General features: G+C 37.9%; 64 protein-coding genes. 21 read left to right on the top strand and 43 right to left on the bottom strand.

Features of this window, described 5'->3' with window-relative positions:
* Positions 1-215: 215 nt before the first annotated feature.
* From ruvX to aroQ, 11 genes are read right to left on the bottom strand one after another with little or no spacing between them, the layout of a single operon-like run.
* Positions 216-704, bottom strand: coding sequence for a Holliday junction resolvase RuvX (gene ruvX / locus K2N75_RS02980; RefSeq protein ID WP_297679259.1), 489 nt, complete (start codon positions 702-704; stop codon positions 216-218).
* Between the two features lie 5 nt (positions 705-709).
* Entirely contained in the window at positions 710-1,819 is a 1,110-nt protein-coding gene (gene hemW, locus K2N75_RS02975) for a radical SAM family heme chaperone HemW (protein ID WP_297679261.1), read from the bottom strand.
* 6 nt (positions 1,820-1,825) lie between these two features.
* Positions 1,826-2,671 carry a flagellar motor switch protein FliY gene (fliY, locus tag K2N75_RS02970; protein ID WP_297679263.1) on the bottom strand — a complete coding sequence of 282 codons (846 nt, stop codon included), beginning with the start codon at positions 2,669-2,671 and terminating at the stop codon, positions 1,826-1,828.
* A gap of 9 nt (positions 2,672-2,680) precedes the next feature.
* Positions 2,681-3,742, bottom strand: coding sequence for a flagellar motor switch protein FliM (fliM, locus tag K2N75_RS02965; protein ID WP_297577931.1), 1,062 nt, complete (start codon positions 3,740-3,742; stop codon positions 2,681-2,683).
* A complete protein-coding gene (locus K2N75_RS02960) occupies positions 3,735-4,439 on the bottom strand; it encodes an RNA polymerase sigma factor FliA (RefSeq protein ID WP_297679265.1) in 705 nt (234 codons plus the stop codon). Before K2N75_RS02960 ends, fliM begins: the two co-directional genes overlap by 8 nt.
* Complete coding sequence (locus tag K2N75_RS02955) at positions 4,423-4,818, bottom strand: hypothetical protein (protein WP_297679266.1); 396 nt, start codon at positions 4,816-4,818, stop codon at positions 4,423-4,425. Before K2N75_RS02955 ends, K2N75_RS02960 begins: the two co-directional genes overlap by 17 nt.
* An 18-nt stretch (positions 4,819-4,836) precedes the next feature.
* Positions 4,837-5,694, bottom strand: a complete 858-nt coding sequence (locus tag K2N75_RS02950; protein WP_297679268.1) for a P-loop NTPase — start codon at positions 5,692-5,694, stop codon at positions 4,837-4,839.
* Between the two features lie 2 nt (positions 5,695-5,696).
* Entirely contained in the window at positions 5,697-7,133 is a 1,437-nt protein-coding gene (flhF, locus tag K2N75_RS02945) for a flagellar biosynthesis protein FlhF (protein ID WP_297679270.1), read from the bottom strand.
* Positions 7,130-7,792 carry a 2-amino-4-hydroxy-6-hydroxymethyldihydropteridine diphosphokinase gene (folK, locus tag K2N75_RS02940; protein ID WP_297679272.1) on the bottom strand — a complete coding sequence of 221 codons (663 nt, stop codon included), beginning with the start codon at positions 7,790-7,792 and terminating at the stop codon, positions 7,130-7,132. Before folK ends, flhF begins: the two co-directional genes overlap by 4 nt.
* A gap of 1 nt (position 7,793) precedes the next feature.
* A complete protein-coding gene (locus K2N75_RS02935) occupies positions 7,794-8,837 on the bottom strand; it encodes a M24 family metallopeptidase (protein WP_297679274.1) in 1,044 nt (347 codons plus the stop codon).
* A 19-nt stretch (positions 8,838-8,856) separates the two neighbouring features.
* On the bottom strand, positions 8,857-9,351 hold the full coding sequence (gene aroQ, locus K2N75_RS02930) for a type II 3-dehydroquinate dehydratase (protein ID WP_297679276.1): 495 nt from the start codon (positions 9,349-9,351) through the stop codon (positions 8,857-8,859).
* 139 nt (positions 9,352-9,490) lie between these two features.
* On the opposite strand from aroQ, the gene K2N75_RS02925 reads away from it, so the two are divergent.
* The 3 genes from K2N75_RS02925 to K2N75_RS02915 are packed head-to-tail and all read left to right on the top strand — an operon-like array spanning position 9,491 to position 11,463.
* Positions 9,491-9,973, top strand: a complete 483-nt coding sequence (locus tag K2N75_RS02925) for a hypothetical protein (protein WP_297679278.1) — start codon at positions 9,491-9,493, stop codon at positions 9,971-9,973.
* On the top strand, positions 9,966-10,574 hold the full coding sequence (rsmD, locus tag K2N75_RS02920; protein ID WP_297679280.1) for a 16S rRNA (guanine(966)-N(2))-methyltransferase RsmD: 609 nt from the start codon (positions 9,966-9,968) through the stop codon (positions 10,572-10,574). Before K2N75_RS02925 ends, rsmD begins: the two co-directional genes overlap by 8 nt.
* Positions 10,564-11,463, top strand: coding sequence for a LysR family transcriptional regulator (locus tag K2N75_RS02915; protein WP_297679282.1), 900 nt, complete (start codon positions 10,564-10,566; stop codon positions 11,461-11,463). The genes rsmD and K2N75_RS02915 overlap by 11 nt, the downstream gene beginning before the upstream one ends.
* Before the next feature lie 45 nt (positions 11,464-11,508).
* Here the strand turns inward: K2N75_RS02915 and K2N75_RS02910 are convergent, their stop codons facing one another.
* The 14 genes from K2N75_RS02910 to K2N75_RS02845 form a co-directional block, all read right to left on the bottom strand.
* Positions 11,509-11,733, bottom strand: a complete 225-nt coding sequence (locus K2N75_RS02910) for a hypothetical protein (protein ID WP_297679284.1) — start codon at positions 11,731-11,733, stop codon at positions 11,509-11,511.
* Positions 11,712-12,776: a dihydrofolate reductase family protein gene (locus K2N75_RS02905; protein ID WP_297679286.1), complete on the bottom strand. Its 1,065-nt coding sequence runs from the start codon at positions 12,774-12,776 to the stop codon at positions 11,712-11,714. The genes K2N75_RS02910 and K2N75_RS02905 overlap by 22 nt, the downstream gene beginning before the upstream one ends.
* A gap of 9 nt (positions 12,777-12,785) precedes the next feature.
* Positions 12,786-13,244, bottom strand: a complete 459-nt coding sequence (gene rimP, locus K2N75_RS02900) for a ribosome maturation factor RimP (protein ID WP_297679288.1) — start codon at positions 13,242-13,244, stop codon at positions 12,786-12,788.
* Positions 13,228-13,611: a 30S ribosome-binding factor RbfA gene (gene rbfA / locus K2N75_RS02895; RefSeq protein WP_297679290.1), complete on the bottom strand. Its 384-nt coding sequence runs from the start codon at positions 13,609-13,611 to the stop codon at positions 13,228-13,230. Before rbfA ends, rimP begins: the two co-directional genes overlap by 17 nt.
* On the bottom strand, positions 13,611-16,370 hold the full coding sequence (gene infB / locus K2N75_RS02890) for a translation initiation factor IF-2 (protein ID WP_297679292.1): 2,760 nt from the start codon (positions 16,368-16,370) through the stop codon (positions 13,611-13,613). Before infB ends, rbfA begins: the two co-directional genes overlap by 1 nt.
* Positions 16,363-16,608, bottom strand: coding sequence for a DUF448 domain-containing protein (locus tag K2N75_RS02885; RefSeq protein ID WP_297679294.1), 246 nt, complete (start codon positions 16,606-16,608; stop codon positions 16,363-16,365). The genes infB and K2N75_RS02885 overlap by 8 nt, the downstream gene beginning before the upstream one ends.
* Before the next feature lie 20 nt (positions 16,609-16,628).
* On the bottom strand, positions 16,629-17,528 hold the full coding sequence (gene thrB / locus K2N75_RS02880) for a homoserine kinase (protein WP_297679296.1): 900 nt from the start codon (positions 17,526-17,528) through the stop codon (positions 16,629-16,631).
* A 9-nt stretch (positions 17,529-17,537) separates the two neighbouring features.
* On the bottom strand, positions 17,538-18,098 hold the full coding sequence (locus tag K2N75_RS02875; protein ID WP_297679297.1) for a hypothetical protein: 561 nt from the start codon (positions 18,096-18,098) through the stop codon (positions 17,538-17,540).
* On the bottom strand, positions 18,098-18,637 hold the full coding sequence (locus K2N75_RS02870; RefSeq protein ID WP_297679299.1) for a hypothetical protein: 540 nt from the start codon (positions 18,635-18,637) through the stop codon (positions 18,098-18,100). Before K2N75_RS02870 ends, K2N75_RS02875 begins: the two co-directional genes overlap by 1 nt.
* Positions 18,637-19,500 (bottom strand): menaquinone biosynthesis prenyltransferase MqnP, encoded by an 864-nt coding sequence (gene mqnP / locus K2N75_RS02865; protein WP_297679301.1) that lies wholly within the window; start codon positions 19,498-19,500, stop codon positions 18,637-18,639. Before mqnP ends, K2N75_RS02870 begins: the two co-directional genes overlap by 1 nt.
* A 3-nt stretch (positions 19,501-19,503) precedes the next feature.
* A complete protein-coding gene (locus K2N75_RS02860; protein WP_297679303.1) occupies positions 19,504-20,046 on the bottom strand; it encodes a DUF502 domain-containing protein in 543 nt (180 codons plus the stop codon).
* A 40-nt stretch (positions 20,047-20,086) separates the two neighbouring features.
* Positions 20,087-21,370: a ComEC/Rec2 family competence protein gene (locus K2N75_RS02855; protein ID WP_297679305.1), complete on the bottom strand. Its 1,284-nt coding sequence runs from the start codon at positions 21,368-21,370 to the stop codon at positions 20,087-20,089.
* A 93-nt stretch (positions 21,371-21,463) separates the two neighbouring features.
* Positions 21,464-22,285, bottom strand: coding sequence for a universal stress protein (locus K2N75_RS02850; RefSeq protein WP_297679307.1), 822 nt, complete (start codon positions 22,283-22,285; stop codon positions 21,464-21,466).
* A 77-nt stretch (positions 22,286-22,362) separates the two neighbouring features.
* Positions 22,363-23,271, bottom strand: a complete 909-nt coding sequence (locus tag K2N75_RS02845) for an AEC family transporter (protein ID WP_297679309.1) — start codon at positions 23,269-23,271, stop codon at positions 22,363-22,365.
* A gap of 141 nt (positions 23,272-23,412) precedes the next feature.
* On the opposite strand from K2N75_RS02845, the gene msrA reads away from it, so the two are divergent.
* Positions 23,413-23,907 carry a peptide-methionine (S)-S-oxide reductase MsrA gene (gene msrA, locus K2N75_RS02840; RefSeq protein WP_297679311.1) on the top strand — a complete coding sequence of 165 codons (495 nt, stop codon included), beginning with the start codon at positions 23,413-23,415 and terminating at the stop codon, positions 23,905-23,907.
* 79 nt (positions 23,908-23,986) lie between these two features.
* On the opposite strand, the gene K2N75_RS02835 is transcribed toward msrA, so the two are convergent.
* The 5 genes from K2N75_RS02835 to K2N75_RS02815 all read right to left on the bottom strand — a co-directional run bounded on the left by K2N75_RS02835 (position 23,987) and on the right by K2N75_RS02815 (position 27,826).
* Complete coding sequence (locus tag K2N75_RS02835; protein ID WP_297679313.1) at positions 23,987-24,226, bottom strand: hypothetical protein; 240 nt, start codon at positions 24,224-24,226, stop codon at positions 23,987-23,989.
* Positions 24,227-24,231: 5 nt separating this feature from the next.
* Positions 24,232-24,564, bottom strand: coding sequence for a hypothetical protein (locus K2N75_RS02830; protein WP_297679315.1), 333 nt, complete (start codon positions 24,562-24,564; stop codon positions 24,232-24,234).
* Positions 24,565-24,644: 80 nt separating this feature from the next.
* Positions 24,645-25,649 carry a UDP-3-O-(3-hydroxymyristoyl)glucosamine N-acyltransferase gene (gene lpxD, locus K2N75_RS02825; protein ID WP_297679317.1) on the bottom strand — a complete coding sequence of 335 codons (1,005 nt, stop codon included), beginning with the start codon at positions 25,647-25,649 and terminating at the stop codon, positions 24,645-24,647.
* 8 nt (positions 25,650-25,657) lie between these two features.
* On the bottom strand, positions 25,658-26,131 hold the full coding sequence (ilvN, locus tag K2N75_RS02820) for an acetolactate synthase small subunit (RefSeq protein WP_297679319.1): 474 nt from the start codon (positions 26,129-26,131) through the stop codon (positions 25,658-25,660).
* Positions 26,132-26,134: 3 nt separating this feature from the next.
* Complete coding sequence (locus tag K2N75_RS02815; protein ID WP_297679321.1) at positions 26,135-27,826, bottom strand: acetolactate synthase large subunit; 1,692 nt, start codon at positions 27,824-27,826, stop codon at positions 26,135-26,137.
* A 176-nt stretch (positions 27,827-28,002) separates the two neighbouring features.
* On the opposite strand from K2N75_RS02815, the gene K2N75_RS02810 reads away from it, so the two are divergent.
* Both K2N75_RS02810 and K2N75_RS02805 read left to right on the top strand, forming a co-directional pair.
* On the top strand, positions 28,003-29,364 hold the full coding sequence (locus K2N75_RS02810; RefSeq protein ID WP_297679323.1) for an FAD/NAD(P)-binding oxidoreductase: 1,362 nt from the start codon (positions 28,003-28,005) through the stop codon (positions 29,362-29,364).
* 10 nt (positions 29,365-29,374) lie between these two features.
* Complete coding sequence (locus K2N75_RS02805) at positions 29,375-29,533, top strand: YgaP-like transmembrane domain (protein WP_297679325.1); 159 nt, start codon at positions 29,375-29,377, stop codon at positions 29,531-29,533.
* Between the two features lie 32 nt (positions 29,534-29,565).
* Here the strand turns inward: K2N75_RS02805 and K2N75_RS02800 are convergent, their stop codons facing one another.
* Positions 29,566-30,393 carry a prephenate dehydrogenase gene (locus K2N75_RS02800; protein ID WP_297679327.1) on the bottom strand — a complete coding sequence of 276 codons (828 nt, stop codon included), beginning with the start codon at positions 30,391-30,393 and terminating at the stop codon, positions 29,566-29,568.
* A gap of 126 nt (positions 30,394-30,519) precedes the next feature.
* Between K2N75_RS02800 and bamA the strand changes: the two genes are divergently transcribed.
* The 6 genes from bamA (at position 30,520) to K2N75_RS02770 (ending at position 37,534) form a co-directional block, all read left to right on the top strand.
* Positions 30,520-32,772, top strand: a complete 2,253-nt coding sequence (gene bamA / locus K2N75_RS02795; RefSeq protein WP_297679329.1) for an outer membrane protein assembly factor BamA — start codon at positions 30,520-30,522, stop codon at positions 32,770-32,772.
* A gap of 17 nt (positions 32,773-32,789) precedes the next feature.
* Positions 32,790-33,893 carry a dehypoxanthine futalosine cyclase gene (locus tag K2N75_RS02790; protein ID WP_297679467.1) on the top strand — a complete coding sequence of 368 codons (1,104 nt, stop codon included), beginning with the start codon at positions 32,790-32,792 and terminating at the stop codon, positions 33,891-33,893.
* Between the two features lie 55 nt (positions 33,894-33,948).
* On the top strand, positions 33,949-35,193 hold the full coding sequence (locus K2N75_RS02785) for a pitrilysin family protein (RefSeq protein ID WP_297679331.1): 1,245 nt from the start codon (positions 33,949-33,951) through the stop codon (positions 35,191-35,193).
* 12 nt (positions 35,194-35,205) lie between these two features.
* Positions 35,206-36,993 carry an ATP-dependent DNA helicase RecG gene (gene recG / locus K2N75_RS02780; RefSeq protein ID WP_297679332.1) on the top strand — a complete coding sequence of 596 codons (1,788 nt, stop codon included), beginning with the start codon at positions 35,206-35,208 and terminating at the stop codon, positions 36,991-36,993.
* Positions 36,994-37,190: 197 nt separating this feature from the next.
* Entirely contained in the window at positions 37,191-37,316 is a 126-nt protein-coding gene (locus K2N75_RS02775) for a hypothetical protein (RefSeq protein ID WP_297679334.1), read from the top strand.
* A 68-nt stretch (positions 37,317-37,384) separates the two neighbouring features.
* On the top strand, positions 37,385-37,534 hold the full coding sequence (locus tag K2N75_RS02770) for a hypothetical protein (RefSeq protein WP_300119922.1): 150 nt from the start codon (positions 37,385-37,387) through the stop codon (positions 37,532-37,534).
* A 75-nt stretch (positions 37,535-37,609) separates the two neighbouring features.
* Here the strand turns inward: K2N75_RS02770 and K2N75_RS02765 are convergent, their stop codons facing one another.
* The 5 genes from K2N75_RS02765 to K2N75_RS02745 are packed head-to-tail and all read right to left on the bottom strand — an operon-like array spanning position 37,610 to position 42,239.
* Positions 37,610-37,996 (bottom strand): hypothetical protein, encoded by a 387-nt coding sequence (locus tag K2N75_RS02765; RefSeq protein WP_297679338.1) that lies wholly within the window; start codon positions 37,994-37,996, stop codon positions 37,610-37,612.
* Positions 37,993-39,117, bottom strand: coding sequence for a hypothetical protein (locus K2N75_RS02760; RefSeq protein WP_297679340.1), 1,125 nt, complete (start codon positions 39,115-39,117; stop codon positions 37,993-37,995). Before K2N75_RS02760 ends, K2N75_RS02765 begins: the two co-directional genes overlap by 4 nt.
* Before the next feature lie 12 nt (positions 39,118-39,129).
* Positions 39,130-41,082: a methionine--tRNA ligase gene (gene metG / locus K2N75_RS02755; protein ID WP_297679342.1), complete on the bottom strand. Its 1,953-nt coding sequence runs from the start codon at positions 41,080-41,082 to the stop codon at positions 39,130-39,132.
* Entirely contained in the window at positions 41,060-41,362 is a 303-nt protein-coding gene (locus tag K2N75_RS02750) for a hypothetical protein (protein WP_297679344.1), read from the bottom strand. The genes metG and K2N75_RS02750 overlap by 23 nt, the downstream gene beginning before the upstream one ends.
* Complete coding sequence (locus tag K2N75_RS02745; RefSeq protein WP_297679346.1) at positions 41,349-42,239, bottom strand: class 1 fructose-bisphosphatase; 891 nt, start codon at positions 42,237-42,239, stop codon at positions 41,349-41,351. Before K2N75_RS02745 ends, K2N75_RS02750 begins: the two co-directional genes overlap by 14 nt.
* A 124-nt stretch (positions 42,240-42,363) precedes the next feature.
* Between K2N75_RS02745 and rpe the strand changes: the two genes are divergently transcribed.
* Positions 42,364-42,999: a ribulose-phosphate 3-epimerase gene (rpe, locus tag K2N75_RS02740; RefSeq protein ID WP_297679348.1), complete on the top strand. Its 636-nt coding sequence runs from the start codon at positions 42,364-42,366 to the stop codon at positions 42,997-42,999.
* A 50-nt stretch (positions 43,000-43,049) separates the two neighbouring features.
* On the opposite strand, the gene K2N75_RS02735 is transcribed toward rpe, so the two are convergent.
* From K2N75_RS02735 to K2N75_RS02705, 7 genes are all read right to left on the bottom strand, one after another.
* Positions 43,050-43,745, bottom strand: coding sequence for an ABC transporter ATP-binding protein (locus K2N75_RS02735; RefSeq protein WP_297679350.1), 696 nt, complete (start codon positions 43,743-43,745; stop codon positions 43,050-43,052).
* Positions 43,732-44,505, bottom strand: a complete 774-nt coding sequence (locus K2N75_RS02730) for an ABC transporter ATP-binding protein (RefSeq protein WP_297679352.1) — start codon at positions 44,503-44,505, stop codon at positions 43,732-43,734. The genes K2N75_RS02735 and K2N75_RS02730 overlap by 14 nt, the downstream gene beginning before the upstream one ends.
* Positions 44,505-45,689 carry a branched-chain amino acid ABC transporter permease gene (locus tag K2N75_RS02725; RefSeq protein WP_297679354.1) on the bottom strand — a complete coding sequence of 395 codons (1,185 nt, stop codon included), beginning with the start codon at positions 45,687-45,689 and terminating at the stop codon, positions 44,505-44,507. The genes K2N75_RS02730 and K2N75_RS02725 overlap by 1 nt, the downstream gene beginning before the upstream one ends.
* A gap of 8 nt (positions 45,690-45,697) precedes the next feature.
* Positions 45,698-46,597, bottom strand: coding sequence for a branched-chain amino acid ABC transporter permease (locus K2N75_RS02720; protein WP_297679356.1), 900 nt, complete (start codon positions 46,595-46,597; stop codon positions 45,698-45,700).
* Positions 46,598-46,634: 37 nt separating this feature from the next.
* Positions 46,635-47,750 carry an ABC transporter substrate-binding protein gene (locus K2N75_RS02715; protein WP_297679358.1) on the bottom strand — a complete coding sequence of 372 codons (1,116 nt, stop codon included), beginning with the start codon at positions 47,748-47,750 and terminating at the stop codon, positions 46,635-46,637.
* A 151-nt stretch (positions 47,751-47,901) separates the two neighbouring features.
* Positions 47,902-48,444, bottom strand: coding sequence for a YceI family protein (locus K2N75_RS02710; RefSeq protein WP_297679360.1), 543 nt, complete (start codon positions 48,442-48,444; stop codon positions 47,902-47,904).
* 213 nt (positions 48,445-48,657) lie between these two features.
* Positions 48,658-49,359, bottom strand: a complete 702-nt coding sequence (locus K2N75_RS02705; RefSeq protein WP_297679362.1) for a hypothetical protein — start codon at positions 49,357-49,359, stop codon at positions 48,658-48,660.
* Between the two features lie 470 nt (positions 49,360-49,829).
* On the opposite strand from K2N75_RS02705, the gene ffh reads away from it, so the two are divergent.
* From ffh to K2N75_RS02665, 8 genes are all read left to right on the top strand, one after another.
* The gene (gene ffh / locus K2N75_RS02700) at positions 49,830-51,170 is read left to right on the top strand and encodes a signal recognition particle protein (RefSeq protein WP_297679364.1); all 1,341 of its coding nucleotides are present in this window, start codon (positions 49,830-49,832) and stop codon (positions 51,168-51,170) included.
* Between the two features lie 189 nt (positions 51,171-51,359).
* Entirely contained in the window at positions 51,360-51,587 is a 228-nt protein-coding gene (gene rpsP / locus K2N75_RS02695; protein WP_297679366.1) for a 30S ribosomal protein S16, read from the top strand.
* Between the two features lie 17 nt (positions 51,588-51,604).
* The gene (locus K2N75_RS02690) at positions 51,605-51,856 is read left to right on the top strand and encodes a KH domain-containing protein (RefSeq protein ID WP_297679368.1); all 252 of its coding nucleotides are present in this window, start codon (positions 51,605-51,607) and stop codon (positions 51,854-51,856) included.
* A 2-nt stretch (positions 51,857-51,858) separates the two neighbouring features.
* Positions 51,859-52,455, top strand: a complete 597-nt coding sequence (rimM, locus tag K2N75_RS02685) for a ribosome maturation factor RimM (protein ID WP_297679370.1) — start codon at positions 51,859-51,861, stop codon at positions 52,453-52,455.
* Positions 52,455-53,159, top strand: a complete 705-nt coding sequence (gene trmD / locus K2N75_RS02680) for a tRNA (guanosine(37)-N1)-methyltransferase TrmD (RefSeq protein ID WP_297679372.1) — start codon at positions 52,455-52,457, stop codon at positions 53,157-53,159. Before rimM ends, trmD begins: the two co-directional genes overlap by 1 nt.
* Positions 53,149-53,505, top strand: a complete 357-nt coding sequence (gene rplS, locus K2N75_RS02675; protein WP_297679374.1) for a 50S ribosomal protein L19 — start codon at positions 53,149-53,151, stop codon at positions 53,503-53,505. The genes trmD and rplS overlap by 11 nt, the downstream gene beginning before the upstream one ends.
* 306 nt (positions 53,506-53,811) lie before the next feature.
* Positions 53,812-54,315, top strand: coding sequence for a PAS domain-containing protein (locus K2N75_RS02670; protein ID WP_297679376.1), 504 nt, complete (start codon positions 53,812-53,814; stop codon positions 54,313-54,315).
* On the top strand, positions 54,290-55,663 hold the full coding sequence (locus K2N75_RS02665) for a methyl-accepting chemotaxis protein (protein WP_297679378.1): 1,374 nt from the start codon (positions 54,290-54,292) through the stop codon (positions 55,661-55,663). The genes K2N75_RS02670 and K2N75_RS02665 overlap by 26 nt, the downstream gene beginning before the upstream one ends.
* Positions 55,664-55,723 lie beyond the last annotated feature (60 nt).

Below are 55,723 nucleotides of genomic sequence, written 5' to 3'. Positions count from 1 at the left end.
GCTTCGTTATTAGTGTATAATTGACATGTTTTAAAATATGCTCTACGAGGCTTCTGCCCCCCCCCCCAACTTTTACGCTTAAAAGTCAAAGGAGCAAAGTAAGCGGTGATATAGTGGTCTATGACATCTCTGGATTGATTTTTTTGATTCTGTATCCCGCAAATCTATCCAACAACTTCCACCGATAAAAGGGCTTGTGTGTTTGTCCTCATTATTTAACCTTTGGTGTTAGATTGTGGAATCTTATCAAGATTTGCCAAATACCTTTCTAAAATCACAAGAGCCGCGAGGGAATCTAGGCTACCATCTTTGCTGTGTGCCTTTTTGCGTGATTTTTTGTCCTCTAGTTTTTGCAATGCCTCAAAGGAGCTGAAGCTTTCGTCTAAGAAAACAACTTCAAGTTCAGGTGGAACCGCAAGCAGGCTGACAAAATGTCGGATTCTTTTTTGCATTGCCTCAAGAGAATCCTCCTCTATCAAAGCAGAATCGCACTCTCGCATAGGGATTCCAACCACTAGCACCTTTGCTTTGGATTCTAAGATGAGCTGACTTACTTCTTTTGCGGCTTGATTGCGGTTTTTACGCAAAATCGGAGGGAGGGGCAGGGCAATATTTTGAATCGCTTTTGCAGCCCCGATTCTCTTAAGCCCTATGTCAAGAGCTAGCACGATTTGTGGCGGAAGTGTTTGCGCAATAGTTTCCATTTTGTTTATCCTACAAACAAGGCGATTTCATCACCCAAAAAATAGTCTTTTGCATAGATTCTTTCTCCGTTCTGCTCCACTTTATTTTCTTCTAGCAGAATCTTGAGATTGTGCATATTGGGGATTTTTTCCTTTTCTACACCAACACAAGAGCGGAATCCCAAAAACAAATGTTCCAAGAGTTGATTTTGCGCACTTAAAATTTCTTTTTCTTCATAGAATCCCAACAAAAATTTTTCAATACTTTTTGGCATACTTGTGCGCACGCCTCCTTGATAGCCAACAGCTCCCGCGCCAATGCCTAAATATTCCTTGCCCTCCCAATAGCGAAGATTGTGATAAGAGGGGCTAGTTTTGGCATAATTGCTGACTTCATATTGCACAAAGCCTTTGGTTTGTAAATAGGATTTGATAAAATGTCCTATGCTCAAAAATCCCTCAAATTCCCCCTCAAAATCCCTCAAATTCCCTAACGATTCCTTGTTTGCATAGAACCTGCTTCCCTCATCTATGCTTAATTGATAGGCAGAAAGATGACTTAAGGGCAAAGCACAGGCAGTCTCTAACTCTTGTGTGATTAAGGACGCATTGCACAAGGGCGTGCCATAGATTAAGTCCATACTAAGATTCTCCAAGCCAGCTTTTAGTGCCATTTCAATGGCGTAAAAGATAGAATCTTTCCTATGGTGTCTCTCTAAAAAGGCAAGTTTAGAATCCTCAAAACTTTGCGCTCCTAAGCTTAAGCGATTGACACCCAAACCCTGAAGCGTTTGCAACCATTCTAAGCTTAGGGAATTAGGGTTTGCTTCAATGCTGATTTCTGCTTGTGGTGCAAGATAGGGAGAAAACTCCGTAAAAAGCGAGGAATAGGCGCGGGACTCTACGCTATTTGGAGTGCCTCCTCCAATATAAACTGAAGTAATTTGTAGACTTTGGTTTTCCTCTAAAAGTTTGTGAATTTTATAGGAAACATATCGGGCGAGAGTTTCCATATAAATTGTTTTTAAGTGATTTTTGTTGATTTGGGAATTAAAGGCGCAATATCCGCATTTGCTATCACAAAAAGGAATATGCAAATAAAGAGAGATTTCAAGAGGTCTGATTTGCGATTCCACTTTTTGTTATAAAAGCTGCTCTATTCTATCTTTTTTGGGTGCAATTTCGGTGATTTGAATCCCAAAGTTTCCATCTACAATGACGACTTCACCCTTTGCGATGACTTTGTCATCTACCAAGACTTCTAAGGGGTCATTTGCAAGTTGATTGAGTTCCACAACGCTTCCGATGTCCATAGCAATCACATCTTTAAGTAGCATTTTTTTCTGCCCGATGCGCACCTTGACTTGCAAACGCACATCTAAAAGCATCGCCATATTTTTCATTTCAGAATTATTGAGCTCTACTTTGGCTTGTGCGCCTCCACCCCCGTTAGATTCCTCGCTTGGAGCAGCTTCGGCTGGTGGACTTGGATTAAAATGTTGTTCAAACGCACTAGAGAAAGCAAAATATAAATAATCTTGTATAGAGCCAATATGGAAAGAAAAAGTATAGAATCCACTAAATTGAGAAAGCCCCAAATCTCCGTCCGCTAGGAAATTGATATTGTTCAGGGTAAAACTAAGTTTGGGTAGTTCTTTTTGCCCGCCAAGCGAAGTAGAGATTGCCCCAAAGATATTAGAGGCAATTTCCTTTGTGGCGTCCAAATCATCTGCACTCATCGTCTCTTGGCTCTCTCCCTCTCCGCCTAACATCATATCTGCAAGTGCGGTAGCGACTTTGGGAGAAATAAAAAGCGCAAGCGTTGCTCCATCGTCTGTGCTAATGTCAATTTTCGCCATTGGGGGCTTGATAGAATCGCTTTTGCCATTTTGTGCTTCAATGTGGCTAACTTCTGGCGCACTTCCGAGCAAACCCTCTATCGTCGCGCCTGCTTCTTGAATAATGAGTTTTAAAAAATCATTTAGCATACTTTACTCCTAGTCTTCTTCAATTTCGTTTGCTCTGGATTTGCGTTGAGTTTCAAGCATTTCAAGAATTTCTTTGACTTGGTCTTTTTCTGTTTTTATCATTTCTTTGACTTCAATCGTCTTACGATAGCGGTGCAAACCAATGCTAGCAAGGAATTTTTCGCGTCCATCTACATTGATAATTACCGTGTCATCTGCTGGGCGGTCAAGTCGCACAATGTCGCCCACTTCCAAATCCAAGATTTCGTGCATATTGAGTTTAGTTTCTCCAAGCATTGCTGCGACATTGACTTTTGCTCCACCTAAAAGAGCTTGCAATTCTTTGTTGCGCGATTTTTTAGAGCTTGTTTCGCTCAGCATAATATCACGACTTGCAAGACGCGAAAGCACGGATTCTAGCGAAATAACAGGATAGCAAAGGTTCATCATTCCGCTACTATGCCCAATGATGATTTCCATAACAACCATAATAACAATTTCGTTTTGTGCAACAATTTGCACGACATTAGGGCTAGATTCTTTCACATCTACGGTGGGGAAAATCTCTGTAACAGGAGCCCAAGCGTCCTTGAGATTCTGCATCATTTGACGCAAGATTGTATCTAGCAAGTTCAGCTCAATATCGCTAAATTCACGTGTGGATTCGTAAGGGTCGCCCTTGCCTCCAAGTAATCTATCAATCATTGGGAAAGCAATACTAGGGTTAATCTCCAAAACCCCAGTGCCATCAAGAGGCTTCATAGAAAAAACATTGAAGCTTGTAGGGCTTGGCAAGCTCATCAAAAATTCACCATAAGTCATTTGATCCACGCTGTGGAGCTGAATCTCTACAATAGAGCGCATAATTGCCGAAATTTGACTAGAAAGTGCCCTTGCCATTTTGTCGTGGATTCCACGAAAAGCCCTTAGCTGCTCTTTGCTAACGCGGTTTGGACGCTTGAAATCATAAAGAGTAATTTGGTGTTGTTGGACAACAGCCGTTGGTTTTTCTGCAATTTCGGCTTCCGCACCATCATCATCTACGACTTCTAATAGCGCATCAATTTCTTCTTGACTTAATATATCAGCCATTTAGCCCCCTTTGTTCAAGGTATTGACGAATTTTACGAATCACTGCCTTATGCAGTTGAGAAACTCTTGATTCTGTAATTTCCATTACTTCACTAATTTCTTTGAAGTTTAATTCTTCAAAATAATAAAGTTGAATCACAAGCTGTTCGTTTTGTGTCGCTTGTTCTAAAATCTGCTCTATGATTTCAACCAACTCCTCTTTTTCTATACGTTCTAATGTCTCTTCATTCTCCCCGCCTAATTGGTCTTCTAAAGGCATTACGCCATAAATTTCGCTCGCGATTCTTGCCTCTTTGATTTTTTCTTCTTCTTCGCCTAGAATCTCACTTAAATAAGCATTGTCTGGCTCTTCTTGATGTGCATTATAATAAGTCGCAATCGCTTTATCTACGCGTTTAATCAATGTGCGTGTTTGACGCGAAACATTGTCTAGGCTACGTAAATAATCTAGCATAGCTCCCTGCACTCTGGGCTTTGCATAACCCCAAAAAGATTCGCTCACCTTGCTATCGTATTTACGTGCTAGCTTGATAAGTTCTTCTGTGCCAATAGACACCAAATCTGCAAAATCTACACTCGCAGGCAATCGCTCCTTTAGGCGAAAAGCCATTGCTTTGAGTGCAGGAAGATAATCTAATGCTAGAGAATCTTGCGATTGTTTTAATGCTGTTTGGTAGCCATTAGAAGTCGTCAGCATAGTTATTCTTTTCTACTTCGTGTTTCTTATTTTTGCTTGTCCGCGCTTCTTCCTCCTCGTCTTCACGCATTGTTTTTTCCATTGTGCGCAAGAATCCACGAATCTTGTTGGTTACTTTTTCTCGTTTATCAAACTCTTCAATGTATTCTTCTAGCAAATCATTATAGGCAGGTCTCCTGATAATATGCTCTTGATTACCTAAAAATCGCACAAACAACGAAACACTTACTAAGGTAATCAAATAAAATCCAATCGTTGAGATAAGCGTTCCTGCTACAATCATTTCTGGTTCATCAAATTTCAAAAAGGATAATAAGAGTCCGATAAAAAATCCATTCACAATCGCAAAACTTAAAAAATTATCCATTTTTAAAGACATTTTGTTTCCTTACATTTCCTAAAAATGACCCAAAATCTTTTTTAAGAATTTACCAAATCTTTTATCTTCTTGCACTAGCACATTTCGTTCCATTTTTTTGGCAAGAGTGCGTGCAATCTCTTCAATCTCCATAGAAGAGGAAGAGTTTGGCTCTAGCTTAACAAAGATTCCGCGATTTTTGCTGTAATGATTAATCAATGATGTTTTGGTTAATTCTCCGATAAATTCTAATTTGATATTATTAATATTTGCTTGCGCAATTTTTTGCACTTTTTGAAAAATCATTTGTGCTTCCGCGTTGTTTTTTGTCATATTAATCAGCATAAAAATGCGTTCTTTGAAATTCGCTGCTAGTTTAATTGTTGCATAAGCATCTGTGATTGCCGCAGGGTCTGGAATCGTAATAACGATTACCTCATCACTATTTTTTAAAAAAGTCTGTGTGTATTCACCAATCCCTGCTCCCGTATCAATGATAACAAAATCTAAGTTGTCCAAAAATGCAGAATCCTCAATCAAGGCTTCAAACATAAATTCGCTTTTATAGCGAAAAATATCCGTACCCGAATCTCCCGGGATAAGATAGAGATTCCGTTCAATAGGCACAATAATATCTTTGAGCTTTGCTTGGTTTTTTAGCACATGCAAAAGATTTTTTTCGCAACGCACGCCAAACATAATATCCAAATTTGCCAGCCCAATGTCCGCGTCAAAGATTCCGACTTTGAAGCCTAGTTGCCAAAGTTTATAAGCAAGATTTGCGCTAAAAGTAGATTTGCCCACGCCACCTTTGCCACTTGTAATAGTGATAAATTTTGTGTTAGAGGTTTTTGGCGATTCTAAAAGCAATTCTAAATTTGCCGCTTGGTTTTTCATTTTTATCCCTTAATAAGCCCATCTAGCAAGCAATCAATCAAGAAATCACTTGTCGCGACATTTAAATCGTTTGGCACTTCTTGACCGACAGAAAAATAGCTTACCGGTTTTTTAGTCTCGTAAATCAAAGAAAAAATATTGCCATAGCTATGCGTTTCGTCTAGTTTTGTAAAAAGCAAGGTGTCAATTCCCAAAGTAGAAAAAGTATGGTAAATGTCCTTTAAGTCTTCGTATTTTGTGGTTGCACTCATTACTAAGCTCACATCAATTTTAGTGTTTGGGTCGGCATTGACAAAGCTTTTGAGGGATTCTAGCTTCGCTCTATCGTGTTGTGAGCTACCCACAGTGTCAATCAAAATATAATCGCAATATTTCAAGGAATCTAATGCATTAACAAACTCCTCTGTATCTACCACCGTATCAATGCTCAATTTCATTTTTTTAGCATAAAACATTAATTGATCCACTGCACCGATTCGGTAAGTATCCAAAGTAATGATTCCTACCTTGTAATTTTTGTTTAAAAGTCTTGAATAGCGTGCGGCAAGCTTTGCTAAAGTCGTCGTTTTGCCCACTCCTGTGGGTCCGACTAACATCATAATGTTTTTAGCATTACTGCTTAGATTTTCCGCCCTTGCATACACCATTTTGCGCAAAACTTCTCTAAAATATCGTTTGATAAGCACAGAATTTTCGCGCATTTTAATGGGCATTAATTCCAAAGTCAGCTGCATAATTTTTTCTAAATGCTCTTTTGCCATACCACTTGCTTTGGTGATTCTGTAAATTTCTGCAAATTCGTGCGGGATAATCAAGCCATCACGCTTAGGTCCTCTTTCCTCCCAAAACATATTTTGAATCAGTTTGAGTTTATCATTTAGTCTATCAATCTCGCCCCGAATCAAGCGCAAATCATTATTTTCAAGCGAGGATTCTTTCTTTTTGTTTTTTGTTTGTGATTCTTCGTTGTTTTGCGTTTGCTTTGGTTTTTCTTCTTTATCTTGGGATTGAGAGGAAGCCTCTTTTGGAATCTGTGCTAGAGGTGTTGGGTAAGGAGATTTTGGAGGAATTTTAGAGGCAACGCCAGCAATCTGTGAGATTTGACGCACTGCATCGGAAAGTTGCAAAGAAACATCTTCAGGAAGTGTGCTAGATAGGGTTTGTGCCATACGTTTTTTTTCTAATTCCTTTTGTGCAATCAATTCCAATCTATCAGCAATACTATTGCTTTTTGTCGTTAAGGTTTCATTTTTTTGCTTTTCTTGTTCGGCTTTGGCTTTGGCTTCTTTTAAGTCTTCTTCGCTAATGGCAACAGAAATTTCATATCCCCCCTCACTTAATTTTTTTTGTGAGATGATTGAAAATTCATCACCAAGTTCAGCTTTGGCTTGTGCTAAAGCTGCAGCTGAACTTTCTCCCGTGTAAGTAAATAGTTTCATACCTTCCTCTCTAGTAATGGAATCCTCACGCTTTCTCTAAGAGACCAAGCAATATGCGGAATCTGTAAATGTTTGAAACGCAAGAATTGATTTTTAAAACCAATAATATCAATATCCAAAGTGCGCGGAGCGTTTTTAAAAGGTCGTTTGCGATTCCGCCCAAACATACGTTCCAAATACGCACAAAAACTCCAAAATTCTACATAGCCAAGCTTGGTTTTTACCCATAAAATTGCATTATAAAAATCTGCTTGCGCTTCCCAGCCAAAAGCTGGATTTTTTAAAATAGATGAAAGAGAAATTATAACATTTTTCTTTTTGAACCTCTTAAAAAGCTTCCAAAATGTAATTAAACATTCACCACAATTTGCCCCGATTCCTAAAATCGCGTATTGTTTGAGTTGTTTATGTGCCTTGAAAAGCCGATAGGGATTAGGAGGGCGCACGAGAGTAAATCGCGGAATCTTGGGTTGCAATGCAAAGGGTTTGCATTGCAGTGGAGGAAGCGCATAAATTAAGCGTGTCATTTTGGGATTCATTTGGATTTGTTGGTAGGTTTTGATTCCAAAATAATGCAAGTTTTGTGATTCTTTTTTGGTGCAATGGAATCTCTGTTTTGGATAAGTTAAATAGGATTTATGGAGTGTGAGTGATTGCATTTTAGATTCCAAGCACGCGCGCGCCATCTCTTTCTAATACGACTAAATCCTCAATGCGCACGCCATAATGATTGGGAATATAAATGCCCGGTTCAATAGAAAAAACCATACCCGCTTGTAGAATCGTTTGAGAACGCGCTGAAATAATAGGCAATTCGTGAATATCTAGCCCAATTCCGTGTCCTGTGGAATGCACGAAATATTTGCCATATCCGGCTTTTTCAATCACATTGCGCGCTAGAGCATCTACTTCGCAGGCAAGCATTCCTACTTTTGCACCTTTGATTGCGCATTCTTGGGCTTTTAGCACAATGTCATAGATTTTTTGCAACTCTTTGTTTTTGAATTTTTGTTCTTTAGAAAAGCAGATTCCATTTTTGCCAAAATACCCGGTGCGCGTCATATCCGAACAATAACGTTTGTATTTTAATCCCGCATCAAAAAGCAATAAATCTCCTTTTTGCAATTTATCGTTTGAGGGCAGGGCGTGCGGTTTTGCGGCATTTTTATTGATTCCTACAATAGGATTGAAGCTTAAATCAAATTTCCCTTGTTTGCTCAAAAATTCTTGTGTTTTGAAATGCAAATAGGATTCTTTGCAATCCAAGCCTTTTTTGCTAAGGAATTTTGCAAATTTAGCAAAGGCTTTGAAATTAAGCTTTTGGGAATGGTGTAAAAGTTCAATTTCTTGTGGAGTTTTGAGGATTCGTTTTTCTTGATGAAAGTTTGGCTTAGGAATGAAGTTAATTTTAAGATTGTTTTTTAATTTTTCAAAGGCAAATACCGAAAATTCTTGTGGATTGAAATAAAAAGTAGATTTTTCGTATTTTTTCAAAATCCCACGCGCCGTGCGAATAAGGTCGCGAGAAATAAGAATCTCTACGGCATATTTGTCTTGCTTGATTGATTCTTGCGCCTCGGTTTGATAACGTCCATCGGTAATGAAATAGCCCTGCTCACCATAAGCGATAAAAAGGGCGTTATCGCAACTATAACCCACTTCAAAATAAAGGGCATTTTCGTCTTTGATGATAAAGTTTTCCAATTCGCCCTCCTAAGGGTGTTTATTGTTGGGGCTGTGCGTTTTGTGCAGCCGCTTGCTTGCGCGCTTCTTTGATTGCGTTTAATTCAGTGAGAATCTGAACGAGCCCTTGTAAAGCAAGATGATAACCCATTGGACCAAAGCCTGCAATAACTCCAGCACATACCGCAGCAGTTAAGCTTTTGTGTCGGAAATCTTCTCTTGCGTGGATATTGCTAATATGCACTTCAATCGTTGGTAAATTGACAGCAGAGATTGCGTCCCGAATCGCAACTGAAGTGTGAGAATAAGCGGCAGGATTGATGATGATTCCGTCGTATTGTCCTAAGCATTCTTGGATTTTATCTACGATTTCGCCTTCAAAATTGCTTTGGAAAAAATCCACCTCTAAGCCGATTTGTTCGGCGTGTTGTTTGATGTTTTGGTGGATTGTTTCAAGCTTTGCTGGTCCATACATACGCGGGTCGCGAATCCCTAACATATTGAGATTGGGACCTTGGATTACCATTGCTTTCATTTTTGCTCCTTTTAAAATTTTTAAATTATAGCAAAAAAGATTCTAAATGCAAGAATTTTGCGCTTAAGCTTGATAAAAAATCTAAAATTTTTGTAAAGATTCCGCTATAATTGATAAAATATTTTGTAAGGATTCTATTATGAAAATCGCGCTGATTTGTGATTCTTTATTGTTAGACCGCAGTTTAGAGATGTATTTAAAGGAATATCTTACGAGTTATAAACTTTGTGATTTTGTCGTCGCGACGCAACGTGTAGAATCCCAAAAGCCTGTATTTTTAATCGGAGACTTTGAGGAAGCAAATCTTAAGATTCCTTTCACACGGGAAATGTTGCTACAAGAGTTAGAGAATTTTGATAGAAAAGTCAGAGGCAAGGCGATGCAGGAATCGCAAAATGAGGAACCTAAGAGCTATCGGGATTTACAAGGAGAGATTTTTGCAAAGTCCGCAAATGACTCTAGCGGTTTTGGTGATTTGAATCGTTTGGATAACTTAAAGCAAGAGATTCCGCCTTTTTTTGAGGATTCTGCTTTGAATGCTGAGATTGAAGAAGTTTTACGCAGTTTCGCAAAAGAAATTCAAACGATTGTTTTGGAGCATTATAGGGATAAAAATGCTTAAAAATCCTCCCAAATCTACCTTGAGAATTTTAGGTGGAATCTATAAAGGACGCAAGTTGCAAATGGCTTCATTGGATACGACGCGTTCTTCCAAGGCGATTTTAAAGGAATCGTTTTTTAATACTTTAAATAGTGGCATTGTGGGAGCAAGCTTTGTAGAATTTTTTGCCGGGAGTGGAAGTATTGGGATAGAAGCACTTAGTCGTGGAGCAAGATTCGCATTATTTTTTGAGAGCGATAAAAAGGCTTGTGAAATTTTAAAAGCAAATTTGCAAAATATTTGTCAAAACAATGAAAGTTATCGCGTCCTCTTGGGAGATACTTTTAGTCATTACAAACTTGCTTTAAGAACATTGGAATCCCATAGTATTGGATATATTGACCCGCCTTTTAATGTGCGCAACGCAATGCAAGACATTTACGAAAGATGTTATCAAATGATAGAGGATTTGGATAAAAATCTTTTTGATTTGCTTGTATTGGAGCATATTTCTTCTTTGGAGATTCCAACGCATATTGGTAATTTTACACTCATAAAAACAAAGAAATTCGGCAGGAGTTCTTTGAGCTATTTTGAATCAGGGGTGCAAAATGAAAATTAAGGATTTAGAGATATTTTTGGATTTGTTAAAGAGTAAAAGTCCTACACAAACAGCCGAACGATTCTCTATCTCACAGCCTAATGTGTCCATAGTGGTGAAGCGATTAGAAAAACTTGCCGGTTTTCCGCTTTTTGAACGTATTGGAAAGAAGCTAGTGCCAACTTCAAGGGCATTATTTCTAGGTGGAATGTGGCTAGAGGTAGTGCAAGGATATTATGCAAGTCTTGAGAGTTTGGAGCGCACAGATTCTCAAGAGATTACAGGAGAATTAAGTATCATTGCGACCCATACAATTAGTGAATATTTTTTGCCTAAAATTGTTTTTGAGTTTGCCAAAACACACAGAAAAGTCAAGCTAAAATTGCAGGTTGCTCATCTTAAGGAATGTTTTTTGCAAGTCAAAAAAGGCGCAGTGGATTTGGCACTTGTAGAGGGAGATATTCCTTCGCAATATGCGAGCACCGAAGGTTTGGTTAGTGAAATGTTGCATACAGATTCTTTGATTGTTGCGAGCAATGATTTTATTCTCGCCTCACGCACGAGAGACATTAAGGATTTGCTAGATAAGATATGGATTTTGAGAGAATATGGTTCAGGACAAAGGGAGCAATTTGTGGGTGCTTTGGCAAAACTTGGGGTTGAGATTCCAATTTTTCTTGAGCTAAATTGCACAACAGCAATTAAGGATTTAGTGATTTGCGAGGGCGCGTTGTCTGTTTTTTCTGAAATTGCTATTAGAAAAGAGCTAGAAAACAAAGTTTTATTCCCCATTAAAATCAAAAATTTACCCTTAGAGCAATCTTTTTATTCGCTTAAGCGTCAAAGTCAGCTCCATAATCCCATTTTGCTAAAATTTGAGGAATATGTTTTGGAGCAAAGCAAGCAATAAATGGAATCTTAGCGCGGGATTGTGCGTGAGGATTGTTAGGATTCCTTATGGAATCTCGTAAGGACAGCCTATCCTTTCGTCATTGCGAGCGTAGCGAAACAATCCAGATGAAAGAATCTCGCCGAAATGTTTGTAATGGAATCTCAAATTTGCTTGTTTATAATTACTACAACTTCTAACGAGGTTTCGCAATGGCGCGGTGGGTTTTTGCTCACTTAAGGATAGCAATGCAAAGAATGAAAGCATTGTTAATTTTTGGGCAAAAGCCATAAAAACAAATCTTCTCCTATCTGCATACTATGGATAAGACGGAAGGAAAATTTTAGGCGCATTGTGAGAGTGAAATCCGCGTTAAAGCTTGGTTGTAGAATCACAAGAAGCATATCTATATGAGGTTGTAATGTGCTTAAGAGTTTTGCTCCTCCCTCACACATTATAAACCCATTAATATTGCGCAATGTAGGGCTTATCTGATTTAATATTTTCACCTCTCTGTTTGGTATGTCAAAAAGTGGCGCATTGGTAGAGAAATTATTATCACGCGTTAATATTAAGATATTCGGGGCGTGTTTGGATTCCAAACTTGCAAATCTTGCGTCAAGTGTCGGCTTATCCTCTCTTATTGTTTTTCCAGAAAGAAGCAAGAAATCTGCTTTTGCGCGGTAATCGTGCATTTTGCTTTGGGCTGCTTTTGAGCTGATTTGTCCGCCATTAATGCTGCCATCTAGCCTGCAAGCGTATTTGTAGAGCAAGAATCGCCCTTTTGTTTGCAGGGCATTAAAGGGGTACAAGAGGGAGTTCGCGTTTTTGTGAATGGTAGTTAAGTTTTTTGCTTCCCAAGCTTTTGTTATAAGGATTCCGCATTCTTCTAGTTCCTCTGCCCCGCCTTTAGCATTTTGACTTCTATCTTGTGTGGCAATGACAATGCGTTTTGGCTTTAATACTTTTAAAAGACTTGCACAAGAGGGAGTTTTGCCGCATTTATGACTGCTACAAGGCTCTAAGCTGACATAAATCGTCGTCTTATTAAAAAGATTTTGGGAGTGTTGGAGCAAATACTGATGGATTTGTGCGGAATCGCTTAAGCGCAAGATTCCACAATCGCCGCTTAGTTTTGCGTAAGCTTTTTGGAGGGCAAGCACTTCCGCGTGTGGTTTGCCACATTCTTGGTGCGATTCTAGGCTTAAGATTGCACCATATTGGTCTAATACGAGTGCGCTTACAGCAGGATTTGGGAGTGTGATGAGTTGGTTTTGCCACGCGCTTTGCAAGCAAAGATTCAAATAAAATTCATCTGTGTCTATGTTTTGCAATGCGTGAGACTACCATTCAAAGTAGGTTTGAGCTTTTTTGATAGACTCTAGTGGAATCGTTTGCAGTTTTGCTTGAGTGTCCTCTAGGGTAAGGGTATTTTGACTTACCTCTAAAAGTTTGCCTTTGAGCTTTTTTTTGTCTATGGTTTTGATTTTGACAAGTTCTCCTATGGCGTTTTGATAATGTGCAAGAGTTTTGAGTGTGCGTTCAATTCCGGGCGAGCTAACTTCTAAAAAATACTTTTCAGAATTTGGCATTTCAACATCTAGTAAAGGTGAAAGAGCGAGGCTAACTTCTTGGCAATCCTCAAGCGTTACGCTAGTGGAATCCTCTTTATTTGGTTTTGTGATACAAATACGCAAAATCTGATTCTCATTTTCTTTGATATTAAAAATATCATAAAGTGCAAAGCCTAAACTTTCTACTAATCTTTTGATTTTGTTTTCTAAATCAGGAGCAAGTGTCATCTTTTCCCTTTTGTTTGCTTTCGCGTTCCTTTTGGAGCGTGTCAAAGATTTTATCCAAACGATTTTCTTGCTCTAAGGTTGTGTCAAAGCTAAATTTGAAGTCTGGACAACGAAACCAACCTGTTTCTTCTAAGCAATATTCCTTGATGATTCCGCGTGCTTTTTTGAGTTGGGTTAGAATCTCTGCTTTTTCTTGCTTTGTTGCAAAAGGAGCGTTTAGGAAAACCTCGGCAAAATATTTACCACGCGAACATTTAACCTCTATTACATTCAGAGAATTTAGACGCGTGTCATTGAGGTTTGCTAATGCGCTTGGCAGAATCTCTTTGAGTAAAGATTGTGTGCGAGCAAGCTTGATGTCTTGCATTAAAGCGTCCTTTGTTTTTCCACTTCTTTATAGGTTTCAAAGACATCGCCGACTTGAATGTCGTTGTAATCTTCTAGCATAATTCCACATTCAAAGCCTTTTGCCACTTCGCGTGCGTCATCTTTGAAACGTTTGAGCGAAGCAATGTTGCCATTGTGAATCACGACACCATTGCGGATTAAGCGCACTTTGATTCCTCTTTGAATCACGCCATCGGTTACGAAGCAGCCCGCAATTGTTCCGACTTTGGCAATATTGAAAGTCTCGCGCACTTCCGCTTGCCCAGTGTTTTCTTCTTCTAAGACAGGTGAGAGCAAGCCACCAAGTAAGGCTTTAATATCGTCTAAAAGCGAATAAATAATGGAATAGGTTTTGATTTGGATTCCTAGTTCTTTTGCCTTGTTTTTTACGCTTCCTGTTGGACGCACATTGAATCCTAAAATCACACAATTTGCGCTTGCGCCTGCAAGAGCTAAGTCGCTTTCTGTGATTCCACCCACGCCCTTATGAATAATATTGACTTTCACTTCCTCGTTTTGTAGTTTTTCCAAGCTTCCACGAATTGCCTCTAAGCTTCCTTGTGTGTCTGCTTTGATAATGACAGGTAGGTTTTTGAGCTGCCCTTGTGCCACCATAGAGCTAAGTTCATCAAAAGAAACTTTCGTAGAATGTGAAAGTTCTTTTTGGCGCAAATGTGCCGCGCGTTTTTGCGCATAATCTCTCGCGATATTGTCGTTTTCTACTGCAAGCAGGATAGAGCCAGCAGGTGGCACTTCGTTTAAACCCGTGATAACTCCCACGCCTGAAGGAGGAATGCTGTGAATGGATTTGCCCAAATCATCGCTAATAGCACGGACGCGTCCAAACGCGGTATCGGCAATAATGCTATCTCCTATATGCAAAGTTCCATTTTGGACAATTAATGTAGCAACAGGTCCTTTGCCTTTTTCAAGGCTGCTTTCAATCACAACTGCACGCGCAGATTTATTAGGATTGGCTTTAAGTTCTAAAATTTCTGCTTGCAATAAAATCGTTTCTAGCAAGTCATCAATCCCTTCTCCACTCTTAGCGGAAATATGGACAAACTCATAATTTCCTCCCCATTCTAGCGGAGTGAAGCCGAGTTCTGCAGCCTCTGCTTTGAGTTTGTCTGGGTTTGCCTCTGGTTTATCTATTTTATTTACCGCAATGATAATGGGAGCATTGGCGGCTTTGGCGTGATTTAAGGCTTCAATTGTTTGGGGTTTCACGCCATCGTCTGCGGCAATTACGATGATTGCAATATCGGTTGCCTGCGCTCCTCTTGCACGCATTTCACTGAATGCTTCGTGTCCGGGAGTATCAATAAAAGTGATTTGTTTGCCATTTTTGTTAATCGTATAAGCACCGATATGCTGTGTGATTCCGCCCGCTTCCCCGTGAGCTATTTTGGTATTTCTGATGTAATCTAACAAAGAAGTTTTCCCGTGGTCAACGTGTCCCATAATTGTAACAACTGGCGCACGCGTAATCAAGTCTTTTTCGTTATCATTGTTTTCTTCTAGCTGTGTGTAATCTAACTCTTCTGCATTGTTGATTAATTCTATTTGGATTCCAAACTCTTCAGCTAGAATCTCAATCGCATCTTTTTCTAAAAAGTCATTTTTGGTTACCATCATTCCAAGACTAAAAAGCACTTTGATGACTTCACCTGTGCTTCTGCCTGCTTTTTCGGCAAACTCGTAGGCGCGAATTTCCTCTGGAATCTTTACAATACCGCTGATTGTTTCTTGCGTTTTTTGCGCTTTGGGAGCTTTTTTGCGGCTAGACCTTCGTGTGCTACCTTGCTCCATAAAGGGATTATGCCTTTGAATTTTAATGCGCTCGGTTGTGGCTTTGCGTTCATTATCTTCTTCTTCCATATTGCGTTCATCTTGCACACTCAAGTCAAATAAAATAATATCTTCTTCGTCATCGTCGTGGGAGCTATAAAATTCTCTATTGTCTAGTAAATCTATTTTTTGTTGTCCCAAATTTTTGCTTGTATGCACGCTTGGTTTGTCTTTTTTCTTTTTTTTGTCTTTGTTGCGCCCTTGATTGTCCTCTAGGTTGCCAAGCAAATCTTGTAAGGTGCGTGGAGATTCTTTGTGGGATTCTAGTTTAGGTGTTTCTTCTTGGCTTTCGCGCACATCGCGTTTTTTGATGATTCTTAATCCAGTGCGTTTAATGGCAGGATTTTCTTGCGAGATTTGGGGAGAAAGCTTGCTTTGGCTATTGGAATCTGTAGGTTTGGTTTCCGTTTCTGCTTCTTGAAATGAAGCCTCATTGCTTGGTGTTTCTAAAATATCTTGAAATTCTTGAATAACTTTTTGGACATCTTCTTGAATTGTTAAGTCTGATTCTAGTTCTTTTATAGAATCTTTTTTGGCTTTTGTTGCACTTGCTTTGGAATCTTTTTGCGTTTTAGAGGCTTTGCTTGTTGTTTTGGTTGTCGTAGTCTTTGGCTTTTCTTGGCTTTTCTTTTGTGTTTTGCTTTTTGTCTCTTCAGTAGATTTTTTAGATTTTGTGGCTTTTTTGCTTTCTTTGGAATCTTTGTCTTGAGAATTTGCAACAGGATTCACACCAGATAAAATATAGTTATATAGTATATCGGCTTGCTCGGTTGTAACGCTACTAGAAGCAGTTTTGGATTCAAAACCTAACTCTTGGGCTTTTTGTAGAACTTCTTTGCTTGTTTTGCTTAGTTCTTTAGCAATCTCGCTAATACGGATTTTATCCATACAGAAAAATCTCCTTTAATGCAAACTTAATCGTTTCTTTGTATTTTTTATCTAATTTACAAATCTTTGCGATAGAATCGCTCGCTTTGGGTGTTTCTTTGCAACTAGGGCAAAGATAGAAGCTTCTGCCTGTGCCTTGATAGCATTGCAACACAGAATCTTTGTATTGCAAACGGATTAATTGCGCTTGCAAAAAGCGACCCCGACATACGATACACATTCTAATTGGATTAGACATAAAGCTCTAATTATAACAAGCTAAAGCTTAAATTCATCATCAAAGACGACGCCAAAATTATCAAAATTTAATACTAAGATTTTGAGTTTTGGAAATTTTTGACTTAAGATTTTATGCAATCTCACACTATCTTCTTTATAACATAAATTAAAAAAAGTTGAACCACTACCCGAAAGCGTGCTCATTAATGCGCCAGAGGAGAGAGCGCATTTTTGCACTTCAAAAAGCAATGGAATCTGTTTCATACGATAATATTGATGGAATCTATCCATACTTGCTTCGCGTAATAATTCAAAATGTTGCGTGATAAAAGCACTCGCCAAAACACTCGCGTGGGAGAGATTAAATACAGCGTCTTTTTGGCTATATTTTTTAGGCAAAGTTTGTCGTGAAAGGTGGGTTGAAATGGATTGATTTGGAATCACTACAACAGCTTGAATGGAATCGGGTAAAGGTGAATGGATAAAGCGCACTTCATTTTTGTGCTGCGTGAGCATACAGACATTAAATCCTCCCATACAAGCAGGAGTAATGTTGTCGGGGTGGGATTCATAATTAAGTGCGAGATTTAGAATTTCTTGCTTTTGGAGCGGAATCCCAGCGACTTTAAAAGCCGCGCTAATTGCTCCGATAATAACTGCCGAACTGCTTCCCAAACCGCGCGAAATGGGGATTGAATTATCAAAAGTAAATTTAAAATGCAGAGTTTTGCCTGTTAGCCTTTTAAGTTGCTCATTAAAGATTCTAACAAACACATTATCTATGCGCAATTTAGGATTCTTTGCGCCTTCTCCGTGGATTTGAATGGAGGTAAATTTGGAGGGTTTGAGACTAAAGCGATTATAAAGCCCCAAAGCAAGCCCCAAACTATCAAAGCCCGGTCCTAAGTTTGCACTCGTTGCAGGCACGCGAAATTCCATTCTTACCCCTTAATTTAAATTGGCAAATTTTAGTGTAAATTCTACTTCACCCTTGCCAATGCGTAATTCTTTGGCGATAGAATCCACGCTCCAGCCGTCTTTAAACATTGAAATAATCCGCCCCTCATCAATATTTGTGGGATTGCTTGGAGTATAGACAAATTCTTTTAATCTCTCCTCTAGGTGAAAAATTTTGTTTTCTAAACCCTCTAAATCACGCAGATTGTTTTTGCAATCATTCCATTGAGTTTTCAGGGATTCCATTTCCACTTTGATGGGCATTATTTGTGTGTGCAAGTTGGAATCTAACAGATTTTTCATTTCCAAGCGCATATCTTGATAGATTTGTGCTTTGATATGGGTTTTGAAATGCTCCAATTCATTTTCTTGCTCTTTGATTCTTTTTTGCAAGCGATAAACTTCTTTGTTCAGCTCCTCAATGGATTTTTCATAACGACGCGCACGCTTGGTATTTTCACCCTCTTTGAGATAGAGATACACAATAAGTAAAATAAAAACGATGGCGATTCCGATTCCACCCCAAAGTAATAGATTTGCATCATTGAACATTATTTGCCTTTTTGTTGAGTTTTAAGTGAGCGAATCAGCGCACGCTCTTTTCCTGCTACATAGCCGTCCCATTCAATCTCGTCTCTTGCGTGGATTTGTTCAATCCAAGCAAGCTCTGAATGATAAATAAAATACACAGGCACGATACGCGTTGGAAAAGTTGGAAGCTCTATTCTACCATAATAAAGTGTATTTTCTAAAAGATTTGTATCCAAAAGCGCAAAGCAACCATGTCCGATTGTGCTAATAGTTGCCTTGTTTTCTAGCGGAACATAGGCTTTTGTGCTTCCTTCTATGCGAGACTCTAGCGATTCTATCTTGCGGTAAATTTCTACTAAAAGCTCCAAAATCACGGCATTTTCGCCCTCTAAATTTCCTTTTTTTGCACGCATAAGGCGCAACCATTCTCCAATAGGGTCCTCATCACTTTGCGTGAGCTTATTAAATTCTAGTGCGTAGGATTCTGCATTAGTATGCACTTGGTCAAATTCTATTTTTAAGGCTGTGTGAATCAGGCGACTTTTAACAAAATTTTCCATTATCTAAAGCCCAACCATAAATCTAAAATACAAAATCCCAAAAGCGCGATTCCAAGATAGGCATTGACCGTGAAAAATGCACGTGGGATATTATGAAAATTTTTAGAGACTAAATATTGTTCAAAAAAGAGTGCGAGGATTGAGATTCCAAACCCAATCCACATCCACAAACCAAGATTTGCTTCCAAAATAAACAATCCCCAAAAAACAAGCGTGAGCAAGTGAAAAAGTCTTGAGAGCCATAGGGTTTTGGAAACGCCAAAGACGCTAGGAATAGAATGCAAACCCTCCTTTTTGTCGTGCTCAATGTCTTGCAAGGCATAGAGTAAGTCAAATCCAGCTACCCAAAAAAGCACCCCAATGCACAAATAAATGCTCCATAATGGAATCTCGCCGCTTGCCGCAATTGCCCCTGCAATAGGAGCTAATCCTAAAGAAAGCCCTAGCACAATATGCGCTAGGCTAGAAAAACGTTTAAATAGCGAATAGCTTGCAAGAATTGCAAGAATAGGGACAGAAAGATAAAAACACAAAGTATTAATAAAATAACTAATACAAATAAAAACGACTGCATTCATAAAAATAAAGAATAAAATTGCATTAGGCGCGATTCTACCATCTACGCTCGGGCGGTTTTGGGTGCGCGGATTTGTGCTATCAAACTTGCGGTCTGCATAGCGATTGAATGCCATAGCAAAATTGCGCGCACTAATGGTCGCAATCACGCCGAAAATAAATAATTTCCAGCCAAACCAACCCTTTGCACTAACGAGCAAAGCAATAAACATAAAAGGCATAGAAAAAAAACTATGCTGAAGCATTACAAGCTCGCTTAAGTCTTTTAGTTTCTGTTGGATTTGCATAATTTATCTTACACCCAAAGAAATAATTTTCTTAAATCCATCACTAACAGATAAATCTGAAATTTGGACTTGTGTTTTGGGAAGTTTTAGCAAAAAACCGGAGGTAGGATTGGGAGTTGTAGGAACAAAAACCCAAAAACTTTCCTCTTCCTCTCTGGTGATGAATCCTATCAATTCCATCTCTCCAATGTGAATGTGCGCAACGCCCAAATATCCCTCTTCGTTTTTGCCTAAAAAGATTTTTAAAACCTCTTTGATTCCAGAATAAACGCTTTTAACAAGTGGAATCTTGGTAATGAGCATTTCTGTAATTTTAATAAGTAAAACTTCTTTGTTTTTTTCTACTAAAAGCCCAATATAATAGAGCAAAGCAAGGCTTAAGAAACAAATCAAGAGGGTTACAAAAAGATTCGCGTTTGTGATTCCAAAGATAGAATAAAAAATTTTGGCACAAAATTCATATACGAAAGAAAAAATCCAAAAAAGCAACAAAAAAGGGAGAATCGCAAAGAGTCCCTTGCCGATTTTGGAGAGGATAGGATTCACAATTTAAGCCTTAAAATTTAAATAGTCTTTGCATTTTAGCTTAAATTCCATAAAAATACAAATAGATTCCATAGCCATAATAGACTAAATTAATGGTTAAAAGAATCCAAAAAGCGCGGTAATAAAAAATAGCCAAAAAACTAAGTGCATTGCATAAAATAAATATTGTAAGGTGTGGCTGCAATGTGATAGTATGTGTCTTGAGGCTTACCCAAGCAAGCAAAGGAGAATCCAAAAGCCCACCAAAGCCAAGCAGATGAAGCAATAATTCTAAAGGATAATAGAGAATAAAAAGTGGCGTAAGCAAAAGCGAAAAAAGAGACAAGGGCGAAAAATAGGGAAAGAAATAATAAACTATGATTCCCATTAGGAAAAAGGTTGAAGCATTTAAGGCGAGGCTATATAGAATCTTGCCTGTGGTGTTTTGTGGAATCTTAAAGTATTTGAAAAATAAGGAAATATATAAAACGCCCAAACTAGAAAAATAAAATCCAATGGAGAAAATAAGCTGCGGGAAAAAGGCAATCAAAGCAAAAATGCACCATAAGAAAGATTCCATACGCAAGACATCTAAGCCGCGCCAAAGCAGGAAAAATGCTACACAACTCATTGCCAAAGCACGCAAATAAGAGGGAGATTGCGTAAGCAAAAAATAATAGGCAACTAGCACTAATACAACAAGGAATCCCAAATCAAAAAAAAGATTGCGATACGGAAAAAATTGTTGGTGTAAGGGTTTATAAAAGAATCCTAAAATTAGAAATCCAGCCGCACTTAAGATTCCTGTATGGAATCCAGAAATGGCGAAAATATGCGAGATTCCATAGCTTTGGGCTAAAGTTCTCCACTCCAGCGGTAAGCTATCAGACAAAAAGAGTGCCAAATAATATTCGCCCATAAGTTTTGTTGTGTGTTGGTTTAGAATCATCTCTCTTAAGGGCGTCCTAAAATCCTCCAAAGGAAGCAAGAGGAGGTTAAAGCTTGGCGCATAGAATCCACGCAAAAAATCCCAAAAAGAGACTTTATCCAAGATAATGCGTAAGCTCAAGAAACGATGTTTCAAATCCTGCAAATCCTCCCGTGAAGTGGTATAAAAAGTGCCAAAATCACTTTTAAGTTTGAGCACAAAATAGGTTTTGTTTTGCTTGCTTTTGGTGTATTGCAAAAGAACTTGCGCGGTAATTTGAGGATTGTTTTGGGACTTTAAAGTATGGAATTGATAGAATTTAAAACTAAGTGTAAGGCACAGAATAAGACACAAAAAAGTAAAGAAAATCAAACGCTCTTTGAGAGTAAAGAACAAAGGCGGTGAGAGATTTTGCATAGATTGCCTTTGCTGTGGATTGCTAGAATCGCATTGGATTACGATTCTAGCTTGTCAAGTAGGATAAAATTGTGTGAAAGCATTAAGAATGGGTTAAAATTTCCAAATTAGCACATCTACCTGCGCATTTTGCAGCACATCTAACGCAAAAAAGCTAATTTTTCCACTTGTTGGCAATGCAATGAGTGAAACATTTTTGGATTCCGCTACGCTCAAAAGACGAGTATAAGAAAGAATACCGCTATCAAGCACTATTTCATTTTTGCCAGAGAAATTTTCCAAAAATTTCTTGGAACATTTTCTTGCTTCTTCTTCTGCACTTTTATTGAATTTAGAGATTTGCTCTTCATCTGCGCCATAACGTCCCAAACGCAATTCAAATGGGCGAGAAATCATATGGTAAAAGACTAGATTTGCTTCTGGGAAAAATTTTTTTGTTGTTTTGGCAAGTTTAAGAGAGTTATCCGAAAAATCAGTGGGTGAGAAAATATTGACATAATCTGGAAGCGCCTCATTTTTAGTTACAAGCACAGGAATTTCAGATTTTCTGATGATTTTTTTTGTTACCGAACCTAGTAAAACTTCTGTCAAATATTGTGTTTCACCTGTCGCACCTACAAGCAATAAGCGACATTCGCGCTCTTTTGCGTGTTTGTTGATTTCTTGGTGGATTGTGCCAACATAGCAAAATTGTGAGATTTCTACTTCTGGTGTGGGAAAATTATCTGCGATAAATTTTGCAAGTGCTTCCTTGCCCACTTTCTTGTCTTTTTTGGGATCGTGGAAAATGGAATACTCTACAACATGCACAACATCTAGCGTGTATTTTTGTTTTTTAGCCAAAAACATAGCTTTTGTAAGTGCTGTTAAACTACTTTGTGAAAAATCGGTTGCTACGACGATTCTATTTTTCATAATACAAGCCTTTTTATAGATATTCCTAAAATTATACCCCAATTATCATTTAAAAATAGTTTAAATTTTTGTTTATTTTAAAGTAAGAGGTAGCACAAAAATGGAACAGAAATAAAAGAAAAGAGGATTCCAAAAGCAATGGAACTCACTGCAAGATTGGAGTCTAGTTTCGCCTTGATAATCATTGCTCCAGCAAGCGCCATTGTTGGCATAGAGGATTCCAAAATTGCAAGAATGCTATTTGGGCTAAAATCTGCATTGAGGAGTTTTAAGATTCCAATAAACAATAAAGGCGTAACGAGCGTTTTGCATAAAATGACAATCGTCGCGCTTTTGTAAGCACTCTTGATTGCTCCAAATCCAAGTCCAAGCCCAATAGCAAAGAGTGCAACAGCAGTAGTTGCACCGCCTAATGCACGAATGGGACCAAAGATAAAATCCGGTAATTCAACGAATTTACACAAAAATCCTAATGTCAGCGCGATAAAGGGAGGGAAAATCAAAATGCGCTTGATGTTTTGCAAAAAACTAATGGGCTGATTTCCTCCAAGGGATAAAATAAAGGGTGCGAGGAGTGAAAAGGGCAGAGCTGTGGCTAAAGCATCATAAAACACGACTTTGCCAATGAAACTTGTATCATAAATGCCTACAACAATAGGAATCCCAATAAAAAGCGTGTTTCCAAAAGACGAAAGTAAGAACATACTAATGATTGTTGCGCGTGAAAACCGAAAAAAATAGCCAATCATCATCGCAATAAGTCCCCCAAATAAACTACAAGTAAGCCCTGTTAAGATTAGTAGAGTTAAAGTTAAATCAAGATTTAAATGATAAATTCCATCAAAGATAAGACAGGGAATTGTAAAAGTGATTGCAAAATCCAAAAGAGTGCGGGATTGCTTTTGTTTTAAAGCCCCAACAAGTTTTGCAATATAGCCACCCATAAGTAAAATAAAAATAGTAAAAAGTGGGTTAAAAATAAACATTAGTATCCTTAAGAGTGATATTTGTGAGGGACAAAATTATAATATCAAAATCTTAAGTTGGAGTTGAATTTGGATATAATCCTTTTTTTTGATTTCAAAAGCGGTTTTCAAATTGTGATGAAGCGATTTTAAGGAAATACAATGCAACAAATTATTTATCTAGCAGGCGGTTGTTTTTGGGGTGTGCAAGGCTATTTTGACAGATTAAATGGCGCAATAGAATCGCAAGTGGGTTATGCCAATTCTGAAGTAGAATTTCCAACTTATGAGCAAGTTTGTAGTGGCACGACAGGTGCGGTGGAGACTTTGAAGTTTATGTTTGATGAGGCGAAGCTGACTTTAGATGAAGTTTTGGCACGATTTTTTAGCATTATTGACCCTTTTGCTTTGAATTATCAAGGCAATGATAGAGGGACGCAATACCGAAGTGGTATTTATGCGCAAGATTCTCAAATGCTAGAAAGAATCCAACAATTTGTAAAATCTTATCAGCAAAAATTACCCAACAAGATTGTTACAGAAGTTGGAATCTTAAAAAATTTCTATCCCGCAGAATCTTATCATCAAAAATATCTTGCCAAAAATCCTTATGGCTATTGTCATATTGATTTAAGTGCTGCACTGCGTCCTTTGTAATCTAAGATTGTCATATTCGGAAAATTTGTGTAATGTTAATATTTGTAATAACTTAACAACTTTAAAAGTTGTTAAGAATTTATTTACAGACTTTTTTAAGGGCTTTGCGAAGTTGTTTAACCTGTTTTCTAGGAATAATAACTTCCCATTGTGTTGGAGAATCGCTAGTATCCTCTAATCCAACCACAATAGAGACCGCTTGATATTTTTTGTCCTTTTTACTAGGAATATCAAAAGATGAAACAACAATATTTCCATTTTTTACTAAGTCTCCTCGCAATGGAATCGTATAAGTTACTTTTTTGATTCTTTGCTTCATTTAAGTTACTTTTTTGGAGTTTTCGTTTCTTTTGTTGTTTCTGCTTTTGTTTTTTTGTCTTTTTTTACTTCTTTTTCTTTTGCTTTAGCTTCTTTTTTCTTTGCATCTTTACATTTTTTGCGTGCTTTTTTTGCTTCTTTTAAAGCTTTGCAAGATTCTTTAATCTGTGTTAAGGGAATATGAACTTTCCAGCTTTCTTTTCCTTCACCCAATGAAGCACAGATGCTTACAACTGCTTTGCTACCTTCCCCATATGGCTCTTCAATCACCGCAAATTCAAGAGTTCCACCCTCACAACATTCTAAAGGAATCGTTTTATAAACTACTGCCTCTTTCATAAATAACCTCCATTCAATATTGTAAATCTTTTATTGATACAAGATAATATAACCTAGTAACTTAAAATACTCTTAATATTTTATTTCTTTTTTAGCATTTTTTTGAGTAAAGCTTGCAGTTTAAGCCAATCTTGAATTGGCAAAAGCGGGTGTCCTGAAAATTTCCCAAATGCGGGCAAGCTTTTGCTAATCGCGCCTCTTGCACCTATTTGTGTGAAATCACCAATATGTAGATGTCCCGCACTCCCACTTTGCCCTCCTAGCACTACATTGCGCCCTGTAGTTGTAGAGCCAGAGATTCCAGCTTGTGAAACAATGATAGAATATTCTCCAATGTTACAATTATGCCCAATTTGCACGAGATTATCTATTTTTGTTCCTTGTTTGATTCTTGTTTGTCCAAAAACTGCGCGGTCAATTGTTGTATTTGCGCCGATTTCTACATCATTTTCTAGCACAACTTTACCATTATGATAAATTTTGATATGTTTCCCATCTTTTGTATGCGCATAACCAAATCCATCACTGCCAATAACACTATTTGCGTGGATTCTGACATTATCCCCGATTTCACAATCATTATAAATGCACACGCCCGGAAACAAAACGCAGTTTGCGCCGATTTTGACATTCTCTCCAATCGTTACACTAGGCATAATCGTGCAATTTGCACCGATTTCACTTCCATTCCCAATCGTTGCATTAGGGGCAATGTAAGCAGAATCTTGAATCTTTGGAGATTCTTTGGAATCCAAAAGCGGTTTGGCAAAGTATTTTGTCAGATATGCCATTGCAAGGTAGGGATTTTCGCAGATAATTGCAAAAGCTGAATGCGGAATCGCCTGTAAATGTGTTTTGCGCACTAAAACAGCTTTGGCTTTGGTTTGTGCAATTTGTTCAAAATACTGCTCTTTTTCCAAAAAAGTAATGGAATCGTCTGTGGCTTCTTGTGGAGATTCTAAATTGTGGATAGGGAAAGAATCCAAAAAACTAGAATGTTTTACCCATTTTGTGCCATTGTGATACATTACGCATTCTAAAGCATCTTCTTGGTTTAGGATTTCAATAATTTTTTTAAATTCCATATTTTGCCTTAATTATTAGTCTCAATTGCCAAAATCCCACTACGTGTAATATCCTTTGGTTTATGAGTTTTTAGTGCATTGAGGAGTGTATTAATGCGCGTATGTGTATCGCACGCTACAAAAATAGCGCATTTGTCATTGACTTCTAAAAGTCTTCCATTAAACGCACTAAAAATCGCACTAATTTCGCTCAAATTGCTTTCTAGTCCAAATTTTACTAGTAGAGATTCTTGTTCAATCATTTGTTCGTTTTCTAAGACTTTCAGCACGGGAATGAGTTTGTGCAGTTGCTTGATGATTTGTTCAAGCACTTTGTTATCGCCTTTTGTGGCGATTGTAATGCGAGAAAGATTAGAATCCAAAATCGGCGCAACGGTGAGAGATTCTATATTGTATCCTCTACCTGAAAATAATCCACTGATACGAGATAATACGCCGTGTTCGTTGAGAACGGTAACTGCAATCGTGCGTCTAATTTCCATTGCTTACTCCTTATAATCCAACATCATATTAAATAGTGCGCCACCTGTTGGCACCATAGGCAAGACATTTTCCATTCTGTCAATACGCACATCTAAAAGCGCGGGTTTTTGGGAATTGATTGCCGCATTTAATGCGCTGATAAATTCCTCTTTGGTCTTGCAAACATAGCCTACCCCGCCAAAAGATTCTACCAATTTGACAAAGTCTGGTTGTTTTTCTAAGTCTGTTTCTGAATAATGTTTGTCATAAAAGAAAGTTTGCCATTGACGCACCATACCCAAATAATTATTATTTAAAACAATGTTGATTACAGGGATTCCATAAACTGCGCAAGTCATTAGCTCTTGAATATTCATCAAAATAGAGCCATCTCCACTAATGTTAATGGAAACTTTATCGGGAAATGCGCATTTTACTCCCATAGCAGCGGGCAAGCCAAACCCCATTGTTCCTAAGCCTCCGCTACTGATGAATTGACGCGGAAAGCTAAAGGGATAAAATTGTGCCGCCCACATTTGATGTTGTCCGACATCTGTGCTTATTAAAGCATTTTCACCTATGATATCCCCAAGCTTTTCAATAACCCATTGGGGTTTAAGTTGTGTTGTAGAATCTTGATAGCTTAGAGGGTGTAATTTGTTATATTGCGCCAAACGCTCGCGCCACGCTAGGATATTTTGTGTCGCATAATCTTCGCGCAAAAGTGGCAAGAGTTCCTCTAAAACATTGCTAACATCGCCTACAATAGGGAAATTTGCTTCTACGATTTTACTAATGCTGCTAGGGTCAATATCCACATGCACGATTTGTGCGTATTTACCAAATTCACTTAATTTGCCTGTTACTCTATCGTCAAAACGCGCTCCAAGTGCGATGATAAGGTCTGCTTCGCTCATCGCCATATTTGCAACATAGCTTCCGTGCATTCCTACCATACCCAAAGAATCCGGATTGTTTGTGCTTAGGATTCCACAAGCCATAAAGGTATTAACGGCAGGAATATGTGTAATTTCGCAAAGTTCCCGAATTAGTTTCGCAGATTTTGATGCAATACAGCCACCACCTAAATACAAGAGAGGCTTTTTTGCTTCTTTGATTGCAAGGGCAACTTTTTTGATTTGGCGCGGGTTGCCATTATAGGTTGGCTTATAGGTTTGCAATTTGATATTGTCTGGATAATTAAATTCACCTATTGTCGCAGTGATGTCTTTTGGAACATCAATATGCACAGGACCGGGACGCCCGCTACTTGCGATATAAAATGCTTCTTTTAGGATATAGGGTAGTTCTTCAATCGTTTTTACCAAGAAATTATGCTTCGTGCAGGGGCGCGAGATTCCAACTGCATCAATTTCTTGAAATGCATCTGTCCCAATCAGGCTTGTCGGGACTTGTGCGCTAATGATGACTAAAGGTACAGAATCCGCATAGGCAGTCGCAATGCCTGTAATGGTGTTTGTGAAGCCCGGACCGCTTGTTACAATGGCAACTCCTACCTTGCCACTTGCCCTTGCATAGCCATCTGCAGCGTGCACTGCTGCTTGTTCGTGGCGTGTTAAAATATGCTTAAAAAATTTCTGCTTATAAATCTCATCATAAATATTCAAAGCAGCCCCACCGGGATAGCCAAAGACAATTTGCACGCCCTCATTTTTGAGTGCGTGAATTATCATTTCTGAACCATTTAATTGCATAAAAAATCCTATTTATTAATGTTTGTCTTATTTTAATTTTAAAAATCTTTAAAAATCATTAATTCATTGAAGCGAATCTTGTGATTTTATTGCGCATTTCATATCGTGATTTTGTTACGCATTTTATGTGGGGTTTGCACTATAATTTTGCTGCATTCAATACAAAAGGAGTGAGCATGCAACAAGATAAAGAAAATTTGAGCAGAAGGGATTTATTAAAAGTTCTAGGCGCAAGTGGTATCGCACTAGGAGGCGTTGGTTTATCAACACCAACAAAGGCAGAGGCGAAATCCGATAAAGCCCCAAATATTGTGATTATTGGCGCGGGACTTGGCGGAATCTCTTTGTCTGCAAAATTAGTAAAAGAGTTGCCAAATGCTAAAATTAAGCTTTTTGACGCAGATCCGATTCTGTATTATCAGCCGGGATTTACATTAATTGCCGCTGGAATCTATAACAAAAAAGATACAGAATACAACAAAAAGGATTTGATTGATAGCAAAGTGGAGTGGATTCAAGAAAATGTGAGTGCGGTAAATCCAAATGCTAACAATCTAGCGACAACAAGCGGACAAGTTTATCCCTATGATTATCTAGTCATTGGCACAGGAACGATAAATCAGTTTGAAAAGTATCAAGGATTGACAGAAGAATTTGTCAATGACCCAAATACGAATGTTACAAGTATTTATACTCCCGATGGGGCAGTCAAGGCGCAAAGTATGATGAAAAAGGCAGCCAAAGAGGGAGGAAAAGTGATTTTTGCAGAGCCAAACACACCGATTAAATGCGGTGGTGCTAATAAAAAAATCAATTTCTTGTTAGACGATTTAGGCACAACAAATAACACGCGTCAAAAAATAGATATGAGCTTATACACAGGCGGTGGAGCAATGCTTTCAAGTCCTACACACGCTAAAATGATTGAGCAGTTTTTCATTGAACGTAAAATGCCATATTTTATGCGTAATTTACTTGTAGAAGTGGATACTGCGCGCAATATTGCTGTGTTTGAAAAATTAATGCCTTATACAGAAAATGGCGTGCAAAAGGTTGCAAAAGAAAGGTTTGAAAAGCCCTATGATTATTTGTTTGTGATTCCACCGATGAAAACTGCGGATTTCATCACAGAAGCAGGTCTTGCAATCACAAAAGGGCATACTGCTGGGAATTGGGTAGATGTAGATTCCTATACCTTGCAGCATAAAAAATATCCAAATATCTTTGCGATTGGGGATTGTGCAGGTATTCCAAAAGGAAAGACAGGAGCAAGTATCCGCAAACAATATCCTGTGATTGCAGAGAATCTTATTGCGCACTTAAATAATCAGCCACTTAAAGCGAAGTTTAGCGGTTATACTGCTTGTCCTTTGCTTACGCGTTATGGCAAAGCGGTAATGGTTGAGTTTGATTATGAAGGCACAGCACCAAGTATGCCTTGTTTTGGAGCGACAAGAGAGAGTTGGTTGAATTGGTTTGTAAAAGCGTATTTGATGAAGCCAATGGTAATGAGCGGAATGATTCACGCAAGAGCATAAGGAGAAAAAAATGAGTAATTTAGATAAAACAATCCGATTAATCGTAGCAATGTTATTGTATTTTGTGTTTGGCTTTGTATGCCAAAGCTGGTGGTGGCTTCTCTCGCTATTGCCATTACTTAGCGCAGTGTATGGTTACTGCCCGATGTATAAGTTTCTTAAAAAATAAATTTTGGATTCCTTTTTGGGAATCCGATTCCATTAAAAAATTTCATACAAAGAGTTTGCCTTTGCCATCCATTTTTCAAGTTCGTCCCATTTTTCTTCTTGAATGAGTGTTTGTGCAAAATGAATTTCTTTTTGGAAAAAGTCAAGAGATTTGAGAAGCTCTTCGCGATTTTGTTTGGAGATGTCGCACCACATTCTTGAGGAGCTCTTCGCGATTCTAACCATACTTTTGAATCCGCCGCCAGCAAGGGCTAAAATATCGTTTGGGTTTTGCTGTGATAGCACAGTATTGGCAAGCGCATAGCTGATGATGTGGGGCAAATGGCTGATAAAGGCTGCGTGGTTGTCGTGAGATTTGGAATCCATTTTGATAATGTTCATTTTGAGCGCGACAAAAATTTCTTTTGCCATCGCAACTTGTAATTCCCCACTTTGTTCTAAATCAGTCAAAACCAAAATATGATGTGGCAAAAGCTCTTTAAAAGCGGCTTTGGGACCGAAATTTTCTGTCCCACTCATTGGGTGGGCGCAGACAAAGTTTTTGCGAATCTCTGGAGGCACACTTTTAGAAATTAGATGTTTGGTGCTTCCTAAATCAATAATCGTGCAGTGAGGTGCGACACCAACAAGACTAGGTAGAAGTTGTAAAATCGCTTCTACGGGAGTTGCAAGAAAAATAACATCACAAAGCTTAATTTCTTCTAGCTCTACCCCCTCATCTACAAGCCCCAAAGAAAGTGCTTGTTGAAGATGCAAGGGATTATTATCTAATCCAACAATACGTTTAAACATTCCTGTTTCTTTCAGTGCAAGCCCTAATGAGCCGCCAATAAGTCCAAGTCCAATGATTCCTGCCTGCATAATCTGTCCATTGCGTAAAATTTATAAAATTATATATTTTTTTAGCTTTAGTTGTGTTATTTAATCTACTAAGGTATAATTATAGCTTTTAAAATTAGGTAAAAATTATTTTTAAGGTTTTTAATAATGCGTTTCTTTTCTAAAACTTTTTTCTTTCCCGCAACTCTATTGATTTTTTCAACAAATCTTTTTGCCGCTTTGCCAATTATCAAAGAAGTGCGCTATGAGGGGCTAAATTATATTTCCCCTCTGATTGCCAATGAAATTACCAAAGTTCGGCTCAATGAGCCGCTAGATATAAATTTGGTGGATACTTCTATCCATAGCTTTTATTCACAAGGCTACTTTAAAGATATTTGGGTAACAGAAGAAAATGGAATCTTAACTTTTCACTTTTTGGAAAAACCCGTCATTGCAAGCTTGATTGTCAGCGGTTATGGAGCAGGAAAAGAACAAGATGTGATTGATAAAGAAATTGGATTAAAAAAAGGCGATGTTTATGATGAGGCAAAAATCGCTAATGTGCGCAAAAAAATCATTGATTTAATGGAAACGCAAGGGTATTATGACACGATTGTTGAGGTAAAAACAGAAGAGATTTCTACTAATGCTTTGAAAGTTACCTTAGAAATTAACAAAGGTGAGGAAATCATTATTCAAAAAGCAAATTATTATGGTAGAGAAAATTTAAAAATTTCACGCATTGAGGCAGCAAGCGCAAATAAAGAAAGGGAATTTCTTGGTTGGATGTGGGGATTTAATAGCGGTAAATTGCGTGTTAATGAAGTGGAAACTGATGGACATAGAATCCGCGATTTGTATATGCAAAAAGGCTATTTAGACGCAGAAGTAAGCACGCCTTTTTTGAAAACGGATTTTACAACTTATAAGGCAGAGCTTGATTTTTATATCAATGAGGGAGAACTCTATAAGGTTTCAGAGGTAGAAATTGTTTTAGAAGAAGATGTGATTGTGCTAGAAGAATTATATGATGTGATAAAAGTTAAAAAGGGCAAAAAATTTAACATTGACACAATGCGTAAGGACACAGAGGCAATCCGCTACAAAATAGGAGATTTGGGCTATGCTTTTACGAGGGTAACGCCGGATTTAGACAAAGATAAAGAAAATAGTGAAGTAAGAATTGTTTATTATGTGCAGCCAGGCAAAAAAGTACATATTAATGATGTATTGATTTCGGGAAATAATAGAACGCTTGACCGCGTGATTCGTCGGAATGTTTTACTTGCACCGGGCGATGAATATGAAATGAGTAAGATTACTTTATCTAAAAATGCAATTATGCGAACAGGAGGATTTGAAAGCGTAGAGATAGAAGAGGAGCGGATAGATGAGGAGCGCGTTAATCTGCTTGTAAATGTCAAAGAGGGTAAAACAGGGGAATTTACCTTTGGAATCGGTTATGGAAGCTATGATGGGTTAATGGGAAGCATATCTGTCAAAGACCGCAATATTTTTGGAACAGGCTTAACTGCGGGGATTTATTTGGATAAAAGTGAAGTTTCTAACTCTTATCGTGTGAATCTTTATAATCCTGCGGTGTTGGATAGTGATTATTCTTTGGCGACAGAAGTTTATCAAATGGAATATGATGATTATGATTACACCGAAATGATGACAGGGTTTAATATTGTTGGAGGGCGTAGAATCTGGAATCAACTAGACTTGACTTTGGGCTATACCTATCAAGAAACTAAGCTTTCTAACTTTGATAATGCCTATCTTCGTGACCTTTATACTAAATATTATGGAGGAGATAGATACGCGAAATCTTCCGTGATTCCGGGACTTAGTTACGATAGCACAGACGCCTATTTTTTCCCAAAAAGCGGAATAAAAGCGACAGGTAGCACGGAGTTTGCAGGCATTGGAGGGGACGCGGAGTTTATCAAATATTATGGAACTTTCAATTTTTACCATTCCATTGAGGATTGGACGGATTTGGATTTGATTTTCAGATACCGCGCAAAGGCTGGGTATGCTCAAGATGAGGGCTTTTTGCCTATCAATGAGAAATTTTATCTAGGGGGTGTTAATAGTGTGCGAGGATTCCAGAATCGCTCTATTACGCCACGCGATAAAGATGGGCTTAGAATCGGTGGAAAACAAATGTTTTATAACACAGCAGAATTAAGCTATGGTATGTTTGAAACAGTCCAAATGCGATTCCTTATGTTTTATGATTATGGAATGATAGGGCAAAAAAATATTAACGATATTAAGCGTAGCTCTATTGGTGTTGGGATTGAATGGATTTCTCCTATTGGGGCAATCAACTTCCTCTTCCCACACGCATTAGATGATAAGCCGGGTGATGATACTTCCTCTTTTGAATTTACAATGGGGCAGAGATTCTAATGGAGAATCTTAAAAGTATGCAGGAGGTTTTTGTCAAAAATTCGCAAGAGGCGAATGCTGTCGTGAAAGTCAAATTACCACGAATTAGCAAAGAGGAGATTTTGGATTTAATGCAAAATGCTTCTCTTAAAGAATTGGGTGAGCAAGCGTTTGCTATCAAAAAACAGCTGCATTCTGATAATATCACGACTTTTGTTGTGGATAGGAATATTAATTATACCAATATCTGCTGGGTGGATTGTAAGTTTTGTGCCTTTAAACGTAGAATCAATGAGAATGAAACTTATATTTTGAGCTTTGAAGAGATTGATAAAAAAATAGACGAATTGTTAGAAATTGGCGGCACACAGATTCTTTTTCAAGGAGGAGTACATCCGAGCCTAAAAATTGAATGGTATGAGGATTTGGTGCGACACATTGCACAAAAATATCCCCAAATTACCCTGCACGGATTCTCTGCGATTGAGATTAATTATATTGCAAAGATTTCTAAAATCCCTATTGCTGAAGTTTTAGCACGCTTGCAAAAGTGTGGTTTGTCCTCCATACCTGGTGCGGGTGCAGAAATTTTAAGTGATAAGGTGCGCGATGTGATTGCTCCTAAGAAACTAGATAGCGAAGAGTGGATAGCAGTGCATAGGGAAGCCCATAAGCTAGGAATGAAAAGCACAGCAACAATGATGTTTGGAAGTGTAGAAAAAGATGAGGATATTGTGGAGCATTGGACAAGAATCCGAGATTTGCAAGATTTAACCAATGGCTTTAGGGCGTTTATTTTGTGGAGTTTTCAACCTGCTTTTACACCATTGCAAAAGGAATTTCCTCATCTGCACAAAGCCTCTTCAAACCGCTATTTAAGATTGCTTGCGTGCAGTAGAATCTTTTTAGATAATTTTCAAAATATTCAAAGCAGTTGGGTTACGCAAGGTTCTTATATTGGACAACTTGCATTGCTGTTTGGGGCAAACGATTTGGGTAGCACGATGATGGAAGAAAATGTTGTTGCAGCCGCAGGAGCTAGTAATTCTATGAATCAAGCAGAGATGGTTTCTTTGATTCGCGATATTGGCGAGATTCCGGCGAAACGTAATACGGCTTATAGCATTTTGGAGCAATTTTAAGGTGAGAAAGTTTTTTATAATTTTTTTTAGTCTCTGGATAATGAAAGGAAGTTTGATGGCACTTGAGATGAAAAAGCTACACATAAAAGGTGTAGAGATTCCTGTAATTTATGAAAGAAATACGCAGCTACCTTTGTTTTATATTCAGCTTGTTTTTAAGGGCGCAGGCGGAGTGAGTAATGGTAAAAGTTTAGGACTATCGGATATTACAAGCTCTTTGCTTAATGAGGGCACAAAGGAACTAGGCGTTACAAAATTTTCTAAAAAACTAGAAGAAAAAGCCCTTGCGTTGAGTGTGGGAAGCGGATTGGAAACATTGAGTTTTACATTAAGTGGAATGAGTGCAATGCAAAAAGACGGAATCGCATCTCTCAAGGAATTGCTCCAAAGCCCAAATTTCACGCAAAAAACATTGGATAAAGTCAAAGAAAACTCCTTAGTAGCAATTTTGGAGCGAGAAAGTGATTATGATTATCAAGCAAGTAGAGCATTAAAATCTATGTTATTTAAGGGAGGCGCATTAGAATTTCCTCTAAGTGGTACGCAGGATTCCATTGCCAAGATTACCCTAAAGGAAGTAGAAAATTTTTATCGGCAGCATATCAATTTAAATTCTCTGATTCTTATTGTGGGTGGGGAATTGGAATTTGAAAGTGTTGCAAAAGAATTAGAAAATGCGCTTGAATTATTGCCACAAGGTAAGGCAGAGGAACTTAAACCCATCTTTGCGAATGATTTAAGGCAAACCAAACGCTTGCTTAAAGACACGCAGCAGGCTTATATTTATTTTGGCGCACCCTTGAATGTTGATAATTTGCAAAAGGAATCTGCGTTGATTAAGGTCGCGTCTTTTGTGCTTGGAGGCAGTGGGTTTGGCAGTCGTATGTTGGAGGAAGTGCGCGTGAAAAGAGGGCTTGCTTACTCTGCGGTTATGCGACTAAACGCAACACATACGCAAGCATCAGCACAAGGATATTTGCAAACAAGTCTCAAAAATGAAAAAGAAGCTCAAAATCTCGTGCAGCAGGTAGTAGAAGAATTTGTTGCAAAAGGAATCACGAGCAAAGAATTGCAAGAAGCAAAGGATTATTTACTAGGAAGTGAGCCTTTACGCAACGAGACGCTTTCCCAAAGATTAGGCACAGCATTTAATTATTATTACAATGGCTTGCCTCTAGATTTTAACAAAAAAGTGTTAGAAGAGATTTCAGAATTAACTTTAGAAGAAGTCAATCGTTATATTAAGACACATCAAGAAATCAAGAATCTTAGTTTTGCTATTATCAGCGCAGAAGATTAGCTAGAGTTAAGATTGGTTTCAAACAAGTTCGACAAGACGCCTTTTGAAGCGGTTTTACATTCTCTACCAAAGGGCTATACCAACACTTTTTTGAGTGAATCTTTGCAAGTGAATCAAAATGCAGTTTTGGAAGTAGAAGTCCGAAATTATAAAAATCTCAAAGCAGCGCATATTTTGTGTTTTGTCCCAAAATTTGAATGTGAGATAGAGCTGCTAATCTTCCACCCAAAACCTTATCATAAGAGCATTTTTAAACCCGATTCCGTGTTAATTGTCAGTGGAAAACTCCAAAAAAATGCAGGATTTTATACTTTATTGCAACCCAAAGTCTTAAAAAATACAGGTGAAATCGTCTTGAATTTTGGCTTTAAAGGTATGAAAGAAAAGAGTGCGAGGGACTTTGCAAATGGGATTACTTTAGGATTTTTGCAAGAATCTTACTCCAAAGTGCCTTTGTGGGTTTTGGAATCTCTTGTAAAAATTTATCACCCAGACGAAAGATTTGTGCAAGATTTTGCAAAAAATCATAGTTTTTTTGGCAAATTTTTGGAGGCAATCAAGTTTGTTGAAATTTATGAATATATGCGTCTTTTGCGCTCAAAAAAGCGTTATTTTCCAAGCCTCACTCCACTAAATAATCCCATACAATCTTGGATTGAATCCCTGCCTTTTAAGCTTACCAAAGGACAAGAAAATGCAATTTGTGAGATTCAAGCTTCACTCCAAAGCAATCAATCTGCAAGACGCGTAATTGTTGGTGATGTGGGCTGTGGTAAAACAATCGTTATTCTAGCAAGTGTGATGATGGCTTATCCTCATCGCAGCGTATTGATGGCGCCCACTTCCATTTTGGCAAAGCAGCTTTTTGATGAAGCACAAAAATTTTTGCCAAATCACTTAAAAATCGCGCTCTTAACGCAAAGCGACAAAAAGGGTGATTTAGCGCAAAGCGATTTTCTCATCGGCACACACGCCTTGCTTTATCGGGATTTGAGTAATTGCGCGCTTGTGATGATAGATGAACAACATCGTTTTGGCACGGCACAAAGAAATACATTAGAAAGAATGTTTGAATGCGATTCTAAGCGTGCGCATATTTTGCAATTTTCTGCGACGCCGATTCCACGCACACAGGCGATGATAGAATCTAATTTTTTGGATTTTAGTTTTATCAAGGATTTGCCTTTCAAAAAAGACATTACGACGCGTATTATCTATAAAAACAATTTTAAAGACTTGTTGGAGCATATCAGACAAGAAATTGCACAAAAACATCAAATTGTTATTGTTTATCCTTTGGTAGAGGAGAGCGAAAATTCTAATTATACGGCGTTAAAAGAGGGTGAAGAGTTTTGGAAAAAGAATTTTGAGGGCATTTATAGCACATACGGCAAGGATAGAAATAAGGAACAGGTTTTGGAGGAGTTTCGTGAAAGGGGAAGGATTCTGCTTGCCACGACGGTGGTTGAGGTTGGAATCTCCTTGCCAAATTTAAGCACGATTGTGATTGTGGGGGCAGAGCGGTTAGGATTAGCGACTTTGCATCAGCTGCGTGGAAGAGTAAGCCGCAATGGTTTAAAGGGCTATTGCTTTTTATTTACCAAAAAACAAGGGGTAGAGAGATTGGAGCGATTTTGTCAGACGCAAAATGGCTTTGAAATCGCACAAATGGATTTGGAATATCGTAATGGAGGGGATTTGTTGAGCGGAGAGATTCAGAGCGGTAGGCAGTTTGCTTGGGTGAATTTGGGAAGTGATGAGCGGATTATCCAAGAAGCCAAAAGGGCGTTAGGTTCGTGAAATATGCTATAATTTTGCAAAATTCAATAAAAAGCGAGAAAATCCTTGCAGCGATTCAAACAAGAGAGGTGTTACGAATAGGCTAAAGATAAGCTCAAAAGAGTATTTATTTAAGATTCTTTTTACCTGTTAAGTTAAAAATTAATTTTACTTTTTTATAATTGAAGAATCCTAGAATCATAAATAAGGAGTAGAATATGAAAAAAATTGTTTTAGGAAGTTTATTTGCAAATTATTCTTGGACGAATAGTTGTCAGACAAATCATCAATCTATTTACCAAAATGCCGCTTGTAAAACTCTTGGTATTTGCAGTTGGAAATAACAAATGGTAGTGTATTCAGACGCTTGTAATAGAGTGATAGATATTACACTAGAATACCAAACAAACCTTTGCTTGAAATGCAGGAAAAACTTGCAGAAAATGGAGAGGAAAACACTAAAGAAAGCGAAAATAACGAGCAAGCAAAAACCTCTCAAACTCCTGCGGAGACAGAATCCCAACAGATCACTTTTCGTGTAAGTTTTAGCTTAGTAGTGTGATGTTCGCAAGATTTTATTAAGTTCAATTATATGGAATCCCGAAGTAGCGAAATTCCATATCCTCTTTTATTGCAGCTAAAGTTTAATAAATTTAAAGGAATCTTGCGCGCTTTGGCAGCTTAATTCCATTTTGCAGACTTTGATTCCCCTTTCGTTAAAAACGCGTGCGGTATTGGGGCAAGCTTTTTTGACAAGCACCACCGCACAATCCTTAATGATTTCACCTAGTATATTGTGTTCTTGTTTGTGTGCTATTCGTTCCTCTGCGCTCATTTCCTCATCTTTATGTGAGCAACCCTCGCTTGCTTCTTTGTTGCCGCGTGGATTCTCGCGCAACTCCAATAAATCAATCTTTTTGAACATTCCCGCACCTTTTTGCTCAAAGACGGCAAAAAAGGGCGTATGTCCTGTATTTCCAAAGATTTTTAAGCTTTCATCATAGACGGGCACAGCAATTTTCATTTAATTTCCTTATCCTCAAAATTTTGCGATTCTATATCCTCCAAATGTGCGTATTCAAAGAGGTTTTGTTCGTTAGGACGATGGGCGAATCGCTCCTCAAATTTTTCTGTTGGGACGTCCAAAATAAGCGCAAAATTATATTTTTCGTGGATTAATTGCTCAAACAATTCTTGATGATTTTCAAAGCAACGCACTTCTGCATAAGGAGCATAAATTTCTTGATAAATTTGCGGGACAAAAAGCATTAAACGCGCCCACTTAGCATACATTGTAAAGTATGCTAAATATTGTTCATAAAGATTGACGTCCATACAGGCAAGCAAGACTTTATTGGTAGCTCCGGGTTTGGAAATAAAACCACGCTCGTCTAAATACAAAGGTTTGAAGCTCGTGATTCCATTGAGATTGCCCATTTGCACTTCTAAGGAATATTCCTCACAGAATCGCGCCACACGTGCAAGAGGTTGGATAAAAAGTTTAGGCAAAGGAATCTCATAATCCAAAGTTTTGTAAAAGATTTTAATGCTAAAAAGGGAATAGGAATTAATCACAAAAGGCAAATTGGAATCTTCCATTTTGTCTTGGGATAGGAGTTTGATTTCTTGTTGATTTTTGGGCAGAGAATCCAGATTTAAACGCGCATTACAATACAAAATGTAGGCTACTTCACTTGTCAGAATATAACGCACAAGTTGGACGAGTGAGCCGCAATAACAACCTAAATTTTTCTTAGGCACAATGATTTGCGAGGCGATTTGATATTCATCAGGATTGAGTAGAAATAAAATCTTGTTTCCGACAATCAAATAATGGCGCGCGATTCGGATTAGGGATTGTTCTAAATCCTCTACACTAATCCAAGCGACTTCGGGGTCGCTCATCGCAATATTGCCACTAAAGAGAATCCCAAACGCTCCTCTTTGCACAGCTTCTTCAATCTCTTTTTGAACTTCTTGAGGAGATTTTTTAAGATGATTTGCTACGAATAAATCTCCTTGTTTGATTTCATTGACTTCATCACAGATTTGATTAAAAAAAGAAATACTTGGTTGGTTCAATAAAGTTCCAAAGGCAATTTCTACTATTTCATTGACACTAATTTGTATTTCCTTTCTTTTCATTGCGCGCTCCTCTTAGCTGATTGAACTCCCATTTTTCTTAGAATTTTGCGGAGTAATCAGTGTTAATCCTTTCTCATCTTTAGCAGCAAGAATCATTCCCTCACTTAATTCACCCATTAATTTTGCAGGTTTAAGATTGGCAAGCACGCACACTTGTTTGCCTATGAGGCTTTGTGGTGTATAATGGGCTTTGATTCCTGCTAGAATCTGACGCGCTCTCGCTTCACCTAAATCTACTTGAAGCTTTAAGAGTTTCTCGCTTTTGGGCAACTCCTCTGCGCTTAAAATTGTGCCTACCTTGATTTCTATTTTTGAAAAATCCTCTTTTAAAATTGGATTGGTGATTTCTAATGGAGTGTTTGCAGCGGGATTCTGCGAGTTTTTGGTTTCTTCTAATAAAATATTTTCTACTTTTGGGAATAATGCAGGAATCGCACAAAGTTGCATTTGTGGCAACAATCCTTTCTCAAGAACAAACTTTTGATAATTTTGCGATTCTGCTTTTAACCCAAACACACTAAGGATAGATTCGGCACTCTTTGGCATAACAGGAGAAAGACAGAGTGCGGATTTGATTAACAAGTTAGCAAGGAATACGAGCAGTTCTGCTACTTCTTCGTTTTTGCCTGCTTTAATGAGATTCCAAGGTTCTTTTTTTGCGATGATTCCATTTCCCAAACTAAAGAGTGTCCAGATTTCTTCTAAGTAACGATTGGTTTGCACTTCGTCCATATGGGTTTCTAGGCTTTCTAAGACTTTATTGATTTGAGAAAACTCCGCGCTATAATTTTTTTTGAGATTCTCCAAATCTACTTGTAAAGCATTATCAAAGTATTTTGCACTCATTCCCAAAAGGCGATTGAGTAGGTTGCCCAAATCATTGCTTAAATCTGAATTGATTCGCTCTATTAGAGATTTTTGAGAAAAATCCCCATCTTGTCCAAAAGACACTTCGCGCAAGACAAAATATCGGAAACAATCCAATCCATAAGCCTCTACTACTTCTTTTGGATTGACGACATTGCCGACACTTTTGCTCATCTTTGCACCCTCTTTAGTCCACCAGCCGTGCGCTGCGATGTGGTGCGGCAGAGGCAAATCTAGGCTCATCAAGAATGCGGGCCAATAAATTGCGTGGAATCGCAAAATGTCTTTTCCCACGATATGATAATTTGCCGCCCAAAAGTCTTTTCTATCCTCCAAATCATTATAGAATCCAAGTGCGCTTAGATAGTTTATTAATGCATCTAGCCATACATACATTACATGTTTTGCATTGCTAGGGTCTTGCTGAATGAGGCTTTGAGGGAGTTTAATGCCCCAATCAAAAGTTGTGCGTGTAATGGACAAATCCTCTAGCCCTTCTTTTACAAAGTTCATCACCTCGTTGCGACGAAATTTCGGCAAGATGAAGTTTGGATTCTCCTCATAAAACCTTAAAAGTCTCTCTTGATACGCACTAAGCTTAAAGAAATAGCTTTCCTCTTGCAATAAGGTGGTTTCTTTGCCACAATCTGGACAGCGATTCTCACCTACAAGCTGAAATTTTGTAAAAAAGGATTCACAAGAAATGCAATAATGTCCCTCGTATTTGCCTTTATAAATATCTCCTTTTTCAAACATTTTCAAAAAAGCTTCTTGTGCAGTTTGAATGTGGTAATCGTCTGTTGTGCGGATAAAATGGTTATAGCTGATTCCAAATTCGTCCCAGAGATTTTTGAAGTTTTGCGAAATCTCATCTACATATTCTTTTGGACTTCTCCCCTTTTTTTGGGCGGATTGTTCAATTTTTTGTCCGTGTTCATCTGTGCCTGTGAGGCAATAGACTTCTTTGCCTTGAAGTCTAGCAAAACGCGCGAGTGTATCCACAATGATGGTTGTATAAGCGTGTCCAATGTGGGGAATATCATTAACATAATAAATCGGCGATGTAATATAAAATTTAGAACTCAAAGCTGCCTCCATTTCCTCTATTCATACTCAAATAAACTGCGGCTACATATCCATTTCGCACGGAGCATTCTAATAATTCTGCGCAATTTAAACAGCTAGAGAATCCCTTACTTTTTTGGCAGGATTGAAGTGCAGTAAGTTGTTGCGTGAGATTGTCTTGCGTTTTTTGCTCAAAATCATTTTTTTTGGCACAATCCGCCACGCTTTTGCAAAACATACAGCTTGTCGTATTGTGGTTTGTTTGGCAGTCTTTTATTTCTTTAAGTGCAGATTCTATTTCATTTGCTGACAAATTCTATTTCCTCCAAGCTGCCAAAAAAGCAGGGTGTTGTATCGTGTAAATGTTTGGGCGTTAGTTCCAAAAGACGTTTTACCTCTGTTATATTGTGTGCATTTTCATTCACGCAGACCGCGCCACCGCCTGCTCTTTCAAAGATAAAGGCAAAAGGGAAAACTTCAAAAAGCATTCTAAGTTTGCCTTGTGGTGCATCACTCGTGCTAGGATAAGAGAAAATCCCACCACCTTTAACCAAAATATGATGTAAATCAGGCACCATTCCGCCACTATACCGCAAACGATAACCTGCATTAAAGAGGGATTCTATCTTTGCCTTATGCGAAAGACTCCAATTTTTCTGTGTGCCACCAGTTGCATTTAATTTACCTTTGTGCGAAAGTTTAAAGCATCTTTGTAAATCAAATGTTTTTCCATTATAGACAAAATAATCTACACCTTCTTTGAGGATAGAGGCAAATCCGATTCCAACTACCATACCATAGAGGATATATGCGCTTGCAACGAGATTTTGAGGTAGGAAATCTCCCTGATAGATTCCAAAAATACTTCCCACGCTCAAATTTGCTCCCATTAAGGAAGAGCCATCTAAAGGGTCATAAGCAATGCTGTAAATGCCCTCATCGTGAAGCTTGATTGCATTTTCTTGTTCTTCGCTGCAAATTTGTTGCACGATTTCTAAGTCTTTGAAAGCATTTTGTAGAATCGTATCGGCTTGAATGTCTGCTTCTAGCTGCGTATCTCCTGTCGCATTGGTGCTTTGTGTATATTCCCCTAAACTTTGTTTGAGGGTTTCATAAATCGGCAAACTCGCGCTTTGAATCCGTGCAAAAATCAATTCTAAATCACGCATCAATTCTGCGTTTGTCCTCATTTGTATCTCCAAAAATAACAAATTTGCGTATTATAGCCTAATTTTGTTAGGTTGGTAGCTATTTTAGGGCAATATTTATAGTTTTTTGCTACAATTTTAGCTTATTTTGATTTGAGGAGATTTAATGCTTGTTGCGCCAAGTATCCTTTCTGCAGATTTTGGAAAGTTAGAATCCGAAATCAAAGCCATTTGTGAAGCAGGCTGTGATTTCGTGCATATTGATGTAATGGACGGGCATTTTGTGCCAAATCTGACGCTTGGTCCTGTGGTGGTAGATTCTGTCGCAAAAGCAGCAAGCAAGCCGCTAGACATTCATTTAATGGTGCAAAACAATAGTTTTTTTGTAGAACTTTTTGCACCCTTTAAGCCCGAATTTCTATCTTTTCACATTGAAGAAGAAAAGCACGCAAATCGCTTGGCACAAAAAATCCGCGAATATGGCATTAAACCCGCAATTGTTTTGAATCCTCATACCCATTTGGACTCCATAGAATATTTGTTGGAGTTTGTAGATATGGTTTTGTTGATGAGTGTAAATCCCGGTTTTGGCGGACAGAAGTTTATCTCTAATGTGCTGGATAAAATTAAAAATTTAAAAGACAAAATAGAGTTGCGCAATCCAAATTGCCTCATTGAAGTAGATGGCGGTGTGTGTGATAAAAATATAGAATCTCTTAAAAATGCTGGGGCAGACATTGTTGTAGCTGGTAGCTATGTCTTTAGCGGAAATTATAAGGAGCGCATAGAGAGTTTGCGGTAAGTTGGGATTCCATTTGACTTGTTCTAAAGTGTAAGAGTGCAACGCACAATCTATCCCCCCAAATATCGCTTTTTAATGTCCTTGTCCTCCAAAAGATTGTCCGCTAAATCCTCCATTACGATTTTGCCATTTTCTAGCACATACGCGCGGTTAGCGACTTTGAGTGCGGCAAAGGCATTTTGCTCCACAAGTAGAATCGTAATGCCATTTTCGCGCAAGTTTAAAAGAATCTCAAAAAGCTCCCCTACGACTTTGGGTGCAAGCCCGAGACTTGGTTCATCAAGCATAAGCAATTTTGGCTCACTCATCAAAGCTCTTGCAATGGCGAGCATTTGTTGCTCACCGCCACTCATTGTGCCTGCCATTTGCTTTTGACGTTCTTTTAGGCGCGGGAAAAGTCGATACATTTTTTCGCGCATTACTTCAAAGTTTTCATCATTATGATACGCTCCCATACGCAAATTTTCATCTACGCTAAGGTTGGTAAAAACGCGCCTACCCTCTGGCACGAGTGCGATTCCGCGTTGGATAATCTTGTGTGTTGGAATCTTGGAAATATTTGCACCAAAGAATCGGACTTTACCTTTTGTTTTGACGCTATGCACGATTCCATTAAGGGTAGAGGTTTTGCCTGCACCATTGCTTCCGATTAAAGTAATAATCTCGTGTTCTTCAATATGGAAGTTAATTCCCTTTAAGCCCGCAATCAAGCCATAATGGACTTGTAGATTCTCAATTTGCAGCATAGAAATCTCCTAGATAAGCCGCAATTACTTCTTGGTTGTTAATCGCTTCATTGGGCGTTCCACTAAAGAGTTTTTTGCCATAGTCTAGCACCAAAACTTGCTCACAAAGCTGATTGACAAAGGGCATATCGTGTTCAATCAGCAAAATGCTTAAATCAAAATCTTTTTGCATTTTTAAAATCAATTCGCAAAGCTCTTGTGTCTCTTTGGGATTCATTCCTGCGGCTGGTTCATCTAACAACAAAAGTTTTGGATTGGTTGCTAAAGCTCTTGCGATTTCTACTTTACGACTATTGCCATAACTTAATGCGTTTGCATTGGCATTCCATTGGTTGCCTAGTCCAATATAATCTAAAATCCACCGCGCCTTTTCCTTAATGCGTTTTTCTTCTTTGAAATACCTTCCTACGCGAAAAGCTGCTTCAAAAAAACTATATTTTGCTTCATTGTGCAAGCCAATTAACACATTATCTAACACACTCATAGAGTTAAAGAGCCGAATGTTTTGAAAAGTGCGTGCGATTCCTAAATGGACAATCGTATTTGGTTTGTATTTGGAGATATTTTTGCCCAAAAAATGCACTTTTCCGCTGTTTGGCTTGTAATTTGCAGTGATGATGTTAAACATTGTTGTTTTACCTGCTCCATTTGGACCAATGAGCCCAAAAATTTGCCCTTGTTGCACATTGAAGCTTACATCATCAATCGCCTTTAATCCCCCAAAGGCAATACTGACATTTTCTAATTCTAAAATCGCCATTATTGTGCCTTTTTAAACCATCTTAGTTTGGTAGGATTCAAATCCCAAACTTCGCGCTTGCCCATAATACCCTCTCTAGCAAAAAGCATAATCACAAGCAAGATGAGCGAGAAAAATACCATTCTAAGACCCGGATAAGAGCCAAAATCCTTTCCAAAAAAGACTAAAGGTTGGTCTAAAAATCTAAGCCATTCTCCTCCGCCGATAACCAAAATCGCACCCAAAATCGCACCACTCGTGCTTCCTAAGCCTCCAAGCACGATGATGATTAAGAGCTGGAATGTAAGCTCAAACCCAAAGATTTTTGGGTCAATCGTGGTGAGCCAAACCGCCATTAATCCGCCTCCAATGCCCTCCAAAAATGCACTTGTGGAGAAAGCAAAAGTTTTGATTTTGAAAGTATTAATTCCCATTGCAATTGCGGCATCTTCATCGTCTCGTACTGCTTTCATTGCGCGTCCATACTTGGAATAGACGATTTGTAGGATTAAAATCACCGAAGCAGTAGCAAAGATTCCACTCCAAAAAAAGACCGTGATATTTGCTCCATTGCCAAAGGCGTGGATATAAAGAAAGTGAAAGAATCCTTGCAAGGGCGAATCACTCGCGCTAAGACTTAAAAGCAGCTTTTCTATCGCGCCGACAATGGAATCGTGATTATTTGGAATCTCGTTTAAGCCAATCGCGCCATTCGTCCATTCTGGATTGTTGATTGCTAGGATTTTGATAATAAAACCAAAGCCAAGCGTTACAATTGCTAAATAATCCCCGCGCACGCGAAATACAGGAAAAGAAAGCAGAACCGCAAGGATAGCTGCTACGATTCCACTGCAAAACAGAGCAGGCAATAACTCACTATACATACTTAAGATAAAAGGGTGAGGGTCTGCTAGCTGAAACATTCCCCATTTTAAATCCGAATCCAACAACATTAATGCGGTGATGTATGCACCAATCGCGACAAATCCATTTGGTTCTAGGGAGAGCTGTCCTGTTACACCATTAATCAGATTGTAACTTACCGCTAGAATGATAAAAATAAGAATATTGTTAAAGATTCTTAAGGCGTAATCTCCCAACAAACTTTGTGAAGCGAAAAGCACGCAAATGACTAATACATAAATGCTGCAATGGAATCCCAAAGTCGCAGTTGTTGGGCTATTTGTGTAAAGTTTTTTAAACATTTTTCAACCTAAAAACGACTTTTTTCTAAACGCCAATCGCCCATAATGCCGACAGGGCGAAAGAGCAATACAAGAATGAGGAAAAGGAATGCAAAAGCGTCCTTGTATCCTCCAAGGTCTGGAAAAAGTGCTACTGCCATAACTTCTGTAAAGCCCAAGATAAAGCCTCCAAGCACCGCTCCGCCTACGCTTCCGATTCCACCTAAAACCGCAGCAGCAAAGGCTTTTAAGCCAATTAGCACTCCCATAAGCGGGTCAATCGTGGGATAAGAAATTGCATAAAAAATTCCCCCAATTCCCGCTAAAGTGCTACCAATCGCAAAAACAATGGCAATAATATGATTTACATTGATTCCCATTAAGCGCACGGTGTTAATATCAAATGCGCTTGCACGAATCGCCATTCCTTGCTTTGTGTGATAGAGAAAACGCAAAAGTCCTCCTAAAAGCAAAAGCGTAACCAATGGAATGATTAATGTAATAATGGTCAAACTGATACCAAAAATATCTAAAGATTGCGAGAAAAATGCTGGAGCATTAAAGAATCTAGGTGTAGAGCCAAAGAGGACATTAAAAAGATTTTCCAAAAAAAAGCTTACACCAATTGCAGTAATTAGCATAGAGATTCTAGGCGCACTGCGTAAAGGAGTGTAGGCAATCTTGTCAATCATTACGCCTAGGATTCCACATAGGGCAATAGATAAAATCGCAGCAGCATAAAAAGGCAAATCAAAGGAGCTAATGGCAAAAAAAACGAGAAATGCTCCTACCATCATAATATCTGCGTGAGCAAAATTAATCAAACGCAAACAGCCATAAACCATTGTATAGCCAATCGCGATGAGTGCATACATACTGCCCAAGCTCAAGCCATTAATGCATTGCTGAAAAAAAGTTAAAAAGTCCAAACTTTAAACCTCAAAATTCACAGAATCTTATAAAATTTTATGGTTCAATCGTAGTTTTATAAACTAAATTACCACCTTGCACTTGATTAATTACTGCACTGCGGATAGATTCGCCATTTTGCAAAGAGAATTTACCACTTATGCCATCATAATCTTTGGCATTGCGAATTTTATCATTGATGCATTCGCGATTCTCCGCGCCACATTGTTCAATCGCAGCCACAGCAAGTCCATAAGCGTCCGCAAGCATAATGCTAAAGGAGCTTACAGGCTCATTATAAGTTTTTTTGTAATCTTTGATGAATTTTTCGCCTTTGGGGGTTTGTTTGGAGTTTGTAGAATAATAATCCGTTACCATATAACCTTCTCCCGCTTCTTTGGCGACATCAAAGAAAATTTTATTTGAAACTAAGCCATCTCCTCCAATGGTTGGGACATTTAATCCTAATTGCTTGGCTTGAACGGCAATCAATGCGCCCTCGTTATAATAAATTGGTAAATAAAGAACATCGGGATTCTTTGCTTTAATGCTTGAAATTTGTGCTTTGAAGTCTTTAGTTCCTGCTTGAGCATTGGCTTCAATAATGATTTCGCCACCTAAAGCTTTGAATTGATTTCTAAAAGCACGTGTAAGCCCGATAGAATAATCACTGCTATTGTCAAACAAAATCGCTGCTTTTTTTGCGCCCAAGTCTTTGAAAGCTAGATTTGCCGCGATGAGTCCTTGAAAGCTATCCGCAAAAGAGACACGAGAAACGAAATTTTTGCCTTTAGTTACGCGGTCGTTAGTCGCCACAGGAGCGATGAGAGGCGTTTTGCTATCGTCTGCAATTTTTGTCATTGCAAGCGCATTAGTAGAAATCATAGGACCAATAACAACGCTGACTTTGTCGCTTGAAACGAGCTTTTGCATTGCGTTTGCGGATTCTATTTTGTCGCTCTTATTGTCAATAAAGATAATTTTAATCTCATCTCCATTTTTGGTTTTACTCTGTGCCTTGTAAGCTAAGTCAATTCCGCGTTTGCCAAGTTCTCCAAACCCACCTACTGCACCACTTGCAGGTAAAACGACACCGATTTTTACTTCTCCTGCTAAAAGATTGCTAGCAAAGATTCCGCACGCCAAAGAGAGGGCTACAAAAGTCTTTTTCATTGAAAATCCTTATATTCAAAGATAAAAGCTAATCTTACAATTTTTTTTTTAAAAACGCATTAATTGTTTGTGGGGGTTGTTGTATTCTTGCAGAATCTCACAATGACAAGAGGTTTTTGTCATTGTGTTTTATATTGGGTTAGTTGTGTGGTTATTTTGCGTTTGCTTTAAGGTTTAAAGTGATTTTTACTTCATCGCCCACAGCATTATCTTTGAAAATATTGTGCCAAGAGACATCAAAATCACTTCTTAAAATTTTTGTAGTAGCATTAATATCTAAAGCTTTGCCATTTGGTTGGATTGTTGCATCAAGCACGATAGGCTTTGTTGTGGAACGAATCGTTAAATCCCCATAAATTTTACCTGCTTCAAATTTTGTCATTTTAAAAGTCATATTGGGGTATTTTTTTGCATCAAACATATCCTCTGCTTGCAAATGCGCGTCTCTTTTGGGGTTTGCAGTATCCACTGAAGTTATATCCACAACACCCTCTAAGACTTTTAAAGTGCTAGAAGCTTGGTCGTAATCAATCGTTGCGCTAAACTTATTGAATTTGCCATCTACTTGTGTGAGTTTGAGATGAGAAACGGAGAAATCTACTTTAGAGTTTGCTGAATCTAGTGCATAAGGAGCTGCAAGTGCTGGGAAACTAAGAGCTGCTGCTAAACTAAGAGAACAAAGAAACTTTTTCATTGAAAATCCTTTTGAAATTAAAATTTAAACTCTGAAATTATAGTCCATAAAAAATAATCAATGGTAAATGGTTTGCATAAAATCTTTATCACAAAAATCTCACAGAAGCTTCACATAAATTTGATATTTTCTCCATAAATTATTCATAAATAATAGGCAGAATTTCAGCACAATCTGCATAGTCTTTAGCTTGTTCTATGAAGTCTTTAGGATTCAATGTGTTCCTCCCTTGTCTTTTTCATCACTTTTTACAAATTTACCATTTTCTAGGTAAAAGATATTATTAGAAAGCTTTTTAGAATAAACTTTATGAACGTACCTAAACCCTGCTCCTTCATCTCCTGTAAGCGGTCCATAAGTAGTCTCGAGCTTTTTTAATCCACTAGCAGACATACTTATAACTATTGGTTTGCCCCCTTTAACATAAAGCCATCCTAACGTTGTTCGTTCTTTAAAAGAACGGCTGTATCCTGGGGGCAAATCATCCTTTCCCACAAAATATTTCTCATACACTTCCTCTCCCATATATTCTTTGATTTTTTCAAAATCAGTACTAAAATCGGTTTTCCAGTATGTTTCTGATGTAACTTCTTCATAAAAGCAATCGGGTATATTTTGATGGATAACTCCCACAAAATATTTCTCATACACTTCCTCTCCCATATATTCTTTGATTCTCTCTATTAATAAATCAATGTCTTTATTCTCTAATTTTCTTGGTGGAGTTAAACTACTTAGATAGAAACCCTCCGCTGTAATATATCGACAACCATTAGAGAGAATTCTAGGATAGGTTTTATCAATAATATCTGATTGTTCATCTATTGTTAAGGGTAGTGGTCGTGGATATTTTTTCACTAACTCTTGATAGATTTCACTCATTTTTTGAGAAATAGGATGATAAGAGTAGTTCACTACAACTCTACGCTTTCTATCGCTTTCAATCATATCTCTATGTGTTGTTTTTGTTCTCTTTGTATGATAGCTTTATCTTGTTTTTCTTGAGATTCTTTGTTTGTGAGTTCTAGTTTAATATTTAAACTAGAATCTAAGAGAGAATAATTTAAAAGAGTAAGAGTAGAAGCATTTAAAAAGATAGTAAGTGTGCCTAGATTATTTTCTTCATCTTTAGGGGAGAAGTAATAACTTGGTGTATCTTGTTTAATGGTATTGTCTTTGTCTAATTCGCCAAAGTAAAGAGGATTGTTTAGAATCTTGAGTGGTTACTAAGTCTTTAGGATTTATTTTATCTAGGTTATTTATTTTTTGAGAATCTATCTTTGCGATTCCATAATGTGTTTGTGTCGCGTAAAAGGGCGCAATAAACTTTTAAGCAAATCTAATGTAGAATCGCAGATTTTATCTTTTTAATCGAGGTTGCGAAGTTGTTTGGTGTTATTACAGAGAGTTTTCAAAGTGCCATTAGCAAAATCCGATTCCAAGACGATGAAAAGGCGTTAAAACGCGCTTTAGAGGAGTTAAAAAAATCGCTTTTAAAATCCGATGTGCATTATAAGGTTTTAAAAGAATTGTTGAGCGATGTGGAGCTTAAAACGAAGCAAAGCGGAATCGGAAAGGAAAATTTTTTAAGCGCATTAAAAGAATCGCTCAATGTGATTCTTACCGCACCGGGTAATTATGGGTTTATTTTTGCGCCCAAGCCCCCAACAATCGTTTTGATGGCGGGCTTACAAGGAAGTGGGAAAACAACGACAACAGCAAAATTGGCAAATTATCTTAAGGGCAAACAGAAAAAAGTCTTGTTGGCTGCTTGTGATTTGCAAAGACTTGCCGCAGTGGAGCAGTTGCGACAATTAGCCTTGCAAGTGGAAGTGGATTTTTTTTATTTAGAGGGAAAAACTCCCGCAGAAATTGCAATACAAGCCAAGCAAAAGGCAGTTGATGGGCTTTATGATGTGTTGCTTGTGGATACTGCTGGACGATTGGCGATTGATGAAGCTTTAATGCAGGAATTGCAGGGCATTAAAAATGCGATTAATCCTAATGAAGTATTTTATGTTGTGGATAGCTTAAGTGGGCAAGACGGCGTCAAGAGTGCCGGAATCTTTCATCAGAAAATGAACTTAAGTGGAGTGATTTTAAGCAAATTTGATGGAGATAGCAAAGGTGGAATCGCACTTTCTATTGCGCATCAGCTTGGGATTCCATTGCGCTTTATTGGTGTGGGCGAGAAAGTCGCGGATTTAGAGGTTTTTATCCCTGAACGCATTGTGGGGCGACTAATGGGGGCAGGGGATATTCACTCTTTGGCTGAAAAAACCGCTGCTGTGATTAGCGAGAAAGAAGCAAAAGACATTTCTAAGAAAATCAAAAAGGGCAAATTCAATTTTAATGACTTTATCGCGCAGTTGGATAATATCAAAAAAATTGGTTCTATGCAGTCTATTCTTTCAATGTTGCCCGGTCTAGGAAATATGGCAAGCGCGCTTAAAGATGTGGATTTGGACAATTCAAAAGAGATGAAACAAATGCGCGCAATGGTCTCCTCAATGACACCAAAAGAGCGCGAGAATCCGGATTTGCTCAATGGTAGTCGCAAAAAGCGTATTGCAATGGGCGCGGGGATTGATGTTAGTGATGTGAATCGTTTTTTGAAGCAGTTTGAAAATGCGGCGAAAATGGCAAAGAAATTTTCTAACAAAGGCGGAATGGGTGATTTGATGAGCCTGATGAAAGACGCAAGAATGGGGCAGCTTAGGAGATAGTGTGCCTTTTTGTTTGCATTTCAACATTATAGATTGCCACGAATGTTGCGCATTTCTACAATGACATAGCAGGGGCTTGTCCTTGCGAGAATACATAGCACTTTAAGGAAAACATTACTTGCTTTTAGATAAAATTTCGCCTTTATGCAGATTTGTCTGTGAATTTAAGATTGATTTAAGGAGCATATTTTGGCAACCGTTATCCGCTTAACAAAAATGGGACGAAAGAAAAAGCCTTTTTATAGAATCATTGTAACTGATAGTAGAAAAAGACGCGATGGAGGTTGGATTGAATCTATCGGATATTATAATCCTCTCGTGGAGCCTTCTGTGGTAAAATATGATGCGGAAAGATTGAAATATTGGACAGGCGTTGGCGCAAAAATGAGCGAAAGAGTAAAAGCAATTACTAAATAATCAAATGTAGGCAATATATGGTAGAAGATTTTATAGAAGCCTATGTAAAAAAAATTGTTACAGAACCCGACAAAATTCGTGTCATCAAAACAGAGCTTGATACGAATTTTTATGAAATTGAAATTCTTTCTTCCTCGCAAGATGCAGGACGCTTGATTGGCAAAGATGGCAAAATGATTGGCGCAATCAAAACTTTTGTTTCTGGCATTAAAGCAAAAGATGGCAACTCTTATCGCATTATCGTGAAACCACAAACTACTGAAGCTTAGGAATGTTTGGTAAGAGCGTCCAAAAAGATTGGGTAAGTGTCGCGAAAATCGGTCGCTCCACAGGATTCAAAGGTGAGGTATTTTTGCATTTGCTAAGCGATTTTCCCGAATCCTTGCAGAGTGGTAATATTTATTTATCACAATTTGGCAATTTGACACTTGAATCTTATCAAGCAAAACGTTCCATAGCAAAATTTATTGAAATTAATTCCAAAGAAGCAGCAAAGCAAATCGTCAATCTTGTGCTTTATACTACGCAAGAGCAATGTAAGCAGCAGTGCAAACTCAAAGAAAATGAATTTTTTTGGTTTGAGCTTGTAGGGAGTGAGATTGTAGAAAATGGCGAGATTCTTGGCGTTGTAAGCGAGATTGAACGCTTTTGTGCGCAGGATTATTTGTCTGTTAAAACTGATTTTGCGCTTGTGGCACAGAATTTCCCAAAGAGTTTTTTGATTCCTTATAATGCGCGTTATATTTTGGGGGTGGAATCCAAAAAAGATTCCACAATCTATTCCAAAGAGGAATCCAAAGAAAGCACCAGTGCTACCCCAAAAATCATTTATACACAATTTTGTAGAGAAATCTTGGAAAATAGTTAATGCGATTCTCTATTGTTACTTTATTTCCCCATTTGATAGAATCTTACTTCAGCGATTCTATTCTTTATCGGGCAATCAAGCAGGGATTACTTGGCGTAGATTTTGTCAATCCTAGAGACTTCAGCCCTCATCGCTTTGCAAAGACAGACGATTATCAAGTAGGCGGTGGCGCGGGACTTGTGCTAGAGCCATTGGCTTTAAGCAATGCGCTAGATTCTGTAAAAAAACAAAATCCCAAAACACACATTATTTTTCTTACGCCCTGTGCGAAACTCTTTTCACAAAATGACGCGAAATGTTTGAGCAAAAAGTCTCATATTACCTTAGTTTGCGGGCGATATGAAGGCTTTGATGAACGTTTGATTGAATTGTATGCCGATGAGGTTTTTAGTATCGGGGATTTTATTTTAACCGGTGGGGAGATTGCCGCACTTTGTTTGTGTGATAGCATTTCAAGACAGGTAGAGGGAGTGCTTGGCAATAGTGATTCCTTACAAGGAGAAAGCTATGAAGAGTTTTTATTAGAATCCCCAAATTTTACCAAACCGCATAATTTTAAAAATTTATTGATTCCTTCAGAGTATTCAAAGGGAAATCACGCTAAAATCCACAGCTTAAAATTAAAAGCGTCAGAGGCAAAAACTAGATTCCATAGACCAGACCTCTATATTCGCTACAAACAAAGGCTAAAAGATGAGAAATAAATATATTCAGCATTTTGAAGACGCACAAATTGCAGGAAAAGAGATTCCACAATTTAAGGCAGGAGATACATTAAGAGTTGGGATTAAAATCTCTGAAGGAGATAAAACAAGAATCCAAAATTTTGAAGGAGTTTGTATCTCACTTCGTGGCACAGGGACAGGCAAGACTTTTACGATTCGCAAAATCGGCGCAAATGGTGTAGGAGTAGAAAGAATATTCCCTCTCTATTCTGAAAGTATTGAAAGCATTAAAGTGCTTAAAATTGGTCGTGTGAGACGCGCAAAACTCTACTATCTCCGCACAAGAAGTGGTAAATCTGCAAGAATCAAAGAAATTAGAAAATAATTTTTGATTCCCCCCCCCCTTTTTTTTTGGGGGATTCCTATTTATTGCGAGGGAGAGCTTATTTTCCCCCTCTTTGAATATTCTTAATCAAGAATTATTCAACATCTCTAATATTAAGAATCTATTTTGGTTTGCTACTCATCTTGACAATATCTTAACATTTTATTAACTATTCATTAACTAAATATTTATTACTATTCTTGCATTATCTTAAGAATCTTATGTGGCTATGACGATAGGAAAAGATGAATTGATGCCATAGAGTGAATAAGTTTTAATTATTTTTCTCATTTTTAAGGATAAGCAATGAATAAACCAAAACCCATTCAGCAAGAGAGGCAATTCAATGAGAATGAAATTATTATTTCCAAAACAGATTTAAAGGGACGAATTCTTTATGGTAATAGAATCTTTATTGAACTTTCAGGCTATACAGAGAAGGAACTTCTGGGCAAACCACATAATATTGTGCGTCACCCAGATATGCCAAAAGTTATTTTTAAATTTCTATGGAGTTTTATACAACAAGGAAAAGAAATTATAGCTTATGTAAAGAATCTTTCTAAAGATGGTTCATATTATTGGGTAAAGGCTTTTGTAACCCCCTCTTTTAACGGCAAAGGAGAGATTGTTGGTTATCATTCTATTCGGCTAAAGCCAACAGAACAGGCAAAAAAAACCATCAATGCACTCTATAGGGAATTATTGGAAGTTGAACAAAGAGAAGGGATTGAAAAAAGCCAAGAGAGATTGGAGCAGATTCTAGCACAAAAAGGAGTCAATTATGAAGAATTCGTATCAACTTTATAGATATTCTAGGGTTTTTAATTATTGTTTCATTGCCATTTTTGTTTGTTTATTTATTATTGAAATTTTAGATATTCATATTTTGCTAGAATTTGGGGCTTTTTGTCTAGGTATTTTGACTTGCACATTGACGCTAATAGCTGGAAATAGACGAGATAAATATATTCAAGAAATAACACATTGTGTTTCACAGCTTGCTAATGGAGACCTAGAAGCAAGAATCACAAATATTCAAGACAATGGTGCTTTGGGTAATCTGTCGTGGACAATTAATGATTTGGCTGACCAAGTGGAAGCCTTTGTTAGAGGAGGGGCTTCCACTATTACTGCAGCAAGCAAAAAACAATATTATAGAAAATTAAATTCTGCAAGCCTAAAAGGAACTTTTTCTTATGTGGGGCAGCTTATTAATAAAGCCTCTTATGCAGTTGAAGAAGCAGATAAATTAGGCGCAAGAGGTTTAATTGTGAATCAGATTTCTAAACAAAGCGCAGTGAGTTTAAAGAAAGATTTAAATTCAATTTCTACAAATCTAAATGCTGTAATTTCGGTGATGAATGAAACCTCTGAAGAGACAAAAGCCATTTCTCAATCTTCCAATCAAGGAATGCAAAGTGTCCAAGTGATTATGAATAATTTTGCCAATCTCTCCTCTATGATGTCGCAAACTTCACAATCCTTTGAGTGTTTCACAAAACGAATTAAAGAAATTGATACATTTGTTTCCTTGATTAAGGAGATTACCGACCAAACCAATTTACTAGCCCTCAATGCCGCAATTGAAGCAGCAAGAGCTGGGGAACACGGAAGAGGATTTGCAGTCGTTGCTGATGAGGTGAGAAAACTAGCAGAGCGTGCCACAAAAACCGCGTCAGAAATCTCTTCAACTACACAAGTCATCAACCAAGAAATGGACGAGATTTCAGGCTATGTTAAAGAGATTGACACCATTACAAATAATTCTAATGAATTGATGATTTCATTCAATGAAACTTTTGGTGCAATGGATAAACAAGCCGCTTTCTTGCTAGATTCTATTTTACATACCAATAAGACTTCTTATATTGCGTTGCTAGAGTTGGATTGTATTTTGAAAAAATTTGCCTCCTATTCTGCTGTGATTACAAATGAGATTCCGCAGATAGTTTCACAATGTAATATTGGAGAAAATTCTTTGATAGATAAGAGCATTTGCCAAAAAATCTTTGATTTTGATAAAAGTATTCAAGAGTTTTTGGAGTTTATTAAACTTGGTAATTTTACAGAGAATCAAGAACAATTACAAACATATTGTCAAAAATTTGAAGCCAAAAGCACGGAGGTTTATCAGCAACTTCACGCAATTCCCTAATTCTAATTGATTGTTTTTGATAGAAGGATTCGTAGCAATTGGTTTGAAGCACAAATTTCT

The organism is Helicobacter sp. (assembly GCF_029067145.1).
Taxonomy (GTDB): domain Bacteria; phylum Campylobacterota; class Campylobacteria; order Campylobacterales; family Helicobacteraceae; genus Helicobacter_D.
This window is presented reverse-complemented; position numbering and strand designations above follow the sequence as displayed.

Bases quoted from the DNA above. Each gene is read 5' to 3' on its own strand.
- ruvX (WP_297679259.1), bottom strand. From the start codon at position 704: ATGGAAACTATTGCGCAAACACTTCCGCCACAAATCGTGCTAGCTCTT.
- fliY (WP_297679263.1), bottom strand. From the start codon at position 2,671: ATGCTAAATGATTTTTTAAAACTCATTATTCAAGAAGCAGGCGCGACG.
- fliM (WP_297577931.1), bottom strand. From the start codon at position 3,742: ATGGCTGATATATTAAGTCAAGAAGAAATTGATGCGCTATTAGAAGTC.
- K2N75_RS02960 (WP_297679265.1), bottom strand. From the start codon at position 4,439: ATGCTGACGACTTCTAATGGCTACCAAACAGCATTAAAACAATCGCAA.
- K2N75_RS02955 (WP_297679266.1), bottom strand. From the start codon at position 4,818: ATGTCTTTAAAAATGGATAATTTTTTAAGTTTTGCGATTGTGAATGGA.
- K2N75_RS02950 (WP_297679268.1), bottom strand. From the start codon at position 5,694: ATGAAAAACCAAGCGGCAAATTTAGAATTGCTTTTAGAATCGCCAAAA.
- flhF (WP_297679270.1), bottom strand. From the start codon at position 7,133: ATGAAACTATTTACTTACACGGGAGAAAGTTCAGCTGCAGCTTTAGCA.
- folK (WP_297679272.1), bottom strand. From the start codon at position 7,792: ATGCAATCACTCACACTCCATAAATCCTATTTAACTTATCCAAAACAG.
- aroQ (WP_297679276.1), bottom strand. From the start codon at position 9,351: ATGAAAGCAATGGTAATCCAAGGTCCCAATCTCAATATGTTAGGGATT.
- K2N75_RS02925 (WP_297679278.1), top strand. From the start codon at position 9,491: ATGAAAATCGCGCTGATTTGTGATTCTTTATTGTTAGACCGCAGTTTA.
- rsmD (WP_297679280.1), top strand. From the start codon at position 9,966: ATGCTTAAAAATCCTCCCAAATCTACCTTGAGAATTTTAGGTGGAATC.
- K2N75_RS02915 (WP_297679282.1), top strand. From the start codon at position 10,564: ATGAAAATTAAGGATTTAGAGATATTTTTGGATTTGTTAAAGAGTAAA.
- K2N75_RS02910 (WP_297679284.1), bottom strand. From the start codon at position 11,733: ATGGCTTTTGCCCAAAAATTAACAATGCTTTCATTCTTTGCATTGCTA.
- rimP (WP_297679288.1), bottom strand. From the start codon at position 13,244: ATGACACTTGCTCCTGATTTAGAAAACAAAATCAAAAGATTAGTAGAA.
- rbfA (WP_297679290.1), bottom strand. From the start codon at position 13,611: ATGCAAGACATCAAGCTTGCTCGCACACAATCTTTACTCAAAGAGATT.
- infB (WP_297679292.1), bottom strand. From the start codon at position 16,370: ATGGATAAAATCCGTATTAGCGAGATTGCTAAAGAACTAAGCAAAACA.
- K2N75_RS02885 (WP_297679294.1), bottom strand. From the start codon at position 16,608: ATGTCTAATCCAATTAGAATGTGTATCGTATGTCGGGGTCGCTTTTTG.
- thrB (WP_297679296.1), bottom strand. From the start codon at position 17,528: ATGGAATTTCGCGTGCCTGCAACGAGTGCAAACTTAGGACCGGGCTTT.
- K2N75_RS02875 (WP_297679297.1), bottom strand. From the start codon at position 18,098: ATGTTCAATGATGCAAATCTATTACTTTGGGGTGGAATCGGAATCGCC.
- K2N75_RS02870 (WP_297679299.1), bottom strand. From the start codon at position 18,637: ATGGAAAATTTTGTTAAAAGTCGCCTGATTCACACAGCCTTAAAAATA.
- mqnP (WP_297679301.1), bottom strand. From the start codon at position 19,500: ATGCAAATCCAACAGAAACTAAAAGACTTAAGCGAGCTTGTAATGCTT.
- K2N75_RS02855 (WP_297679305.1), bottom strand. From the start codon at position 21,370: ATGCAAAATCTCTCACCGCCTTTGTTCTTTACTCTCAAAGAGCGTTTG.
- K2N75_RS02850 (WP_297679307.1), bottom strand. From the start codon at position 22,285: ATGAAAAATAGAATCGTCGTAGCAACCGATTTTTCACAAAGTAGTTTA.
- K2N75_RS02845 (WP_297679309.1), bottom strand. From the start codon at position 23,271: ATGTTTATTTTTAACCCACTTTTTACTATTTTTATTTTACTTATGGGT.
- msrA (WP_297679311.1), top strand. From the start codon at position 23,413: ATGCAACAAATTATTTATCTAGCAGGCGGTTGTTTTTGGGGTGTGCAA.
- K2N75_RS02835 (WP_297679313.1), bottom strand. From the start codon at position 24,226: ATGAAGCAAAGAATCAAAAAAGTAACTTATACGATTCCATTGCGAGGA.
- K2N75_RS02830 (WP_297679315.1), bottom strand. From the start codon at position 24,564: ATGAAAGAGGCAGTAGTTTATAAAACGATTCCTTTAGAATGTTGTGAG.
- lpxD (WP_297679317.1), bottom strand. From the start codon at position 25,649: ATGGAATTTAAAAAAATTATTGAAATCCTAAACCAAGAAGATGCTTTA.
- ilvN (WP_297679319.1), bottom strand. From the start codon at position 26,131: ATGGAAATTAGACGCACGATTGCAGTTACCGTTCTCAACGAACACGGC.
- K2N75_RS02815 (WP_297679321.1), bottom strand. From the start codon at position 27,826: ATGCAATTAAATGGTTCAGAAATGATAATTCACGCACTCAAAAATGAG.
- K2N75_RS02810 (WP_297679323.1), top strand. From the start codon at position 28,003: ATGCAACAAGATAAAGAAAATTTGAGCAGAAGGGATTTATTAAAAGTT.
- K2N75_RS02805 (WP_297679325.1), top strand. From the start codon at position 29,375: ATGAGTAATTTAGATAAAACAATCCGATTAATCGTAGCAATGTTATTG.
- K2N75_RS02800 (WP_297679327.1), bottom strand. From the start codon at position 30,393: ATGCAGGCAGGAATCATTGGACTTGGACTTATTGGCGGCTCATTAGGG.
- bamA (WP_297679329.1), top strand. From the start codon at position 30,520: ATGCGTTTCTTTTCTAAAACTTTTTTCTTTCCCGCAACTCTATTGATT.
- K2N75_RS02790 (WP_297679467.1), top strand. From the start codon at position 32,790: ATGCAGGAGGTTTTTGTCAAAAATTCGCAAGAGGCGAATGCTGTCGTG.
- K2N75_RS02785 (WP_297679331.1), top strand. From the start codon at position 33,949: ATGGCACTTGAGATGAAAAAGCTACACATAAAAGGTGTAGAGATTCCT.
- K2N75_RS02775 (WP_297679334.1), top strand. From the start codon at position 37,191: ATGAAAAAAATTGTTTTAGGAAGTTTATTTGCAAATTATTCTTGGACG.
- K2N75_RS02765 (WP_297679338.1), bottom strand. From the start codon at position 37,996: ATGAAAATTGCTGTGCCCGTCTATGATGAAAGCTTAAAAATCTTTGGA.
- K2N75_RS02760 (WP_297679340.1), bottom strand. From the start codon at position 39,117: ATGAAAAGAAAGGAAATACAAATTAGTGTCAATGAAATAGTAGAAATT.
- metG (WP_297679342.1), bottom strand. From the start codon at position 41,082: ATGGAGGCAGCTTTGAGTTCTAAATTTTATATTACATCGCCGATTTAT.
- K2N75_RS02745 (WP_297679346.1), bottom strand. From the start codon at position 42,239: ATGAGGACAAACGCAGAATTGATGCGTGATTTAGAATTGATTTTTGCA.
- rpe (WP_297679348.1), top strand. From the start codon at position 42,364: ATGCTTGTTGCGCCAAGTATCCTTTCTGCAGATTTTGGAAAGTTAGAA.
- K2N75_RS02735 (WP_297679350.1), bottom strand. From the start codon at position 43,745: ATGCTGCAAATTGAGAATCTACAAGTCCATTATGGCTTGATTGCGGGC.
- K2N75_RS02730 (WP_297679352.1), bottom strand. From the start codon at position 44,505: ATGGCGATTTTAGAATTAGAAAATGTCAGTATTGCCTTTGGGGGATTA.
- K2N75_RS02725 (WP_297679354.1), bottom strand. From the start codon at position 45,689: ATGTTTAAAAAACTTTACACAAATAGCCCAACAACTGCGACTTTGGGA.
- K2N75_RS02715 (WP_297679358.1), bottom strand. From the start codon at position 47,750: ATGAAAAAGACTTTTGTAGCCCTCTCTTTGGCGTGCGGAATCTTTGCT.
- K2N75_RS02710 (WP_297679360.1), bottom strand. From the start codon at position 48,444: ATGAAAAAGTTTCTTTGTTCTCTTAGTTTAGCAGCAGCTCTTAGTTTC.
- K2N75_RS02690 (WP_297679368.1), top strand. From the start codon at position 51,605: ATGGTAGAAGATTTTATAGAAGCCTATGTAAAAAAAATTGTTACAGAA.
- rimM (WP_297679370.1), top strand. From the start codon at position 51,859: ATGTTTGGTAAGAGCGTCCAAAAAGATTGGGTAAGTGTCGCGAAAATC.
- trmD (WP_297679372.1), top strand. From the start codon at position 52,455: ATGCGATTCTCTATTGTTACTTTATTTCCCCATTTGATAGAATCTTAC.
- rplS (WP_297679374.1), top strand. From the start codon at position 53,149: ATGAGAAATAAATATATTCAGCATTTTGAAGACGCACAAATTGCAGGA.
- K2N75_RS02670 (WP_297679376.1), top strand. From the start codon at position 53,812: ATGAATAAACCAAAACCCATTCAGCAAGAGAGGCAATTCAATGAGAAT.
- K2N75_RS02665 (WP_297679378.1), top strand. From the start codon at position 54,290: ATGAAGAATTCGTATCAACTTTATAGATATTCTAGGGTTTTTAATTAT.